Source organism: uncultured Streptococcus sp., assembly GCF_963456385.1.
GTDB lineage: Bacteria > Bacillota > Bacilli > Lactobacillales > Streptococcaceae > Streptococcus.
On the sequence record NZ_CAUOLF010000018.1, the window covers coordinates 1 to 57221 of the forward strand.

Annotated in this window: 55 protein-coding genes and 1 pseudogene; 27 read left to right on the forward strand and 29 right to left on the reverse strand. The window is 43.9% G+C overall.

Translation table 11 applies throughout. From position 1 onward, the window contains the following. The 3 genes from metE to RP262_RS08075 form a co-directional block, all read right to left on the reverse strand. A partial coding sequence (gene metE / locus RP262_RS08065; protein ID WP_311154807.1) for a 5-methyltetrahydropteroyltriglutamate--homocysteine S-methyltransferase occupies nucleotides 1-1903 on the reverse strand: 1903 nt, incomplete at its 3' end. A gap of 229 nt (nucleotides 1904-2132) precedes the next feature. Continuing rightward, nucleotides 2133-3227: an AI-2E family transporter gene (locus RP262_RS08070; protein ID WP_311154808.1), complete on the reverse strand. Its 1095-nt coding sequence runs from the start codon at nucleotides 3225-3227 to the stop codon at nucleotides 2133-2135. 78 nt (nucleotides 3228-3305) lie between these two features. Further along, the gene (locus RP262_RS08075) at nucleotides 3306-3677 is read right to left on the reverse strand and encodes an insulin activator factor (protein WP_311154809.1); all 372 of its coding nucleotides are present in this window, start codon (nucleotides 3675-3677) and stop codon (nucleotides 3306-3308) included. A 132-nt stretch (nucleotides 3678-3809) separates the two neighbouring features. Here RP262_RS08075 and pabB point away from each other — a divergent pair, with 132 nt between their 5' ends. From pabB to RP262_RS08120, 9 genes are all read left to right on the forward strand, one after another. Continuing rightward, complete coding sequence (pabB, locus tag RP262_RS08080) at nucleotides 3810-5540, forward strand: aminodeoxychorismate synthase component I (RefSeq protein ID WP_125336404.1); 1731 nt, start codon at nucleotides 3810-3812, stop codon at nucleotides 5538-5540. A gap of 1 nt (nucleotide 5541) precedes the next feature. Beyond that, nucleotides 5542-6156, forward strand: coding sequence for an alpha/beta fold hydrolase (locus RP262_RS08085; protein ID WP_002914373.1), 615 nt, complete (start codon nucleotides 5542-5544; stop codon nucleotides 6154-6156). 133 nt (nucleotides 6157-6289) lie between these two features. After that, on the forward strand, nucleotides 6290-7198 hold the full coding sequence (locus RP262_RS08090; protein ID WP_311154810.1) for an ATP-binding cassette domain-containing protein: 909 nt from the start codon (nucleotides 6290-6292) through the stop codon (nucleotides 7196-7198). A 16-nt stretch (nucleotides 7199-7214) separates the two neighbouring features. Continuing rightward, the gene (locus tag RP262_RS08095) at nucleotides 7215-7973 is read left to right on the forward strand and encodes an ABC transporter permease (protein WP_311154811.1); all 759 of its coding nucleotides are present in this window, start codon (nucleotides 7215-7217) and stop codon (nucleotides 7971-7973) included. A gap of 37 nt (nucleotides 7974-8010) precedes the next feature. Beyond that, the gene (locus tag RP262_RS08100) at nucleotides 8011-8703 is read left to right on the forward strand and encodes an ABC transporter permease (protein WP_311154812.1); all 693 of its coding nucleotides are present in this window, start codon (nucleotides 8011-8013) and stop codon (nucleotides 8701-8703) included. Between the two features lie 144 nt (nucleotides 8704-8847). Beyond that, nucleotides 8848-9756 carry an ABC transporter ATP-binding protein gene (locus RP262_RS08105; protein ID WP_048772341.1) on the forward strand — a complete coding sequence of 303 codons (909 nt, stop codon included), beginning with the start codon at nucleotides 8848-8850 and terminating at the stop codon, nucleotides 9754-9756. A gap of 11 nt (nucleotides 9757-9767) precedes the next feature. After that, nucleotides 9768-10463: an ABC transporter permease gene (locus RP262_RS08110; RefSeq protein WP_311154813.1), complete on the forward strand. Its 696-nt coding sequence runs from the start codon at nucleotides 9768-9770 to the stop codon at nucleotides 10461-10463. A gap of 145 nt (nucleotides 10464-10608) precedes the next feature. Continuing rightward, nucleotides 10609-11541: an ABC transporter ATP-binding protein gene (locus tag RP262_RS08115; RefSeq protein ID WP_311154814.1), complete on the forward strand. Its 933-nt coding sequence runs from the start codon at nucleotides 10609-10611 to the stop codon at nucleotides 11539-11541. Continuing rightward, nucleotides 11534-12256, forward strand: coding sequence for a lantibiotic ABC transporter permease (locus RP262_RS08120; RefSeq protein WP_311154815.1), 723 nt, complete (start codon nucleotides 11534-11536; stop codon nucleotides 12254-12256). Before RP262_RS08115 ends, RP262_RS08120 begins: the two co-directional genes overlap by 8 nt. Before the next feature lie 88 nt (nucleotides 12257-12344). Here the strand turns inward: RP262_RS08120 and RP262_RS08125 are convergent, their stop codons facing one another. The 4 genes from RP262_RS08125 to RP262_RS08140 all read right to left on the reverse strand — a co-directional run bounded on the left by RP262_RS08125 (nucleotide 12345) and on the right by RP262_RS08140 (nucleotide 15915). Beyond that, entirely contained in the window at nucleotides 12345-12962 is a 618-nt protein-coding gene (locus RP262_RS08125; protein ID WP_002910627.1) for a helix-turn-helix domain-containing protein, read from the reverse strand. Between the two features lie 109 nt (nucleotides 12963-13071). Continuing rightward, a complete protein-coding gene (locus tag RP262_RS08130; RefSeq protein ID WP_311154816.1) occupies nucleotides 13072-13902 on the reverse strand; it encodes a CPBP family intramembrane glutamic endopeptidase in 831 nt (276 codons plus the stop codon). A 455-nt stretch (nucleotides 13903-14357) separates the two neighbouring features. Next, nucleotides 14358-15233 (reverse strand): sensor histidine kinase KdpD, encoded by an 876-nt coding sequence (locus RP262_RS08135; RefSeq protein WP_268689285.1) that lies wholly within the window; start codon nucleotides 15231-15233, stop codon nucleotides 14358-14360. A 1-nt stretch (nucleotide 15234) separates the two neighbouring features. After that, a complete protein-coding gene (locus RP262_RS08140) occupies nucleotides 15235-15915 on the reverse strand; it encodes a response regulator transcription factor (protein ID WP_002907256.1) in 681 nt (226 codons plus the stop codon). Between the two features lie 427 nt (nucleotides 15916-16342). Between RP262_RS08140 and RP262_RS08145 the strand changes: the two genes are divergently transcribed. From RP262_RS08145 to RP262_RS08175, 7 genes are all read left to right on the forward strand, one after another. Continuing rightward, the gene (locus RP262_RS08145) at nucleotides 16343-17155 is read left to right on the forward strand and encodes a CPBP family intramembrane glutamic endopeptidase (protein WP_311154817.1); all 813 of its coding nucleotides are present in this window, start codon (nucleotides 16343-16345) and stop codon (nucleotides 17153-17155) included. A gap of 102 nt (nucleotides 17156-17257) precedes the next feature. After that, a complete protein-coding gene (locus RP262_RS08150; protein ID WP_311154818.1) occupies nucleotides 17258-19039 on the forward strand; it encodes a serine hydrolase in 1782 nt (593 codons plus the stop codon). 17 nt (nucleotides 19040-19056) lie between these two features. Continuing rightward, nucleotides 19057-20835, forward strand: coding sequence for a serine hydrolase domain-containing protein (locus RP262_RS08155; protein ID WP_311154819.1), 1779 nt, complete (start codon nucleotides 19057-19059; stop codon nucleotides 20833-20835). A 16-nt stretch (nucleotides 20836-20851) separates the two neighbouring features. Next, entirely contained in the window at nucleotides 20852-21517 is a 666-nt protein-coding gene (locus RP262_RS08160) for an HXXEE domain-containing protein (RefSeq protein WP_311154820.1), read from the forward strand. A 343-nt stretch (nucleotides 21518-21860) separates the two neighbouring features. Further along, nucleotides 21861-22460 (forward strand): TetR/AcrR family transcriptional regulator, encoded by a 600-nt coding sequence (locus RP262_RS08165; protein WP_175859727.1) that lies wholly within the window; start codon nucleotides 21861-21863, stop codon nucleotides 22458-22460. Then, on the forward strand, nucleotides 22457-23002 hold the full coding sequence (locus tag RP262_RS08170; RefSeq protein ID WP_311154821.1) for a hypothetical protein: 546 nt from the start codon (nucleotides 22457-22459) through the stop codon (nucleotides 23000-23002). The genes RP262_RS08165 and RP262_RS08170 overlap by 4 nt, the downstream gene beginning before the upstream one ends. 60 nt (nucleotides 23003-23062) lie before the next feature. After that, nucleotides 23063-24010 (forward strand): alpha/beta hydrolase, encoded by a 948-nt coding sequence (locus RP262_RS08175; RefSeq protein WP_311154822.1) that lies wholly within the window; start codon nucleotides 23063-23065, stop codon nucleotides 24008-24010. A 97-nt stretch (nucleotides 24011-24107) separates the two neighbouring features. Here RP262_RS08175 and RP262_RS08180 read toward each other — a convergent pair whose 3' ends face one another. Further along, entirely contained in the window at nucleotides 24108-25547 is a 1440-nt protein-coding gene (locus tag RP262_RS08180) for a 6-phospho-beta-glucosidase (RefSeq protein WP_311154823.1), read from the reverse strand. 263 nt (nucleotides 25548-25810) lie between these two features. On the opposite strand from RP262_RS08180, the gene RP262_RS08185 reads away from it, so the two are divergent. The 4 genes from RP262_RS08185 (at nucleotide 25811) to RP262_RS08200 (ending at nucleotide 28850) form a co-directional block, all read left to right on the forward strand. Next, nucleotides 25811-26491, forward strand: a complete 681-nt coding sequence (locus tag RP262_RS08185) for an amino acid ABC transporter permease (protein ID WP_002911196.1) — start codon at nucleotides 25811-25813, stop codon at nucleotides 26489-26491. Then, nucleotides 26451-27128, forward strand: coding sequence for an amino acid ABC transporter permease (locus tag RP262_RS08190; RefSeq protein ID WP_002911195.1), 678 nt, complete (start codon nucleotides 26451-26453; stop codon nucleotides 27126-27128). Before RP262_RS08185 ends, RP262_RS08190 begins: the two co-directional genes overlap by 41 nt. Nucleotides 27129-27136: 8 nt before the next feature. Next, nucleotides 27137-27886 (forward strand): amino acid ABC transporter ATP-binding protein, encoded by a 750-nt coding sequence (locus tag RP262_RS08195; protein WP_002907267.1) that lies wholly within the window; start codon nucleotides 27137-27139, stop codon nucleotides 27884-27886. Between the two features lie 88 nt (nucleotides 27887-27974). Further along, on the forward strand, nucleotides 27975-28850 hold the full coding sequence (locus RP262_RS08200) for a cysteine ABC transporter substrate-binding protein (RefSeq protein ID WP_311154824.1): 876 nt from the start codon (nucleotides 27975-27977) through the stop codon (nucleotides 28848-28850). A gap of 135 nt (nucleotides 28851-28985) precedes the next feature. Here the strand turns inward: RP262_RS08200 and RP262_RS08205 are convergent, their stop codons facing one another. The 5 genes from RP262_RS08205 to RP262_RS08225 form a co-directional block, all read right to left on the reverse strand. Further along, on the reverse strand, nucleotides 28986-29333 hold the full coding sequence (locus RP262_RS08205; protein WP_311154825.1) for a VOC family protein: 348 nt from the start codon (nucleotides 29331-29333) through the stop codon (nucleotides 28986-28988). Nucleotides 29334-29487: 154 nt separating this feature from the next. Next, a complete protein-coding gene (gene spxB / locus RP262_RS08210; protein WP_311154826.1) occupies nucleotides 29488-31263 on the reverse strand; it encodes a pyruvate oxidase in 1776 nt (591 codons plus the stop codon). Nucleotides 31264-31574: 311 nt separating this feature from the next. Further along, complete coding sequence (locus RP262_RS08215) at nucleotides 31575-32207, reverse strand: SGNH/GDSL hydrolase family protein (RefSeq protein ID WP_311154827.1); 633 nt, start codon at nucleotides 32205-32207, stop codon at nucleotides 31575-31577. Further along, complete coding sequence (locus RP262_RS08220; protein WP_311154828.1) at nucleotides 32207-33064, reverse strand: Cof-type HAD-IIB family hydrolase; 858 nt, start codon at nucleotides 33062-33064, stop codon at nucleotides 32207-32209. Before RP262_RS08220 ends, RP262_RS08215 begins: the two co-directional genes overlap by 1 nt. Next, nucleotides 33042-34736 carry a MutS-related protein gene (locus tag RP262_RS08225; RefSeq protein ID WP_311154829.1) on the reverse strand — a complete coding sequence of 565 codons (1695 nt, stop codon included), beginning with the start codon at nucleotides 34734-34736 and terminating at the stop codon, nucleotides 33042-33044. Before RP262_RS08225 ends, RP262_RS08220 begins: the two co-directional genes overlap by 23 nt. A 180-nt stretch (nucleotides 34737-34916) precedes the next feature. On the opposite strand from RP262_RS08225, the gene RP262_RS08230 reads away from it, so the two are divergent. From RP262_RS08230 to RP262_RS08240, 3 genes are all read left to right on the forward strand, one after another. Then, nucleotides 34917-35558, forward strand: a complete 642-nt coding sequence (locus RP262_RS08230; RefSeq protein ID WP_311154830.1) for a GntR family transcriptional regulator — start codon at nucleotides 34917-34919, stop codon at nucleotides 35556-35558. Nucleotides 35559-35805: 247 nt separating this feature from the next. Beyond that, nucleotides 35806-36996 (forward strand): glycine betaine/L-proline ABC transporter ATP-binding protein, encoded by a 1191-nt coding sequence (locus tag RP262_RS08235; protein WP_311154831.1) that lies wholly within the window; start codon nucleotides 35806-35808, stop codon nucleotides 36994-36996. A 14-nt stretch (nucleotides 36997-37010) separates the two neighbouring features. Continuing rightward, the gene (locus RP262_RS08240) at nucleotides 37011-38735 is read left to right on the forward strand and encodes an ABC transporter permease/substrate binding protein (RefSeq protein WP_311154832.1); all 1725 of its coding nucleotides are present in this window, start codon (nucleotides 37011-37013) and stop codon (nucleotides 38733-38735) included. 105 nt (nucleotides 38736-38840) lie between these two features. Here the strand turns inward: RP262_RS08240 and RP262_RS08245 are convergent, their stop codons facing one another. Both RP262_RS08245 and RP262_RS08250 read right to left on the reverse strand, forming a co-directional pair. Continuing rightward, nucleotides 38841-40970, reverse strand: a complete 2130-nt coding sequence (locus tag RP262_RS08245) for a transglutaminase-like domain-containing protein (RefSeq protein ID WP_311154833.1) — start codon at nucleotides 40968-40970, stop codon at nucleotides 38841-38843. A gap of 272 nt (nucleotides 40971-41242) precedes the next feature. Beyond that, nucleotides 41243-42457: a glycoside hydrolase family 1 protein gene (locus tag RP262_RS08250; protein ID WP_311154834.1), complete on the reverse strand. Its 1215-nt coding sequence runs from the start codon at nucleotides 42455-42457 to the stop codon at nucleotides 41243-41245. A 105-nt stretch (nucleotides 42458-42562) separates the two neighbouring features. On the opposite strand from RP262_RS08250, the gene RP262_RS08255 reads away from it, so the two are divergent. After that, the gene (locus RP262_RS08255; RefSeq protein WP_268682007.1) at nucleotides 42563-43435 is read left to right on the forward strand and encodes a helix-turn-helix domain-containing protein; all 873 of its coding nucleotides are present in this window, start codon (nucleotides 42563-42565) and stop codon (nucleotides 43433-43435) included. A 114-nt stretch (nucleotides 43436-43549) separates the two neighbouring features. On the opposite strand, the gene RP262_RS08260 is transcribed toward RP262_RS08255, so the two are convergent. The 12 genes from RP262_RS08260 to RP262_RS08315 form a co-directional block, all read right to left on the reverse strand. Further along, nucleotides 43550-44221, reverse strand: a complete 672-nt coding sequence (locus RP262_RS08260; protein ID WP_009659644.1) for a hypothetical protein — start codon at nucleotides 44219-44221, stop codon at nucleotides 43550-43552. A gap of 97 nt (nucleotides 44222-44318) precedes the next feature. Then, complete coding sequence (locus RP262_RS08265) at nucleotides 44319-44519, reverse strand: hypothetical protein (RefSeq protein ID WP_009659692.1); 201 nt, start codon at nucleotides 44517-44519, stop codon at nucleotides 44319-44321. A 184-nt stretch (nucleotides 44520-44703) separates the two neighbouring features. Next, entirely contained in the window at nucleotides 44704-46086 is a 1383-nt protein-coding gene (locus tag RP262_RS08270) for a CapA family protein (RefSeq protein ID WP_009659620.1), read from the reverse strand. A 216-nt stretch (nucleotides 46087-46302) separates the two neighbouring features. Then, nucleotides 46303-47574: a TRZ/ATZ family protein gene (locus RP262_RS08275; RefSeq protein WP_125330901.1), complete on the reverse strand. Its 1272-nt coding sequence runs from the start codon at nucleotides 47572-47574 to the stop codon at nucleotides 46303-46305. Between the two features lie 139 nt (nucleotides 47575-47713). Then, complete coding sequence (locus tag RP262_RS08280; protein ID WP_002898357.1) at nucleotides 47714-48406, reverse strand: methionine ABC transporter permease; 693 nt, start codon at nucleotides 48404-48406, stop codon at nucleotides 47714-47716. Continuing rightward, entirely contained in the window at nucleotides 48406-49473 is a 1068-nt protein-coding gene (locus RP262_RS08285; protein WP_009659759.1) for a methionine ABC transporter ATP-binding protein, read from the reverse strand. The genes RP262_RS08280 and RP262_RS08285 overlap by 1 nt, the downstream gene beginning before the upstream one ends. A gap of 248 nt (nucleotides 49474-49721) precedes the next feature. Beyond that, entirely contained in the window at nucleotides 49722-50594 is an 873-nt protein-coding gene (locus RP262_RS08290; RefSeq protein ID WP_268686956.1) for a MetQ/NlpA family ABC transporter substrate-binding protein, read from the reverse strand. A gap of 158 nt (nucleotides 50595-50752) precedes the next feature. Further along, on the reverse strand, nucleotides 50753-51688 hold the full coding sequence (gene msrB / locus RP262_RS08295; RefSeq protein ID WP_268682004.1) for a peptide-methionine (R)-S-oxide reductase MsrB: 936 nt from the start codon (nucleotides 51686-51688) through the stop codon (nucleotides 50753-50755). Between the two features lie 198 nt (nucleotides 51689-51886). Next, entirely contained in the window at nucleotides 51887-52135 is a 249-nt protein-coding gene (locus RP262_RS08300) for a DUF1310 family protein (RefSeq protein WP_311154837.1), read from the reverse strand. Then, the gene (locus RP262_RS08305) at nucleotides 52131-52268 is read right to left on the reverse strand and encodes a hypothetical protein (RefSeq protein WP_268682003.1); all 138 of its coding nucleotides are present in this window, start codon (nucleotides 52266-52268) and stop codon (nucleotides 52131-52133) included. Before RP262_RS08305 ends, RP262_RS08300 begins: the two co-directional genes overlap by 5 nt. Before the next feature lie 220 nt (nucleotides 52269-52488). Then, nucleotides 52489-52878 (reverse strand): DUF1310 family protein, encoded by a 390-nt coding sequence (locus RP262_RS08310; protein ID WP_032905431.1) that lies wholly within the window; start codon nucleotides 52876-52878, stop codon nucleotides 52489-52491. 169 nt (nucleotides 52879-53047) lie between these two features. Beyond that, a complete protein-coding gene (locus tag RP262_RS08315; protein WP_268682002.1) occupies nucleotides 53048-53986 on the reverse strand; it encodes a dihydroorotate oxidase in 939 nt (312 codons plus the stop codon). 352 nt (nucleotides 53987-54338) lie between these two features. On the opposite strand from RP262_RS08315, the gene gdhA reads away from it, so the two are divergent. The 3 genes and pseudogenes from gdhA to RP262_RS08330 form a co-directional block, all read left to right on the forward strand. Further along, on the forward strand, nucleotides 54339-55685 hold the full coding sequence (gdhA, locus tag RP262_RS08320) for an NADP-specific glutamate dehydrogenase (RefSeq protein WP_125352323.1): 1347 nt from the start codon (nucleotides 54339-54341) through the stop codon (nucleotides 55683-55685). A gap of 31 nt (nucleotides 55686-55716) precedes the next feature. Beyond that, the gene (locus RP262_RS08325; protein ID WP_311154838.1) at nucleotides 55717-56202 is read left to right on the forward strand and encodes a GNAT family N-acetyltransferase; all 486 of its coding nucleotides are present in this window, start codon (nucleotides 55717-55719) and stop codon (nucleotides 56200-56202) included. A gap of 18 nt (nucleotides 56203-56220) precedes the next feature. Beyond that, a pseudogene (locus RP262_RS08330) lies at nucleotides 56221-56367 on the forward strand (NADP-specific glutamate dehydrogenase); the annotation flags it as partial. A gap of 50 nt (nucleotides 56368-56417) precedes the next feature. Here the strand turns inward: RP262_RS08330 and RP262_RS08335 are convergent. Together RP262_RS08335 and RP262_RS08340 are read right to left on the reverse strand one after the other, a co-directional pair. Continuing rightward, nucleotides 56418-56786 (reverse strand): EXLDI protein, encoded by a 369-nt coding sequence (locus RP262_RS08335; protein WP_311154835.1) that lies wholly within the window; start codon nucleotides 56784-56786, stop codon nucleotides 56418-56420. 64 nt (nucleotides 56787-56850) lie between these two features. Beyond that, on the reverse strand, nucleotides 56851-57221 hold a 371-nt coding region (locus tag RP262_RS08340), incomplete at its 5' end, for a DUF2268 domain-containing putative Zn-dependent protease (RefSeq protein WP_311154836.1).

Below are 57221 nucleotides of genomic sequence, written 5' to 3' on the forward strand. Positions count from 1 at the left end.
TGTGGATTTGTGTGTCTGGCGCTACTGTAGAGTGTACCAAGCGGAAGGCTGGAATTGCCCAGTCAAGGTAATCTTCATACCAATCGCTGCGACGGAGTGGCAATTTCTCACGAAGAGCAGCCTCGTCGATCTGGATAATCTTCACGCCAGCAGCTTCAAGGTCAAGAACTTCATCCTTGATAGCAAGAGCGATTTGAAGGGTAGAATCCTTGATAGAGATGTCTTCACGCGGGAATGACCAGTTGAGGATGGTTACAGGTCCAGTCAGCATACCTTTGACAGGTTTGTCTGTACGGCTTTGTGCATAGCTAGACCATTTAACAGTGATTGGGTTGAGACGAGTAACATCACCCCAGATGATTGGTGGTTTGACTCCACGCATACCGTATGATTGTACCCAACCATTTTTAGAGAAGAGGTAGCCTGACAGGTTTTGACCGAAGTACTCAACCATGTCATTACGCTCGAACTCACCGTGCACCAGCACGTCAAAGCCGACTTCTTCTTGCCACTTGATCCATTCATCGATTTGCTCAGCCAAGAACTTGTCATAGTCTTCTGCCGACAGCTCACCCTTGCGGAAGGCCAAGCGCTTAGCACGGACTTCCTTGGTTTGAGGGAAGGATCCAATCGTGGTAGTTGGCAACGGTGGCAGATTGAGTGTCTTGTGCTGAATTTCCTCACGTTCTGCAAAGGCTGGCAAACGAGTGTAGTCAGCGTCAGTCAAACCAGCGATGCGCGCACGAAGTTCGGCATTTTCACCCACACGTTCAGTCGCAAAGAGTTCTTTGTTAGCAGCAAGTGCTTCTGCACCACCGCCATTGCGGATAGCATCCAAGTCACGGATTTCATCCAATTTTTCTACCGCAAAGGCAAAGTGGTTCAAGATTGCTGGTTCAAATTCTTCATTAGCCGTTGTAAATGGCACATGGAGAAGTGAACATGAGCTTGTCAAGACGATGTTTTCAGCTGGGATTTGCTCAAGCACTGCCAAGCTCTTTTCGTAGTTGTTGCGCCAGATGTTTTTTCCGTTGACAATCCCTGCATAAAGAGTCTTATCAGCTGGAAAGCCACCTTTTACAAGCTCAAGTGTTTTCTTGCCTTCGACAAAGTCCAAACCAATAGCATCTACTGGCAACTCTACAAGGTCTGTATAGATGTCACGAACATCACCAAAGTAGGTTTGAACCAAGACTTCCAAGCCTTTCTTGTCCGCCAAAAGCTTCTTATAAAGGTCCAAGAAGAGAGCTTTTTCTTCTGCTGACAGGTCTTTGACCAGACTTGGCTCATCCAGCTGGATACGCTCTGCGCCCAGCTCTGCTAATTTTGCAAAAACTTCTTGATAAGCTGCAGCTAGGGCATCTACAAAGTCAGCCGGAGCCACACCGTCTTCAAAGTCAGATACTTGCAGGAGAGTGAATGGACCGACCACAACAGGACGGGTTACCAAGCCCAACTCTTTAGCTTCTGCAAATTCATCAAAAATCTTATGTCCAGCCAGTTTGACTTGAGTTTCTTTTTCAAATTTAGGAACGATATAGTGGTAGTTAGTGTTAAACCATTTCTTCATCGGAAGGGCGCGGACATCCCCTTTTTCACCCTGATAACCACGAGCCAAGGCAAAATACCGCTCCAAGTCAGTCAACTCCAAGCCTTGCACAGATGACGGCACCACGTTAAAGAGAAAGGCCGCATCCAGCACATTGTCATAATGAGAAAAATCATTTGACGGAATCTCTGAAATTTCTTTTTCCTTAACAATATTCCAGTGCTTAGCGCGCAGCTCTTTGGCCGCAGCCAGAAGCTCTTCTGCTGAGATTTCATGTCTAAAGTATTTTTCAGTTGTAAATTTCAATTCGCGGAATTCGCCCAAACGTGGGAATCCAATAATAGTCGTTGACATAAACGTCCTCCAAAATTTTTCTTGATTTTATCTTATCAGAAAATCCCCCCTCTGTATAATTGGAATTTCCCAGAGTTTGATATAGTCTAAAACTATAACCCGGTTCTCTATACAACAATAAAAGCTTATTTTTCAACTTCCATTGACTAAAATTATTGTTTGCTATAGGTAGAAATTATGACCTTGGAAAAAGAAAAACCAGCGAGAATAAAATCTCGTTGGTTTCTTTTCATTCTTTTACTAACGTTTTTTTCTCCTCCTTCTCCACAACAAACTCTCTAACCAAGCGATAGATAACTGCAAAGATAGGCGTAAAGAAAATCATGCCGACCAAGCCAAAGAGGTTGCCCCCAATCAGGGCGGCGGCTAGGGTAAAGAGAGTTGGGAGACCGACGGACTGGCCGACCACGCGCGGATAGATGATGTTGCCCTCAATCAGCTGCACTCCCTGAAAGACTACGATTGAAAGAAGAGCTTTCCAAGGGCTGTCGGTGAAGATAAAGATAGCACCTAGAGCACAAGCTGAGAAGGGCCCGATGTAGGGAATGAAAGAGAGCACTCCGGCCAAAACTCCTGTCAAGGCAGCATAAGGCAGGCCTGTCAGAGAGTAGGCGATAAAGACTAAAACCCCAACAATGACGGCCTCTATCATCTGCCCCATCAGAAACTTATCATAGGTCTCAACAATGACAGAACCGACATAGGATAGGCGTTTCACAGCCTTCTCAGGAAGCAGGACCTGCAAGAGACGGCTAGTAATTGTCTGCAAATGCTCCTTGCTGCTCAAGAAAGCAAACATGAGAAATATAGACATGATGACAGAGAAAAAGTTGCCAAAAATAGCAGAGATATTGCCCGTCAGACTGCCCAGAAGAGAGATGGCTCGGTTGACAATGTCGCTGTTTTGCAGCTGCTTAGTCAGATCTTTCAGCTGGCTAGAGGAAAGCAAGCCAGACTGCTGCAGCCACTTGGCTACCTGAGGTGCTACCTTGCCGATTGTCGCGCTTAGCTGATTGACCGCTGTGGTCAGAGTCGGCACGACAATAGAAACAATCCCCGTCATAATGAGAACTAAAATCAGCACCTCTAAAATTAAGGCCAAACCGCGCTGCAACTTTTGTGGGACTCGGCATTTATCCAAGAGGTCTTCCAGCTTTTTCATCGGAACATTGAAGATAAAGGCTAGGACTCCACCCAGTATAATAGGCGAAAAAACCGAAGTCAAACTCTGCAAACCAGACCAGATATTCCCGATATAGAGAACCAGAGCCAGAGCGAGCGCCGCAAATACGATTAGTTTATAAGATTCATTTATTTTTTTCATAAGGCTTCCTTTTAAGGTTTTGTCATTTCCTTATTTTATCATAATTTTCAAGGCCTTTCGAGCAGGAGGAAGCATGGGTTAGTCAGCTTTGTCATTGCTCTTAAAATTTTGCAAATCTTGAAGATAGAGAAATCCAGCCCCTATGGACAGAAGACCTGCAAAGATAGCTAGAAAAGGAATAAATCCCATGATAGATGCAAAAAGCAGCATCTGATGATTCATCTTATTGACCCTTGAGTCCCCACTATAATGAGACATACCAGCTAAGGAAAGTATCAACAAGAAAACATTAATTAGCATAATCAGAAGTGCCCATATGTAATTTTCAATGAAGCTGACAATCAAATCAACAAACTCAAAACTCGAACTTTGTAAAGAAAAATACATGATAAGAATTCCCGCTATAATACTCACTATCCCATTTACCAATAACAATTTATTCGACTTCATAGAAATCTCATTCTTTCTTTTTTAAACATAGTATACCTAGCCACTTTCTAATCTGTCAACCTTTATAAAAGAATGACTGTCACATCCGATAAATCCGTTTTCATTCAAATTATCTTATGATAAAATAAGCTTATGCACAAGAAAACGATTATTGATTTTAAGCAGTTGGGCCAACGCCTGATTTTCACGAATCCCATCAAGGAGCTAAAGACTCGCCGCCTGGACCAAGTGGAGGAACTTTTAACAGAGATTGAGGGCTGGCAGGAGAAAGGATACTATGCTGTCGGCTATGTCAGCTATGAAGCAGCGCCAGCCTTCGAGGAAAAGTTCCAAGTTCATGCGGCCCCGCTCCAGAAGGAATACCTCCTCTACTTTACTATCCACGATAAGGTCGAGCTGGCTTCCATTCCCTTGACCTATGAGGAAGTGGAAATGCCAGCAGCTTGGAAAGGGCTGACTTCTGAGCAAGAATACCAGAAGGCTATCGAGACTATTCATCATCATATCCGCCAGGGCGATACCTATCAGGTCAACTACACGGTGCAGTTGTGCGCGGAGCTCAATCCTGAGGATAGCTTAGCTATTTACAACAGGCTAGTCGTTGAGCAAAACGCAGCCTATAATGCCTATGTAGAGCATGACGAGACTGCCATCTTGTCCATCAGCCCTGAGCTCTTTTTCGAGGAGCACCGAGGTCAACTGACCACTCGTCCGATGAAAGGAACTACCAATCGGGGACTGACTTTAGAGCAGGATAGAGAGCAGGCTGCATGGTTGGCCCAGGATGCCAAAAACCGAGCTGAAAATATGATGATTGTCGATCTGCTGCGCAATGATATGAACCGCATTTCTCAGACGGGCAGCGAGCGGGTTGAGCGTCTCTGCAGTGTCGAGCAATACTCTACGGTCTGGCAGATGACCTCTACTATCAAAAGCAATCTGCAGGAGGGAGTCGGGCTGACTGAACTTTTCAAGGCACTCTTTCCTTGCGGATCCATCACAGGCGCACCTAAGATTTCGACCATGGCAATCATCAAGGCGACAGAAAAAGCTGCCCGCGGGGTCTACTGCGGTACAGTCGGTATCTGTCTACCAGACCAGAGACGGATTTTTAACGTCGCCATCCGCACCATTCAGCTGGAGGGAAGAAAAGCTATCTACGGCGTTGGCGGCGGCATCACTTGGGACAGCACCTGGAAATCCGAATACATCGAAACCCAGCAAAAATCTGCCGTCCTCTATCGAAAGAATCCGCGATTCGACCTGATTTCTACTGGAAAAATAACGGATGGAAAACTGACTTTACAAGTCCAACACCTGCAAAGACTGACGGAAGCAGCTAGCTACTTCGCCTATCCTTTTGATCAAGACAAACTGAAGCAAGAGCTAGAAGAAACCTGCGCTCAGCTGGATAAAGGGCAGGATTACAGGCTGCGTATAGCTCTTAAAAAAGACGGCGGTATTGGGCTAGAAACGGCTCCTCTACTGCCATTAACAGAGACTTTCAGAAATGCAAAACTGGTCGAGCAGACAGCCAATCTAGCCCAGCCTTTTACCTATTTCAAAACCAGCCATCGGCCACATCTGACCTTGGAGCAGCAAGAACAGATTTACTACAATGCCCAAGGCCAGCTACTGGAAACTTCTATCGGCAATCTGCTACTGGAGCTAGACGGCAAGCTCTACACGCCTCCAGCTGAACTGGGCCTGCTCAAGGGCATCTACCGCCAGCAATTACTGGATAAGGGACAGGTTACTGAGAAGATTCTGACTCTGTCTGACCTGGCCCAAGCAGAGAAAATCTACGCCTGCAACGCAGTTAGAGGACTGTACGAGCTGGAAATTGATAAAGGAGAGCTCTGACATGAAAGTTATCTTTCTGCACGGACTAGGGCAAGATGCGCATTCTTGGAAGAAAGTTCAAGAAGCCCTAGCCAATGTCCCAACGGAGTCGCTGGCTCTTTTTCTGAAGGGCAATGAAAGTTACCAAGACATTCGACAAGCAACCCTCCAGCACCTTCAAGCTGAAGAACAGCCTTTTATCTTAGTCGGTTTGTCACTCGGTGGCCTGCTGGCACTGGACCTTTCTGACCAAACTCTTCCTCATCTAAAGGGCTTGATTTTATCCGGGACTCAATACAATTTAGCAGATAATTTTCTCTACAGACTGCAGATTCTCGTCTTTAAACTGATGCCCAAAAGTGTCTTCACCAAGCAAGGAGCCGATAAAAGCCAGATGATACGGATTTTGGCCGAGCTACGAAAGGTAAATCTCACTGATAAAATTAAGAAAATCAAGCTCCCGAGCCTGATTCTTTGCGGCAGCAAAGACAAACCCAATCTAAAGGCTGCCTATGAGCTTAACAAGCTGCTGAAAGGTTCTCAGCTTCGCATTATAGAAAAGGGCGGCCATACTCTGAATAGCCAAGCGCCAACAACATTTGCTCAAATAATAAAGAAATTCCTAAATAAGTTCTGACCCTTTTACAAGACAAACCAAAAACTTTAGAAATATTTGAGAAATTCTTTATAAATATTTGAAAGTTTGGTGCTATACTAATTAATAAGAAGAGGAGTTTTCTCTCCTAACATCATGAAAAGGAGACTTGATCATGGAAAATGTTTTGGTTTTACAGCAAGTCAGCAAGAAATTCGGCCGGCAGTACGCTCTGACCGATGTGAGTCTGACGATAAAAAAAGGAGATATTTACGGTTTAATTGGCAAGAACGGGGCCGGAAAGACCACTCTGATCAAGGTCATCACCCAGCTTTTGGAAGCAAGCAATGGTAATGTCTCCCTCTTTGGCTCTCAGAACTATCAAGAATGGACGCAGAGCCTCAAACGGGTCGGTTCGGTCATCGAAACACCGGTCGCTCACAACCACCTGACAGCCTATGAAAATCTCAGCTACTACTGCAAGCTCCGCCATATTCCCCATGCAGACAAAGTCATCCGTGAAACCTTGGAATACGTGGACTTGACAGATACCGGCAAGAAGAAATTTCGCGACTTCTCACTCGGGATGAAACAGCGGCTGGGTCTAGCTATCGCGCTTCTTACCAGACCCGACCTGATGATACTGGATGAGCCTATCAATGGCCTGGATCCAGTCGGCATCAAGGAATTCCGCCAGCTGGTGCAGCGGCTCAACGAGGAGTTGGGCATGACCTTTATCATCTCCAGCCATATCCTGTCTGAACTCTACTTGGTGGGGAACCGGTTCGGCATTATCGAGGAAGGACGGCTGATTCGCGAGATTTCCAAGGCGGAGTTTGAAGAACAGAGCGAAGACTATATCGTGCTTAAAACATCGCAGTTGGAAGAAGCCAGCCGGCTGATTCATGACCAGCTCATGCATCGTATCAAGGTGGTCAATGCTTCTGACGAGATTCATATCTTCACCCATTCGCATGAGATTAGCAAGATTGTCAAGGAACTTGCAGCCGCAGATATACCGGTGCAGGAGATTTACTATGCACGACAAAACCTAGAAAACTTCTTTACAGACTTGGTCGAATGAAAAAGGGAGGCTTATCATGATGGATTTCATTCGAGCCGATTTTTACCGGCTCATGCGCTCAAAAGGCTTTTGGATTACTGAGTTTTTATTATTCTGTGTGATTATCTCAACAACCTTCTTCCATGCAAATATTCATTTTGGAGCAAATATCTCCAGCAATGCGGCTGCTAGTCAATCTCTAGGAAAACTAACTGGCCTTCAAGCTCTGGGCTATTTTGCAGGCAATACAGACAGTCTGCTCTTTTTCACCATCATTGGTATTGGTATGGTCCTTGGAGTGGACCTGTCTCGGAAACTTTATAAAAACTGTCTGAGCTACGGCATCTCTAAGCTCAGCTATTATTTTTCTAAATTCTTTGTTTGCGTTAGCATCGCAGCCTTTCACTTCCTGATGATTTTATCTATCTCCTTTGTGACCGCTAGTCTGTCCAACGGAATTGGAAGTGCCCCCAGCTCTTTTTTGCCTCAGCTAGGAGCTGCTCTCTTCGTTCAATTTCTCAGCACGGTTTCATGGATTGCCATCATTTCTTTTGTACTCTATGCCAGCCACTCGATTGTATCTAGCTTTCTGACCTATTTCCTTGGCGGTACCTTACTGACTATTCCCCTCATCTTTTACCCTGACAATGAATGGCTGCTCTATCTGACCATGCGTTTTAACACAGATATGGCAGCAGATAGCGGAGCTGTTATCAAGGCTATCCTGACAGTGGTAACGGTCACCCTAGTCTTTCTGATTAGCGGACTGATGGTTTTCAAAAAGAAAAATTTATAAAAAGCAGGAACAATCTTAATCATTCAGAGGAGATTTCATGTTACATACTATTCAGGCGGAGCTCTACCAGCTTGTCCGCTCCAAACCTTTTTGGCTAATAGAAGGGCTGCTCTTTTTTCTCATTTTCATCAGCTCTCTTGGTGAAAGCAACTTTAATTTTTATATCTCTACGTCTTCTGATCCAGAAGAAATAGTCATCCAAGGTTGGACAGGATTTGAAGCTCTCGGGCAGCTTGCTAAAGATTTCCTGCCCTTTGTCATGATTACTGTCCTTGTGCTCATTATCTTTCTGTTAGGTCGTGACCTGACTAGAAAATTATACAATAATATATTAGCTAGCGGGGTCTCTCGGAAAGAATTTTACCTATCCAAAATAGCTGTTCTTGTCACAATTATCATCTTTCAACTAGTAACAGCCTTTGCTATAGCCTTTATCTTTGGGAGCCTCTTCCACGGACTTGGGACTATGCCAAAGAACTTTTTCTGGAGCTTTTCCTTATCTTTCTTTCGCTCCTTTCTCTTTATTATGACCTGCAGTTCCGTAGTTACCTGTCTTCTCTACCTGACCCGCTCTACCCTAGCCAGCTATCTCGTCTTTTTCGCCCTGATTATGCTTCAGTCTAGTCTCGTCATCGTTTTCCCTCAGATAAATTCTGAACTATTCTTATTCCTTATCCTAGCTGGTTCTCTCTTAGGTGGTTACCAAGCCTTTCAGCACAGGGACTTATAAATTTAAGCAGTCAGCCCTTTGGCTGCTTTTTTATTGCTTTTGGATTGATTCTGCATTTCTTTAGAAATATTTTAGAATTTCTTGAGAAATATTTGAAATCTAGCTTGTATACTAAAATCAAACCTAAGAAAGCGAGAATATACCATGCAAACTGTTTTAGAAGTAAAGCAAGTTACCAAACAATATGGCCAGCAATATGCCCTTGACCATGTGAGTCTTTCAATCCAGAAAGGTGATATTTATGGACTGATTGGCAAGAACGGAGCTGGCAAAACCACTCTTCTCAAGACCATTAGCCGGCTCATTCATGCCAACAGCGGAACCGTGTCTGTCTTTGGTTCGCAGAACTCTAAGGAATGGAACGAAGCCTTGCGCAAGATAGGAACTGTCATCGAAACACCAGTCGCTTACAATCAAATGACTGCTTATCAAAACCTCAACTACTACTGCAAGGTCCACCAGATTGCCCAGCCCGACCAGCTCATCAAGGAAACCCTGGCCTATGTCGGATTGAGCAATACTGGTAAAAAGAAATTCCGCAACTTTTCGCTAGGAATGAAGCAGCGCTTGGGGATCGCTATTGCACTTATCAGCAAGCCTGAACTCATGATTTTAGACGAGCCCATCAACGGCCTCGATCCTCTTGGCATCAAGGAATTCCGACTGATGATTCAGCGGCTCAATCAAGAACTGGGGATCACTTTTATCATTTCCAGCCATATCTTGTCTGAGCTTTATCTGGTAGCCACCAAGTTTGGGGTGATTGACCAAGGACGACTTGTCGCAGAATTCACCAAGGATGACTTTGACCGAGCCAGCGAAGATTATATCGTCCTCAAGACTAGCGATAAAGAACAGGCTGCCAACCTCATCCAAGGTAAGCTCCACTATCAGCTCAAGGATGCTGATAAATCTGACGAACTGCACATTGTCGCCCAAGAACAGGAACTAAATGACATCAACAGGGAGTTGGTTCTATCCAACATTCATGTCAATGGTATCTATGCAGCTCACAAAGATTTAGAAAAATACTTTACAGATTTAGTCCAGTAAGGAGAAAAAACATGTTACATACTTTTCAAGCAGATTTTTACCGTTTCTTTCGTTCCAAGGCGGTTTGGATTACCGAATTCATCTTTCTACTGACGACCTTGAGCGCAGTCTTTGGCAAATTAAATGCCGTCCAGCTTATACAAGCGGTGTCCAACGCTATCGGTAATAATACTTTTATCATCATTATCCTCTCTATGGTCGTCATCGGGACAGATCTGAACAAGCAGCTTTACAAGAATACATTAACCAGCGGCGTTTCCCGTACCAGTTTCTTCGTCTCTAAAGCCCTAGTCATGGTCTGCGTAACGTTCCTGCAGCTAGCTCTCTTTTATAGCATCAACTTTATCCTAGCGGCCATCCTAAACGGTATTGGTGATTTATCCGCTACCTTCCTGCTTCAGTTTATTCTTCTATTCTTTGTGCAGTGCCTGACTGTCATTGCTTGGACAGCCATTATTTCCTTTATTCTTTATCTGAGCAAATCTATGATTGCTGCCCTGGGAGGTTACCTTTTCTGCGCATCCTTAACCGGCGCTCTTGCGCAACTTTATCCCAAGTCTCTGTGGCTGCAGCATTTCACCATGAGCTTTGATTTTGAGACGCTTCAAAGCAACGGTGTAACCTTAAGAATTGTTCTAATCGCCTTGTTTTTAGGAACAGTCTTCACCGCAGCAAGTCTCTATACTTTCCACAAAAAGGATTTATAGTAAACAATGAGCTGGCTCTCAACTGGCTCATTTTAATCTTTCCAATTTTAAATTTCTTTAGAAATATTTTAGAATTTCTTGAGAAATATTTGAAATTTAGTTTGTATACTAAAAGTATAAACAAAGTAACTAAAGGAGAAACATCATGCAAAATGTTTTAGAAGTGAAAGGACTCACTAAAAAATACGGTGATCAATATGCTCTGAAAGATGTCAGTCTTTCCATCAAGAAAGGAGAGATCTACGGTCTCATCGGAAAAAACGGTGCTGGTAAGACCACGCTGATCAAAATCATCACGCAAGTCATCTATCCTAGCGGAGGGACCGTATCTGTCCTGGGCTCTCAGAACCAACAAGAATGGACCAAGGCCCTCAGCCATACTGGATCTGTCATCGAATCCCCTGTAGCTCATGCCCACATGTCGGCCTATGAAAATCTGCGCTACTACTGTACCGACCGGGGCATTCCAAATGCTGACAAAGTCATCAAAGAAACCCTTCAATATGTCGGCCTGACCGATACTGGAAAGAAGAAATTCCGTAATTTCTCTCTGGGGATGAAACAGCGGTTGGGCATTGCCATTGCCATTTTGGGGCGTCCCGACTTGCTCATCTTGGACGAGCCCATCAATGGTTTAGACCCAGTTGGGATTCAGGAATTTAGAGAAATGGTCAAGCGCCTCAATCAAGAATTAGGCATCACCATCATCATTTCCAGCCATATCCTGTCCGAGCTTTATCTAGTCGCAACTCGCTTTGGTTTTATCAATCAAGGGCATTTCATCAAGGAGCTGTCTAAGGAAGAATTTGACCGAGAAAGCGGCGACTATATCATCCTCAAAACGGATAATATCAAGCAAGCTGCTCATTTAGTGCAAGACAAGCTAGGCTACCAGCTCAGACCGACCAACAAGGAAGATGAGCTGCATATTTCCGGTAAGGTACAAGAAATTCGCAAGATTGCCAAGGAACTAGTCCTAGCCGACATCCCAATCGGGGAAATCTACTACGCCCACAAAGACTTAGAAAAATACTTTACAGACTTAATCAACCAACAAGGAGGAAACACTCATGTTTAATAGTATCAAGGCGGATTACTACCGTCTCTTCCGCTCCGTAGGATTCTGGGGAGTGCAGGCTTTCTGCATCTTTGGAATTCTCCTCGGCATTTTCACTTCCAAAGTTGTCAGTTCCGACAACGGTATCTTTTTTGCCATAGATGTCGTCTCCTACAACAGCGGCATGCTCTTTATTGCCTGCAATGTCATGACTAGCTTGCTTCTCGGTGTTGATCTCAATGACAAACTTTATCACAATAACCTGACTACAGGCAAGACTCGGACCCAGTATTACTTCTCTAAATCACTGACTATCGGTAGCTTACTTCCTATGCAGTTCATACTGCTCTACATTTTTGGTATTGTCATCGAATTTGTCCGAACCGGTGGTAATATGGGAACCCTGCCAGCTAATTTTTGGGGACAATTCGCAATACTCTTTGCCATGCAGGTCATCTGTACCTATGCTTGGTACTGCATTACCAGCTTTGTCCTCTACTTGACTCGAAACTATAGTGTCGTCTTTATCACCTATATCATGACCTACATCTTACTCGGCCTCCCTAGTCAAATGGTTGATGCCAATAATGAATGGTTCAAGGCTATCAAGATGGAGTTCGTCTACGGAGACGCTTCAATACCAAGTGTCATCATCAAAACAGCTATCTTTGCTCTCAGTCTGATCACGGTCTTTAGCTTAGCAGGACTGGCTACACTGAAAAAGAGAGATTTGTAAAATAAAAACTCAGCTAATCACTAAATTAGCTGAGTTTTTTTGAGCAGATTTCACCCTTTCTGGTCTAGCCCTCTTTATCGGCTTTCTTTCACTGCTTCCAATCTTGCTTTTTCAAGAACAGACTGATGCAGACTCCTAGGATAAGGTAGAAAGTGACAAAGGTAAGACTAGCTGCCAAACTGGTCGGATATGGAAAGATCTTGCCCAGAGGAAAAAGAACATTAGATAGAAATCCGAGGGGAACAAAGAGCAAGAATAAAATCAAGGCTAGCTTAACCTGAAAAGAAGGTCTTACCTCGGATAGATTGCGGCCCGTTCCCCACACCAGCAGCCCTACTCCCTGAACGATCAGCACCGGCGTTAGCAAGATACTGATCTTGAGAAAATCAGCTAGGATAATGGAGAGGATGATGCCCAGACCGACAAAGCCAAGAGAGAGCTGATAGCAAATATTGCTGGCTATTCTCCTGTGCTTGATTGACTGCTCTTCCTCTTTCTGGACTACAGGCTCAATTCCCTTGAGCAGATAGTCTGTGGTCACCTCAAAATAGTCACTCATGGAAATGATCTTATCCAAATCAGGCATACTCTGCTCGCTCTCCCACTTGGAAACGGCCTGTCTAGACACACCGAGTTTTTCGGCTAGCCCCTCCTGAGAAATGCCCCGCACTTTTCGCAGGTACTGGATTCTGTCTGATAGATTCATGGATTGTTTTACCTACTCTTTCTTATTTTTTATACTTTCTTTCATTGAAACTTATTATAGCACAAGGCGGAGAGACTGCAAAGTCTGATTGTCATCTCTTCATAAAATGCTAGACTTCTTCTTTAGATGGAAGAGCTTTTTCCTCCCTATCCGTCCGATACCAGAGATAGATACTATAAAGTGTCAGGAGAATCACACCTCCAAAGTAAAAGAAGGGATTAACTTGAGAAAAATCCAAATTGTTAGCTTGAGCTATTCCAACAAAAGTCGAGATGAGAGTGTTGGAGAGTGCATGAAAGATGTTACAAGCAAGGACAGACTGGGTCTTCTTATACAGAGCTGCAAGCCAAAAAGATAGAAGGATACTGAAAATGATAAAAACTGAGAAAAGGTCCTGGCTTCGATCATAAAAGCGATCGTAAAACCAGAGAGGAATATGCCAGATGGCCCAAATAATACCGGTCATCAAGGTAGAGACAAAGAAAGAAAACTTTTTCTCCAAGGCCGGCTGTAGGAAGCCGCGCCAGCCGAATTCTTCAATCCCGCCCGATAGGACAATACAATATATAAAAAACCAAGGAAATCTTACTAAAGCGCCGTCTACCAGCTTGCCGCCAGAAGCTAGAGCATAGAAGGCAGTCAGACCGCCACCATAGATTAGCAAATAAAGCCAGGTCTCTTTCTTGCCTGAAAAGAGATAGGAGCAAATGGCCTTGAAGCCTTTCTTTTTCAGTACGATCAGGCTAGCCAGCATAGGCCCAAACATAGCAATACCATTTAGAATAGCTTCAAGAGCAAGATAGGCTGTAGGTGGGCTGTCTGGCCAAAGGTTTTTGAGGATGATATCCAGCAGCCAGAATCCCCATGTCCAGCTGAAGTTCCAAGCTAGGAACGGCAAAATTAGTTTTGGTTGTGGTTTGATAGTTGTTTCTGTATTCATGAGAATACCTCCTTATAATATAATTAAACTCAAGTTTTTGATCCAAATCTTCAAAGACAGCGACTCGTTCATTCCGAAATCAAAAACTTGGCTTCTGCTTTCAGATTAACAAAAAAGCCAGTTGCCTTTCTAGCGACTGGACTTGGAATAAAGAAAAAACCTAGTTGCTTTTTGAGTGATTGCACTTGGAATCATTGTCAACTGTCAGTTGCAAGTCAGTTATATCAAGGGTTTAGAGCAGTTGGCTGATTTTTCACTTTGACCGGTAAAATGGCCTCTCTAAACTAACTAGCTTTTCAGATCACAAAACAAAAAGACATTTTTATCATGCCTTTCTTCGACTTAATCTAAAAACAAACCTCCGCCAATTCGAAAATTAACTGAGGTTTTTTGAGCGGATTTTGAGACTAGCTGATAGAGCTGAGCCTTCCTTGTTTTGATTTTTTAAGTCTTTTTTACAAAGTCACAACCAGTTCAAACCAGTCGTCCTCTGCTTTCATTGTCAAGTCCCCGCCTAGGATTTCGACTAACTGCTGGGTGATGTAGAGCCCCAACCCTGAAGACTCCTCGCTGCTGGATAGGTTTTCTGAGTAAAAGCGATTAGTCAGCTTATCCAGATATTGGATAGGCTGCTGGACGATATTTTTGACGGTAAAGATACAATGCTCGCCCTCTTTTTTCAGAGAAATGCTGGCGGCCTTACGGCCGTGCTTGAGGACATTGCTTATCATATTTTGGACAATGCGCTCTAAAATTTCTGGGTCTGTCTCTAACTCTAGACCTTCAGCCAGCTCTACCTGCAAGTCAATCTGGGCTTTCTGAAAGGCGTCATAATAAGTAAAAAGCTGCTGGGTTACTAGCTGGGATATATCTGTCGGCTGGACATTGGCCCGTATAGCTCCCTCCATCAGCCGGCGATACTCCATCAAGGCTTCCAGCCGTTTGGATACCATTCCCAGACTATCTGCAATTTTGATTAGCTGCTGACTTTCCTGACTCTCATCCTTCAAGAGCTGCTGGGTATAGCCGCTGGCAATGGTCAGAGGGGTGCGGATATCATGGGCAATATTACTGATAGCCATATCCAGCGTCTTCTTTTCCTGCTGAACAACAAAGGTCGTCTTATCTAGCTCCCGAAAGAGCAGCTCAGCTTCCTCTGTCAGCTCTAAAATACTGGGTGCATGAGCAGCAGGAGCCAGACGATTCTGGCTCCCTGTCTGCCGCTTCCGACGAATCTGCTGTGCCACATCCTTGACCGCCAGATGATAGCGTATGAAACCAATGGCCAGAAACAGACTGATAAGGGCAAATAAAATGACTAACACCAACATATCAGTCCTCCTTAAGCCGGACACCCAGTCCCCAAACAGTCTCTATGTATTCTTCCGTTGGGTCCAACTGAGCCAGTTTCTTACGTAGATTGCTGAGGTGGGTATTCAGGGTATTATCCCCAGGCAGATAGCTCTCTTCCCAGACCTGCTCAAAGAGCTCTTCCTTGGTGTAGATCTTCTTGGGATGACGGAGCAAGAGCTGGAGGATATGATATTCTTTCTTGCTCAGACGGACGCTTTTCTCACCGCAGACCGCCTCAAAGGTAGCCTTGAGCAGACGGATATTTTTAAAGGACTGGCCTTCTTCCTCGCCAGTCAAAGCCTGCTGGCTGCGCAGCTGCACGGTAATACGGGCAAAAACCTCATCCAGATTGAAAGGTTTGACGATATAATCATTAGCACCATTCAGCAGGTACTGACTAACCAGCGCTTTCTCCCCAAGGGCTGTCAGCATAACCACTGGCACCGTAGCATTGCTGCTGCGAATTTCCCTCAACACTTCATCGCCATTCTTCCCCGGCAGCATGATGTCCAGAAGGACCAAATCAATCTCCTCCCGCTCAAACAGCGAAATGCCCTCTGTCCCCGAATAGGCGGAATAAACCGTGTGTTCCTTCTGAAAAAGATCTTTTAGAATTTCATGAATATCACTGTTGTCTTCGATGAGTAAAATATGAGCCATAAACACTCGCCTCCAGAAATTTCCTATCACTAGTGTAGCAAGGATAAGAGGCTAAGTCAATAAAAGATGGACTATTCGAAAAACTTTAGAAATATTTTAGAATTACTTGAAGGATATTTGAGAATCGGACTTTAAAATAGAAAGAAATAAGAAATGTATGTGCTATAAAAAGGAGGCTCAGAATGTTTAAAATTTTTTGCAAAATCGTTTTTAAAAGTATTGCTTTCGCCCTTGAGGGCTAAGGAAAAAGGAGAACCGCATGAAGAAATTGATTTGACTGATTCTTTTATCAATCTTAAGGTCAAGGATTTTTCAACAAGAGCTGAAGTGCAAATGCCGTCTTTTGTACAGAGTACAGCTAAATGAAGCAAAAAATCAATGACCTTATCAGAGTACAAAAATCAAACCATTTAAAGGAGAAAATCCTATGACCAATGAAACAAGAATAGAACCACAACCAAAACTAGTCTGGCCGTTCCTGGCCTGGAACTTCGGCTGGACTTGGGGATTTATGTTGCTAGCTATCATTCTCAAAAATCTCTGGCCGGAAAATCCACCTATACTCTATCTGACTCTGGAAGGCCTCCTAACGAGTCTCAGTATGTTCGGACCGGTGATAGCAAGCCTAATAGTGCTGAAAATAAAAGGCTTCAAAGCCATTTGTTCCTTTATCTTCTCAAGCAAGAAAGGGACTTGGCTCTATCTCCTACTCTTCAGTGGAAGTCTGGCAGTGACTTTTGCATTAGCTTCCGGAGGCAAGCTAGTAGACGGAGCTCTGCTTTCATTTATTGGATCCTTTATCTACCTTATGACCTTGGCTGGTGGCATGGAAGAGCCTGGCTGGCGAGGCTTTCTGCAGCCGGCTTTGGAAAAGAAGTTCTCTATGTTTATCGCCTCCTCGATAACCGGACTAGCTTGGGCTTGCTGGCATATTCCTCTCTGGTTTTATGACCGCTTTTATGATCGAAGTCAGGATCCCTTTCTAGTCTTTATCATTGTAAGTATAGTCCAGTCCATCTGGTTTGCTGCACTGCATAATAAGACGAAATCTGTCCTTGCCTGTATGATTTTCCATGCCCTACTAGATATTCTAATAGCAACGTTTGTCGGCATCAACCTAGCTGATAAGTTTGATTTCTCTCAGGTTAACTCCCTCATTTACCTTGGCGGCTTGGGCATTCTGACCCTTTACAGTATTTATCTCTGGTATCGGGCGGATAAGGAGGCGAAAAATTCATGATAAAAAAATAAGAATAGCCTGATTCTAAAATTAAAAGGAGACTGCGCCGACTATCTGAACTCAGCTTATGTGAATACTAAAGTTGAACAGAAAGGAAATGCTATGAAAAAATCATTTATTCTAACGCTTTTAACGATTATAACTCTAGGACTCTTCTGGCCAATTACTGCATCGGCTGAGGAGCTTCAAAAGCTACCATCTGGTATCGAACGTGACCAGATTAGCCAGATAATCCAAGACTATGTCAAGGAACATGAAAAGACAACAGCCGGCATAGCGACGGCAGTCTTTGACAAGAATGGTACCATTTATCAAGGCAACTTTGGATACATGGATAAGGAAAAAGGCATCAAGGCTGATGATGATAGCGTTTTTGAATGGGGCTCCGTAACCAAATTAACCATCTGGGTCTCTGTCATGCAGCTCTGGGAGCAAGGTAAGATTAACCTAGAAGAAGACATCCGCACCTATCTGCCAGAGGGCTTCCTCAAAAATCTCCGCTATGACAAACCTATCACCATGTTGGATCTGATGAGTCATCAGGCAGGATTTGATGAGGTAACCATGTACCTACAAGAAGATAAAAGTATCGAAGAAATCCTTAAAGAACAACAACCTATTCAGTCTTTTGAACCCGGTACAGTCACAGCTTATTCAAATTACGGTGCTGGCTTGGCTGCTCTGATTGTCGAGCGGATCTCTGGTCAGACTTTTGCCGACTATGCCCATGAGCATATTTTCCAACCACTGGGCATGAATAAAACGGCTATTTTGCCGGATCTATCAGACAATTCCTACGTTCAGAAAAAGCGTCAAGAAACCAAAGGATACGACACTAAAGGAAACTTACTGAGCAAGGACCATTTCATCACTAGCATCTATCCTATCGGAGCTGCTACTGGCACCTTGAAAGACTTGGAGAAGTTCGCCCAAGCCCTGCTGGCTCGCAAGACGCTCTTTGAGCGCCCAGAGACCTGGAACACCCTCTATACTGCCAGTTCCACCTACCCTGACACGGATATCATCCGCAATGCTCATGGCTTTTGGGCCAACGAATACGGTACTACTGTGTTGGGCCACGGCGGAAATACACCTGGCGCTACTTCACGGATAATGCTGGACTTGGAGCACGGTATCGGCTATGTCGTCATGACCAATCAAGGTACAGAGCAAAATTATAATTTCCAAATGCCAGAGCTCGTCTTTGGACCGCGCAAAACAGCCAGTAAGGAAACCAAAGAGCAGTTCAGTCCAGGATATTATCGCACTCTGCGTAACTTTAATCAAGGGCCTCTGGCTATCTTTAAAATGATTCCAGCCTCCGCAGACTACTTGCAGGAACCATCTGACGATCAGCGATTGCCAAACAACTTCTGGACCATTTATCAGAGCCAAGGCAAGACCCGTATCGCAGTGGCTGTCGCAGACTATGAGAAAGTCTCTGACTTTGATTTCTTTAAAGACTATGTTGTTCTAGGCTTTGCCGGACTTGGTATCATCTACGCCCTCGGCCTGCTCATCATCAGCCCGCTTCTAGGAGTCTATCGGCTTATCTTTCGCAAGAAACAATACCAGCCAGACCGCACTTGGAAGGTCTGGAACCTCCTAACAGCTGTTGGTATTTTGGCTATTCCAATCAATCTCTTTCTGCTATTCATGTCAGCAACTTCAGGAGATTTCAGCGAAATCGCTCAGTGGCGCTACATGCTCTTTGCTGCTTTGGGACTCCTGCTAACCGCAGCCGCTCTGTTACCTCTCTTCAGAAAGTTCAGAGAAAAGCTCAGCAAAGGCCGCCTCTTCCTAACATCCGTGACCAGCCTATCTGCCTTAGCAGTGGCCGCTAATATCCTCTATTGGTCTCTATATCAGTGGTGGGTATTCTAATATGAAAGGAGCCAGCTATGAAAAAAACATTTTCCCTAATCCTTTTAACTTTTCTGACTATAGGACTCTTTCGGCCAATTACCGCACTGGCTGAAGAACAGAAACTCCCATCTGGTATCGAACGTGACCAGATTGGCCAGAAAATCCAAGACTATGTCAAGGAGCATGAAAAGACGACTGCTGCTATGGAAACGGCAGTATTTGACAAGGATAGCACCATTTACCAAGGCAACTTCGGTTATATGGATAAAGAAAAAGGCATCAAAGCTGACAACAGTAGCGTCTTTGAATGGGGCTCCGTGACCAAACTGACCGTCTGGATAGCTGTCATGCAACTCTGGGAACAAGGAAAGATTGACCTAGAGGAAGATATCAAGACCTATCTGCCAGAGAATTTTCTTAAAAATCTGCACTTCGATAAAGCTATCACGATGCTGGATCTCATGAATCATCAGACGGGATTTGATGAATCTCTGTCTTACACAAAAGGTGATAAAAATATAGAGGAAAATCTACGCATGCTCCAGCCTGTCCAGTCCTTTGAACCTGGAACAGTAACCTCTTATTCCAACTATGGTGCTGGGCTCGCTTCTCTGATTGTCGAGCGGATTTCCGGCCAGACCTTTGCTGACTATACCCACGAGCATATCTTCCAGCCGCTTGGCATGGACAAGACTGCTCTCCTACCGGACTTATCTGATAATCCCTATGTTCAGAAAAAACGTCAAGAATCTAAGGCCTATGATACAAAGGGAAATTCACTAGGGACAGCTTTTTATGAGTATGGTCTCTACTCAATTGGCCAAGCAGCCGGTACCTTGGAGGATTTACAGAAATTTGCTCAGGCTCTGCTGGGGCGCAAGGTTCTCTTTGAACGTCCAGAAACTTGGAATACTCTCTACACTCCCACTTCGACCTATCTAGGTACAGACATAGCCCGTAATGCCCACGGTTTTTGGATCAATGAATACGGAGTCAGCATCATTGGTCACGGCGGCAATACTGATGGTTTCAGCTCTCGTCTCATGCTAGACTTGGAAAGTGGCATCGGCTACATAGTCATGACCAATCAAAGCATGGAAGAGAATTACAACTACCAAATGCCTGAACTGGTTTTCGGAAGACGCAAAACAGCTGACGAAGAGACTCAAAAGCAGTTTACACCAGGCTACTACCGTTCTCCGCGCACCTATCTCCATGGTCCCTTGTCCTTTCTAAGACTCATGATGCCCTCAATAGAGAAGATTGACAATCCTGCTCAGAACCGAATCTTAAGTACCAATTTTTGGACTATCTATAAGAGCAAGGGAAGGATTACAATTCCCGTCGCTGTGGTGGACTATGAGAAAATCTCTGCTTTCGACTTCTATAAGGACTATATCATCTTAGGATTAGGCATCCTTGGAATTGTCTATAGTTTTGGAACGCTCATCATCAGCCTTTTATTAGGAGCTTATCGCTTGATTTCCCGAAAAACTGTTGAGCGCACAGACCGCACTTGGAAGGTCTGGAATCTACTGACTTCTCTTGGTATTCTGGCTGTTCCCCTAAACCTACTAATGATTATGATACCTTTGATGGCTGATGACCTTGATTCTCTAGCTCCTTGGCGCTACATGCTCTTTGCTGCCTTGGGACTCCTGCTAACCGCTGCTGCTCTGCTGCCGCTTTTCAGAAAATCCAGAGAAAAGCTCAGCAAGGGCCGCCTCTTCCTGACGGCCATGACCAGTCTATCTGCTTTGGCAGTGGTCGCTAATATCCTTTACTGGTCCCTCTACCAGTGGTGGGTACTTTGATAAATGAGGTGTTATTATGTTCAAACTGATTTCTGTTTGGTTAAAAATCTGGATTCCCATTCTTTTTGTTATGGGAATCGGTATTCTCTTATATCTTATCACACATTGGACCACACTAGATGCTGGAAGCAGATTTGTAGCTATAATCTATGTCATGCTCCCTTTGCACTGTCTAGAGGAATGGAGATTTCCTGGCGGTTTTCATTATAACTACAACATGCTTCGGCGCTCTCGAAAGCCCGATCGCTATCCTATGAATCAATTTTCTGATATGCTGACTATTATGTTAGCTGAATTAATTGGTATTGTCTGTCTTTTCTACGGTGTCAATCAGATCATTGTCATCTGGAATCTTATCTTTTGCTTTTTTGAAATGATTGGCCACCTGATTTTTGGGCTCAGTGTGTATCGACGTTTTCGTACAGTAGGAAAAAGAACCATTTATAACCCAGGTTTTGCGACAGCGGTTGTCTTTACGCTTCATGCTCTCTACTATGTTCTGAGCCAGTATCCTACAAATCTCCCCAGTTTGCCAATAATCATTTTAGCCATTATCAGTGGAATAGTTCTTGTAAGTAGTGTCGTTCTTATCCCTGAGCAACTGTTCAAATCAAAAGAGACCCCTTATCCTTTTGATAGCAATCGTTATTATGAAAAATATATCGCAAGAGAAAAAAACTGAATTCCCTTTCCCATTTCATAATCTTCTTTAAAAATTCTATGAGAAGTTGAAGGCATAGCTGAGTGACTAATACTCACCGAAAACCAAAAAGTTGCCTAGTTCTATTCTACTATTTTAAGTTTGGCCTTGCGGCCAACCAGACATATCTAATGTTTGTTAGCTGTTATTTCCAACTCTATCGCGACAGAAACAATAATATAGACACACCTGACCAGTCTCTCTGGCTTTCTATTTTTTGACCACTAAATTGTATTTAGTTTTTTCTTGATTTTTTATATTTTATTTATTACAATATGAACAAGTTCATAAAATGGACACATTCATATTAAAAAGGGATTTAAAAATGAAAGTAAGTAAAAAAGAGAAGAATCGTCAAGCTATTTTAGAAGTGGCAGGGGAGTTGTTTCGCTCTAAGGGCTTTGGAGCAGTTTCTATGCGAGAGATTGCAGAAGTCTGTGATATAGCTACTGGAACTCTATATAATTATTTTAAAAGCAAGGGGCAAATTTTTATTGAAATAGTTATCCAGAAGCAGTTTAAGTTGACTACAAAATTTGATGAAAATGCTGAGACTTATACAGAGCTTGTGGCAAGTATTAAAAAGCAGATTATATCTGATGTTGGCACTATAACTGAAGTTGAGAAGTCCGACTGGCAGAGCATTTTTCAAATCCTCACCTCTGATACTGATTCCAGTCAATATTTGAGCAACTTGCTGTATCTTGATAGTCAATATCTTCAATCAATTAAGACTTACTTGGAAAGCAAGGCTCATCTACTGCCAGAAAACTACCCAATCGACCTCCTGCTGGAAATACTTTATAACAATTTAGGGCTTTTGGTAATCCGATATCTTTATACGGATATGCCACCATCACTTTTAATGGAAAAAGGATTGGAACAGATAGAATTTATCATGGGGCAGGGAGGAATAAAATATTGAGAGATATTTGCACACCTAAGTTTTTACAGGAACTATTTGGACGGAAAACAAGCCTGATGACCATAGTTATAACGATGACCTTCTCTTTTCTGGTAACTGGATTACTCTGGCGTCTTTCCTTGCCAGATCAGAATTGGCCATTATGGCAAATCATCACTTTTTGCCTCTTATCTGTAGATATCAGCGGAGGAGTGATCGCTAATTTAACTCAAGGGACTAATCATTATTATCAGGAGTCTGTAAAACGACGATGTATTTTCCTCCTGATTCATATTCAGCCCTTACTTCTAGCTCTACTTTTTAATCAATCTTTACTAATCTGTACTATGGTCTGGCTTGGTGCGATGATAGGCGCTCTGTTTGTTAGCGAACTACTGAAAGATTGCAGGGAGCAAGCATTAACTGGTGCTTCTATGGCGGGGTTGGGTTGCATTCTTCTTATTAGTTACAGTAAATTGCCAATCAGTATGACAGCTCTTTTATCACTTTACCTGATTAAACTTCTATTCGCTTTTAGTGTAAATCACGATATGACCGCTTGAAGTAAAGATTATAAATAAAAGTATGCGAGTCTAAAATATGATGAACAGAAAGGAATCCCTATGTTGAAAAGAATCTTTATATTTATCCTTAAAACAATCACTTGGCTGGTAGGACTCTTAGCTCTGGCCTTATTGGCTATCTTTCTCTATCACCGCTTTCAAATAGCTCAGGAAAGCAAACTCATTGAGAAGCCGATTGGTCAGCTAGTCGAGGTAGAGGGTAAGAAGCTTAATGTCTACACTGCCGGCAAGGGCAAGAAGACTTTGGTTTTCCTAGCGGGACTGGGCACCAATGCTCCGGTGCTGGATTTCAAGGCTCTTTATTCCAAGCTAGAGGAGGATTATCGCATCGTCGTGGTAGAACGTCTAGGCTATGGTTACAGCGATGATGGGAACGATAATCGCTCATTGGATAGACAGGTAGAGCAGACACGTAAGGCCCTCAAAGCTGCTAAGATATCCGGGCCTTATGTTTTGGTTCCGCATTCGATTGCCGGTTTAGAAACGATTCACTGGGCCAATCATTACCCAGAAGAAGTAGAAGCTATTATCGGGCTGGATATGACCATGCCCCATACAGAGGTGGCTGACCAGCAGAAATTTTATGGTTCTTATCAGACTATCCAGCTGGGGAGAATGTTAGGCTTGGCTCGCCTACCGATTTTCTTTGATGAAAATAGCAGCCCAGCCATAAAGTCTGGAGCCCTCAATAATCAGGAAAAAGCTGTCTTTAAAGCCTTGTTCCACCAGCGGTCAATCACCCAGGCGGTCATGAACGAAGTCAAGGATCGGAAGAAAAATGTTGAAACGATTAACAAAGAACCCGTGCCGCAGATTCCGACTCTTATCTTTGCGGCTGTCCAGAAAGGCGGAGAAGCTCCCAAGCTAGAGGAAGAGTTTGTGGCGCAGAATGCCCAAGCCAAACTTGTGACATTAGAAGGCTCCCATTATATCCATGATGAAAAGCCAGAGGAAATCGCCCAGCAAATAAAGGAATTCTTGAAATAATGAATCTTGAAAAGTATTTAAATTTCAGTTAGACTAAAGTTCCTATTAAAAATACATCCTTAAAAAAGGCTGAGACATTCATATCTCAGCCTTTTTCCTATTTCACAGATGATCCGTTAGTCGCGATGACTTCCTTGTACCAGCCAAAGGATTTCTTCTTGGAACGTTTGAGCGTTCCCTTTCCTTCATTGTCCCGGTCCACATAGATAAAGCCGTAGCGCTTCTTCATCTCGCCAGTGCCGGCTGATACTAAATCAATACAGCCCCAGGTCGTGTAGCCCCAAAGCACCACACCGTCTTCATTGATGGCTTCCCGCATAGCCTTGACATGGGCCGCCAGATAGTCAATCCGGTAATCATCAGCCACATAGCCATTTTCATCTGGAGTATCCACTGCGCCCAGACCATTTTCCACGATAAACATGGGCTTTTGATAGCGATCCCAGATGGTATTTAACGTAATGCGCAAGCCCAGAGGATCAATCTGCCAGCCCCACTCAGAAGCTTCCAAATAAGGGTTCTTGAGAGAAGCAAAGATATTGCCCTCGGTCAGTTCATTGACCTTAGGGTCGCCCGAAGCCACCCGGCTAGAGTAGTAAGAGAAGGAAATGAAGTCCACCGTATGTTCCTTAAGCAGCTGCAAGTCTTCTTCTGTCATTTCGACAGTGATGCCCTCGCGCTCCCAAGCTTTCTTGGCGTAATGAGGATATTCGCCACGCGCCTGCACATCAATGAAGAAATAGTTTTCTCTATCTTCCTGCATGGCCGCCCAATAGTCAGCTGGATGAGCTGTATTGGGATAGTATGGACCCGCCGCTAGCATACAGCCGACCTTGTTTTCCGGGTCAATCTCATGAGCCAGCTTGGTAGCAATGGCTGACGCGACCAGCTCATGATGGGCTGCTTGATATTTGACCTGCTCCTCATTTTCGCCTTCTTCAAAGCAGAGCCCCGCCCCCATAAATGGTGCATGCAGAATCATATTAATTTCATTGAAGGTCAGCCAGTACTTGACCAAGCCCTTGTAGCGAGTGAAGAGAGTGCGGCAGAGACGCTCGTAAAATTCCAGCATCTTACGACTCCGCCAACCACCATATTGCTCAATCAAGTGCATGGGACAGTCAAAGTGAGTAATGGTCACCAAGGGCTCAATGCCATACTTGTGGCATTCCTTAAAGAGGTCTTCGTAAAATTTCAAGCCAGCTTCATTGGGCTCCAGCTCATCCCCCTTAGGAAAAATCCTGCTCCAAGCAATGGACAGACGATAGGTCTTAAAGCCCATCTCACCAAAGAGAGCAATGTCCTCCTTGAAGCGATGGTACATGTCAATAGCTTCCTTGGCTGGGTAGAAATAGCCTTCCTCAAAGTCAAACATCTTTTTCTTACCCGTGATGATGGCCAGACGGTCCTCACCAATCGGCACCACATCTACATTAGCCAGCCCGCGACCATCCGCATCATAAGCGCCTTCGCACTGGTTGGCAGCTGTCGCTCCGCCCCACAAGAAACCATCAGGAAAAGTCAATTTTTCAGTCATATCTTCCTCCTTAGTAAGATAAAAGATTTTCTATACTTTATAGTATAACAAAGTAAAATCTAAAAAACTTATAACATAATGTCGAATAATAATATTATTCTATGACCGATTGATTTCACAGCTGAAATAACAAATTCCCAATCTGGCATTTCTCGTCAGACCAGTGATAGATTTTCCTTATCAGTGCGATAAAAAATACATATTACTAAAGGTCTGTTATCTATGCTACACTAGGAACATCAAGTGTTTAAGGAGTGAGAGCCGTGAACTGGGACGTCGTCAGTGATTACTATCCCCTCTATCAAGAGGCCTTTCTTTTAACCATGTTCATCGCCTTTTGGGGGATTTTGGGATCAATTGCCGTCGGATTCTTAGTCAGTCTGATTCGCTTTTACAAGGTTCCAATTTTGAAGCCGCTAGCAACTGCCTATATCGAGTTTTCCCGCAATACCCCGCTGTTGCTGCAGCTTTTCTTTCTCTACTTTGGCTTGCCTCGTGTTGGACTCGTTCTATCCTCTGAGGCTTGTGCGACGATTGGGCTAATCTTTCTGGGCGGTTCCTACATGGCTGAGTCTTTCCGAAGCGGCCTAGAAGCAGTCAGCCAAACGCAGAGGGAAGTCGGACTCTCTATCGGCCTACGACCAGTACAAGTCTTCTACTATGTCATCCTGCCTCAGGCTGCAGCTATTGCCCTGCCTTCCTTTAGTGCCAATGTCATCTTTTTAATCAAGGAAACCTCAGTATTTTCAGCTGTTGCCTTAGCAGACCTAATGTTTGTAGCTAAGGACTTGATTGGCCTTTACTACGAGACAGATACAGCTCTGCTCATGTTGGTCATTGCTTATCTGATTATTTTGCTGCCAATTTCACTTGGCTTTAGTTGGATAGAAAGGAGGCTGCGGCGTGCAGGATTCGGGCATTCAAGTTCTCTTTCAGGGGAATAATTTCTTACGTATCTTACAGGGGCTGGGCGTTACCATTGGTATTTCCATTCTCTCGGTCATCATCTCCCTTATCTTGGGGACTATTTTTGGCATCATCATGACCTCGCAGTCAAAAGTCGTGCGCTTTCTGTCCAGAGCCTATCTAGAGTTTATCCGCGTCATGCCCCAGCTGGTTCTGCTCTTTCTGGTTTACTTTGGCCTAGCCAGAAACTTCGACATCAATATCTCTGGTGAGCTTTCAGCCATCATCGTCTTCTCTCTTTGGGGAACGGCGGAGATGGGTGACTTGGTACGGGGTGCCATTACTTCCCTGCCCAAGCATCAGTTTGAGAGCGGTCAGGCATTGGGACTGTCGCAGCGCCAGCTCTATGTTTACATTATCATCCCGCAGGTACTGCGACGGCTTTTGCCACAAGCGATTAATCTAATCACGCGGATGATTAAGACAACCTCACTCATCGTCCTTATCGGAGTCATCGAGGTCGTCAAGGTCGGCCAGCAGATCATTGACAGCAATCGTCTGTCTATCCCTTCTGCTGCTTTTTGGATTTATGGCTGCATTCTGCTGCTTTACTTCGCAGTCTGCTTTCCTATTTCTAAGCTGTCCTCTTATTTGGAAACCATCTGGAAGGAGTAACGGACACCATGTCGGAAATCATTTTAGAATTACGGGACATTCGCAAGTCTTTCGGCAGCAATGCCATCCTTAAAGGCCTGTCCCTCTCTGTCCAAAAAGGAGAGGTCGTGGTCATCCTAGGATCATCTGGCTGCGGCAAGTCGACCCTGCTTCGCTGTATCAACGGTCTTGAAAGCATCCAATCTGGTGATATTTTACTAGACGGCCAGTCCATCCTCAGCCAGAAAAAGGACTTCCATCTCGTTCGTCAGAAGATTGGCATGGTCTTTCAAAGCTATGAGCTCTTCCCCCATCTGGATGTCCTGCAAAATCTAATTCTTGGTCCCATAAAGGCTCAGGGGCGCAAGAAGGACGAGGTCATCAAGGAAGCTGAAAGTCTGCTAGAGCGGGTCGGCCTGGCGGATAAAAAGCACAGTTTTGCTCGCCAACTGTCTGGCGGCCAAAAGCAGCGGGTGGCAATCGTCCGTTCGCTCCTCATGCACCCGGAAATCATCCTTTTTGATGAGGTGACTGCTTCGCTGGATCCCGAGATGGTCCGTGAAGTGCTAGAGCTTATTAATGACCTAGCCGAGGAAGGCCGGACCATGCTGATTGTGACCCACGAAATGCAGTTCGCCCGCGCCATTGCCGATCGGATCATCTTCATGGACCAAGGTGGTATCCTCGAGGAAAATACCGCCCAGCAGTTCTTCAGCCAACCCAAAACCCAGCGAGCCCAGGAATTTCTCAATGTCTTTGACTTCAGCCATCTAGGCTGACGGCTATGCCTACCCCACCACTGATGTGGCTGCTCTTTGGTAGCTCTGTGTTTTCTTCACATTCCCATATCTTATAAAGGAGTCTCCTATGAAATTATCTAAAACAATCTTTGCTTTAACAACCCTTACTCTGGCTTTCTTCCTTGTCGCTTGCGGAACTTCCAGCAAGAAAGATGCTGGTAACAAAGACGCAGCTTCCAGCAAAACAGTCAAGGCCCGCAGTCTTGAGGAAATTAAAAAGAGCGGTAAGCTTCGTATCGCGGTTTTCAGTGACAAGAAACCGTTCGGTTATGTAGATAACAACGGAAAATATCAAGGATATGACATTTATCTGGGCGACCAACTAGCCAAAGATTTGGGTGTTAAGCCAGAGTACGTGCCTGTAGATGCTGCTAACCGAGCGGAATACTTAATCTCCAACAAGGTCGATATTACCCTAGCCAACTTCACTGTCACAGACGAGCGGAAAAAACAAGTTGACTTCGCCCTGCCCTACATGAAAGTATCTCTCGGAGTTGTATCACCAAAAGGCTCAGTTATCACCAAGCCTGAGCAGTTGGAAGGTAAGACCCTGATCATCACCAAAGGAACCACAGCTGAAACCTACTTTGAAAAGAACTATCCGAATATCAAGCTGCAAAAGTATGATCAGTACAGCGATGCTTACCAAGCCCTGCTGGACGGCCGTGGCGATGCCTTTTCTACGGACAATACTGAAGTCCTAGCCTGGGCGCTGGAAAACAAAGGCTTTGAAGTTGGCATCACTTCGCTAGGTGATCCAGACACCATTGCCCCAGCTGTGCAGAAAGGCAATACCGAGCTGCTCAACTACATTAACGAAGAAATCAAGAAACTTGGCAAAGAAAACTTCTTCCACAAGGCCTATGAAGAAACTCTCCACCCAACATACGGCGAAGCTGCTAAGGCTGATGACCTAGTTGTTGAAGGCGGAGAAGTTAAATAACCCTGCTGATATAGAGCAAGAAGTTGGACAAAACTTAATTTCTAGCCGAAATATAATAATAGTTCACATAAAAACGCATAAAATCAACACTTTTGTAATCAGTTGATTTTATGCGTTTTTTCTATTTAAACTGGCCTATTTCATTCGATAAAAATCAATCACTAGACCAGCAGGTCCTTTAACTAGCAGGGATTCTGTTCCCCAATCAGTTACAGCTGGATCGTGTAAAATCTCGGCACCAAGCTCTTTCAATCGTTGGTAATTCTGGTCTACATCTTCTACCTCGATGTGAAGAATAATTCCTGACTGAAAATTTTCTAAAGGAATCAAATGATTTTGGGACAACATGAGACAGTGACTGCCAATAGTGAACTGTGCAAAACTGTCGTCAACATAGTCTGACTTTTTATCCAAAATACGCTCCAATTCAGCACAGACTTGTGGAACATTTGAAACGATAATATCTAATTGATTTAAATTCATTTGTTATCCTCCATAAAAAGACCGGATTGCTCCGATCTTTTTAAGTTCCACTCTAAGAAAATCAAGTTATAAACAAGACATCGAACCGCAGGCAGTACCAGGGTACGGCAAGGTGAAGATGACACAGTTTACATTTGATTTTCGACGAGAGGAATTATTTAATTGCGCGTGATTGCAATCCTTCTTCTTCCAAGAAGAGGCGGAATGGTACGAGTTCTTCTGCTTCGTATTTTTCCTTGAAAGCTTTGATTGCTTCTTCTGAGTGAAGTTTTGGATCGAGTTCAAGTACTTCTACTGGAAGTGGACGATGTTGCGTGATGCGGGCATCAATAACAACAGTTTTACCTTCTTTGTTGAGCTTCACAGCTTCAGCAACAACTGCGTCGATGTCTTCGATACGGTCTACTGTAAATCCAACGGCACCTTGTGCTTCTGCGATTTTCGCGTAGTCAGCGTTAGGGAAGTCAACACCAAACAAGTGTTTGTTTGTGTCTTCGTATTTGTTCTTGATGAAGGCATACTCAGCGTTTGAGAAGACAAGGTTGATAACTGGAAGGTTGTATTGAACGTTCGTGATCACGTCTGGGTAGCACATGTTGAATGCACCGTCACCCATGATGTTCCATACTTGGCGGTCTGGGTTGTCTTTCTTAGCAGCAATACCACCAGGAAGGGCAATCCCCATTGTCGCAAAGAGTGGAGATGTACGCCACATGTTCTTAGGAGTCATGTGAAGGTGACGAGTAGATGTTTGAGTTGTGTTACCTACGTCGATTGAGTAGATAGCGTCTTGATCTGCGTATTTGTTAACTGCATTGTAAACTTGGTACAATTGCAACTCACCCTCAGTTTTACCTTCGAGTTTGTTCATGTAATCACGCCAGTTTTGGTTGTTCTTCACGTTTGCACGCCACCATGGAGTAGATTCTACTGGGTTTACTTTGTCAAGGATTGCTTTAGCTGCTTGACCTGCATCACCAAGGATAGAAGCATCAAGGGCATGACGTTTACCAAGTTTGTATGGGTCGATATCGACTTGGATGAATTTTTCAGTGTTCTTGAAGGCTTCGTAAACTTCAGCAAATGGGAAGTTTGAACCAAGGAAAAGAACTGTGTCTGCTTCAAAGACCACTTCGTTGGCTGGTTTCCAACCAACACGGTAAGCAGAACCTGTCAAACCTTCATAGTTCCATTCAAAAGCTTCAAAGTTTTTACCAGTTGTGATGATTGGTGCTTTGATTTTACGTGACAATTCAGTAATCACTTCACCAGCTTTGACACCACCGTAACCAGCGTAGATAACTGGACGCTCAGCATTGTTCAAGATTTCAACAGCTTTGTCGATTTCAACTTCGTTCAAAGCAGGAGCAATGAATGAACGTTCGTATGAACCTGAACCGTAGTATGAGTTTTCGTCGATTTCTTGGAAACCGAAGTTTACTGGAATTTCAACAACAGCTGGACCTTTTTTAGAAACTGCAGCACGGCAAGCTTCGTCGATCACTTTTGGCAATTGCTCAGCGTAAGCTACACGTTTGTTGTAGACAGCGATACCGTTGTACATTGGGTTTTGGTTAAATTCTTGGAAGGCATCCATGTTGAGTTCGTTAACTGGACGTGATCCAAGGATAGCAAGGAATGGAGTGTTGTCCATAGCTGCATCGTAAACACCGTTAATCAAGTGAGTCGCACCTGGACCACCTGAACCAACTGCAACCCCGATTGAGCCGCCAAATTTAGCTTGCATGACCGCTGCAAGAGCACCAGTTTCTTCGTGGCGAACTTGCAAGAAACGGATGTCTTTGTCTTCAGCTAAAGCATCCATGAGCGAGCTGAGTGTTCCTGATGGGATACCGTAGATGGTATCTACGCCCCATGTTTTCAATACGTTGAGCATTGCTGCAGATGCAGTAATTTTTCCTTGAGTCATAATAACTCCCCTTCAATAAAATAAATTTTCAGTTGTTGAAAACATTTCCATTTGTGAATGAAAACGCTTCAAGAAACTTTACTCTATCAATTTATCATGTTTTTCCGCTCTTGTATAAGAATATGCTCAAAGATGATATAGAACTATTACATAACACAAAGCCCTAATTTTTTTCACAAAGTCCAATGTGTTTTATAATAATTTTCATAATCCCTTTGAAATCATGCATCATTCACAGAAAACTTTTGTAAGTTTAGGAAAATAAAAAAGGCTCTGTTCTCGAAAAACAGAGCTGTATTTTTTCGAAGAAACTACAAATATTTCTGCAAAACCTTGGACAAGGCTACATAGCCAGCAATGGTCAGATGGAGGCCGTCAGTTGTATAATCTGGGCGCAGCTGACCTTCCTCATCTAGAAAAGCATCGTAGAGATCGATAAACTGGACATTCATGTAGGCGTTAGCCAGCTGGCAATAGGCTTGATTGAGAGCCTGAATCTTTTCGTTGCTGCGAACGAAGACGGTGCCTTTATAGACTGGCGCTTCATTGACGGGAAGGACCGACAGCAACTGGATCTGAGCCAGGGGATAGTCACGAGAAATCTCCTGAATAACGGCTTCTAAATTGGCCAGCGTTTCTGTCTGAGGCATCTCCTTGCCAATGTCATTGGTACCTATCAGGATAAAAACCTTATCCAGCGCCTGCCCAAAGAGATGGGCATCTAGGCTTTCTAAAAGCAAATCAGTCTTATAGCCCCGAATGCCACGGTTGATCAGTCTTTTATCCGTCTGCAAGAGCTCCTGGAGCGGATAGTATTCCACGATGGAGTCTCCGATAAAGATGATGTCTGGCTCCTTGACAGAGAGTTGATTGAGTTCTCTGTAGTTTTGCTGCAATTTTTCCTGCTCCTTGAGAAGCCATTCTTCTAGTAATTGTACTGCCATTATTCCCTTTCCTCTTCTAAGTATTTCTCAAGCACCTGTAAAACACCGGCTTCTGTATTGGCTGGCGCCAGGTAATCTACTACCTTTTTGACCCGCTCGTCGCCATTCTCCATAGCGTAAGACATACCAGCTAATTCCAGCATTTCTATGTCATTTTCGCTATCGCCAAAGGCCATGATTTCTGAGCTTTGAATCTGCCACTTATCCATCAGCTGCTGCAAACCCCAAGCCTTGTGCATCCCATCTTGGAGGATGTCAATCGCACCGTAACCACTGGCAACTGCACTGAGGCGACCCTCAAAGCGATGATTGATCTGACGAGCATGCTCTGCTGCTGCAGCCTCTTCTACCATCATACTCATTTTCAAGACCTTGTCAAAGGGATAATCCTGAAGGCTAGGTAAAAAGTTCATCCGCTTGTAGAAGAGCTCAGCCATTTCCTTGGTCATGACTTTTTCAATCAAGGGAAACTCTGTTCCTTCCAGTACAAAGCCACCTTTTTCGGAGGTCACAACCAGCTGAAGCTCTCTTTCACGACCCGCAAAGTAATCCAGCGCATCCCTAATCAATCCGTCTTCCCAGAAACTGCTCATGCTTAGCTGATTCTTTTCAAAAATCCGAGCTCCATTAGCGACTACTAAGGTCATGCGTTCTACCAAATCTCCCAATAGCAGGCGCATTCGTGGAATTTCATTGCCAGTAGCCACTACAAAGCGAATGTTTCTCTTCTCCAGCTCATCTAAAATAGTAGCCAGACGCGGCAAATCTAGCTGTCCCTGTCCGTCCAGCAAGGTTCCATCCATGTCTGTCGCTATCATCTTTATACTCATTCTTTTATCCATTTCTATCTTTAGCATCCAATTTAGATTGCCCCTTTTCCAGCAAGCTCCAATCACCGCTGGATTCATAGGCTGTGATTATCTCCCTAGCTGTATCCGTAATCTCTTCTGGATAGTTCAGGCTCTCTAGAGTGTTAACCGCATTCTTGGTCAAAGCGCTGCCTTGCTTAATCTTATAATCAAAGACAATCTCTCCTGCTATATATTGACTGTCAAAGTGATATTGAGCATTGAGCTGACCAGAGGCTGCTACCAATTCCACATCATGGCTCGAAATCATGTAAAGACAGGGTTTCTGAGCAAGCCAATCAATGATTGCCAGACCTGCACCTATCCGCTCAACAGTATTGGTTCCCTTAAAAAGCTCATCGATGAAAAAGTAGTGCAAGCCCTCTTCTTCCAAGGAATCTATTATGCGCTCAATAGCCCTACTCTCGGCGATAAAGTAACTATCCCCTGAGCCGATGTCATCGGTCACATCCATTGAGCTCAAGACATGACCATGCTGCAAGGTCAAGCTCTCGGCACAAGCAAAGCCTAGCCCCTGAGCCAAGATAGCATTGATAGCTGCTATTCTCAGGTAAGTCGATTTCCCAGAAGCATTATCGCCACTAATCATCATATTCTTAGAAAAGTCCAAATCATTGCTGACAGGTCGCTCTAAGAGTGGGTGATAGAGACCCTTACCCTTCATCCCAGCTGAGCTTTTAAAGCTAGGTTTCGCATAAATTGGCAGGCTTTCCTTGTAGTTAAGTACAGCAATCGCTGCCTCTAAGCGACCTAGAATCTCCAGCACTTGCCTAGCCTGTTGATTGGCCTTGACCAGACGATTTGAGATATAGGCCTGAGCCAACTGAGGTATCAGCAAGACGGAGTTGATATAGAGATAGAAAATCTCCAGCTCAGAGGCACCCGACTGGGGCCGAAAGACTTCTCCAAAAAGCTTTATTCGGCTGAAAGAAGCCAACGCTTCTTTCAGGGCAGCTTGCTGGGGCAAGGGCAGGCGGGCGATTTTTTTACCAATATAGAAGATCCGTACCAGATAGCTCATGCTGTCCAACTTCATCTCGAGAGACCAGCGCGTGGCCATGGAGTAAACAATATTAAAGGCCATGCTGGTGATGGGAACTATGTATCCCAGACTAGGATTTATAAAATAGAGGAAAGGAGAGAGTAGCGGAATCAGAGCCAAAAACAGGTAAAAACTTCCCCTGTAATTAGCTTGAGCTGGTTTATAGATCAGTTTCTTGGCTTGATTGTGATTTTTCTTGCCAATCTCAGAAAAAAGCAGCTGCAGCTGAATGCGCACCTCTGGATGCTGGGCTAAATAGGACTGCAAATCATCAAATTCTTGATCTGCCTCGAAATGAAGCAGGCGGAGTTTGCTGTAAAGGTACTCTGAACCTAGACTGGATTGAGCTGCTGTATCAATATCCTGAAAAGTATCAAAAAAGTCCAAATCTCCCCAAGTCTGGTCGTCCACCAGACTATCATAGGTTCCAGCTTCTTCGTCTAGCAAAAAAGACTCATATAGACTGGACTCACTGTCTGGCCGGCAATCCACCCGCTCACGACTTCCCCAAGCAGCAGCTAAACGCTTCTTAAAGCGAAGCTTTCTCCGAATAGCAGAGACTATGACAAGCACTAGTACCGCCAAAAAAACCAGTAATACCAAGATAAATTGTGACATAAATGTCCTCACCCCTTCCAGAAAACCTCTGACTTTTAGACATATTATACTACTTAAAAAAGTAAAAAGAAAGGCAAGAAGAGATGATTAAGACGGTCGATTTTACAAAGGCCACTTTTCAATCTTCCAGTTTTATATTATAATCATAGCTATATTCCTGTCGTAAAATTGGAGGTCCTCATGAGCAAAAAAGAAGTCGCATTCCCACGCTACCAGCAGATTGCCGTCGCTATTGCCGAGCGAATTGTTGACGGCAAATATCCCATCGGCAGCAAGATCTATGCCCGCTCTACCCTAGCCAGCAACTTCAATGTCTCCCCTGAGACAGCCCGCAAGGCTATCAATGTGCTGGTAGATCTAGAAATCATGGAAGTCCGCCACGGCAGCGGGGCCTTCATTTCCTCCAAGGAAAAAGCCCAGCAGTTTCTTGAGACCTATAAAGATGTCAACTCTCTGCAGGATCTCAAAAGCAAGCTCCACCAGAGCATCCAGCGCCAAGAGGAAGAATTTGCCAACTTTTCCCAGTTGCTTAATCAGCTTCTCAGCCGAACTAAAGATGTCCAGCAGCGTTTCCCTTTCAATCCCTACGAGTTCCAGCTCTCAGCAGACGCCATTAACCTAGGAAAATCTATCAATGAGCTCAATATCTGGCACTCGACTGGCGCTACCATTGTCGCAGTCCAGCAGGGAGACCAACTCCTAATCTCGCCTGGTCCTTATACCAAGCTGGAAGCCGACAATACCATCTATTTTGTTGGCAACGAATTATCAGTCGGTTTGATGCATAATTTATTTTTTAATGAAATTGAAACAAACAAGTGAAACAGTACTTGTTTTTTCTTTGTCAAAAAACAGAATAGACAGGCGAATCCGCTGTCTGACAAGCTTTTTGCTACTTTCAGAAATATTCTAGAAAATCACCCTCCCTTTTTTATAATAGTCGAAAAAGGCCGGTCTGACAGTCTTTTGGGTTTGACAAAGTGACCACACGATGTTATACTGTGATGGTCTTTTGAGTGACAACTCTATAAAATAAACATGTAGTCACTTGTGCAAAAGGAGAAATACGTTGAATAAACTAGAAGTAAAACATTTGACTAAAATTTTCGGGAAAAGGCAAAAGCAGGCACTGGAAATGGTGCAGCAAGCCAAAAGCAAAACGGAAATTTTAGAAAAAACCGGTGCTACTGTCGGAGTTTACGATGTGAACTTTGAGGTTCAGACCGGAGAAATTTTTGTCATCATGGGACTGTCCGGTAGTGGGAAGTCTACCCTTATCCGCCTGCTCAACCGATTGATTGACCCGACATCAGGCGACATTTACATCGACGGCCAGGATGTGGCTAAGATGAACGAAGAAGAGCTGCGTGACGTTCGCCGCCACAAGCTCAATATGGTCTTTCAGAACTTCGGCCTCTTTCCACATCGGACCATTCTGGAAAATACTGAGTTCGGTCTGGAAGTTCGAGGTGTTGATAAGGAAGAGCGCACGCGCCTAGCTGAACAAGCTCTAGACAATGCCGGTCTCCTGTCCTTCAAGGACCAATACCCCGATCAGCTCTCGGGTGGGATGCAGCAGCGGGTTGGCTTAGCTCGAGCTTTGGCCAACAATCCTGATATTCTGCTCATGGACGAGGCCTTCTCAGCTCTAGACCCCCTCATCCGCCGAGAAATGCAGGATGAGTTACTGGATCTGCAGGCAGAGCATGAACGTACCATTATCTTTATCACCCACGATCTCAATGAGGCCCTGCGTATCGGTGACCGTATTGCCATTATGGCTGACGGTCAGATTATGCAGATTGGTACCGGCGAGGAAATCTTGACCAATCCAGCCAATGACTTCGTTCGAGAGTTCGTTGAGGATGTGGACCGCTCCAAGGTCTTGACTGCACAGAATATCATGACAACGCCACTGACCACCAACATTGACATCGACGGACCAACAGTGGCTCTTAATCGGATGAAAAAAGAAGATGTCAGTATGCTACTGGCTGTGGATAGGAAGCGCCGCCTCAAGGGCAGTCTGACTGCCGAAGCCGCCCGCGATGCCCGTAAGGAGCATCAAGCACTGGCGGAAGTGATTGATAAGAACGTCCGCAAGGTCACTCAGGAAACCCTGATTACTGATATTTTCCCGCTAATTTACGATTCATCAGCGCCTCTGGCCGTTGTAGATGATAAGGACAAACTAGTCGGCGTTATTATCAAAGGTCGGGTCATCGAAGCCTTGGCCAATACTACTGAATCTGAAGAATAAGGGAGGTTCGCATTTTGAATATTTTACAACAGCCAATCCCCGTTTCTCAATGGGTTGAGGCCTTTACTAACTGGGTAACCGATACTTTCTCCGGACTTTTCTCGGTCCTTCAGGCTATCGGAAATGCCATCATGAATGGAATGACAGATACCCTGCTCTTCATTCCGCCCCTGCTCTTTATCGCAGTCATCACTATTTTTACCTATTTGATTTCCAAGCGTAAGTTGGGGCTGCCCCTGCTCACCTTCCTAGGCCTGCTCTTTGTTTACAACCAAGGCCTCTGGGAAAATCTTATGAACACTGTGACCTTGGTCATCGTCTCCAGTGTCATTTCCATTATCATCGGGATTCCACTGGGGATTTGGATGGCTAAGAGCAACCGCGTCGAAGCAGTTATCAAGCCCTTGCTGGACTTTATGCAGACCATGCCGGCCTTTGTCTACCTGATACCGGCCGTGGCCTTCTTCGGTATCGGTATGGTGCCTGGGGTCTTTGCCTCTGTCATCTTTGCCCTGCCACCGACTGTCCGCTTTACCAATCTAGCCATTCGTCAGATTCCGACCGAGCTGATTGAAGCGTCAGACTCCTTCGGGGGCACTGGCAAGCAGAAGCTCTTCAAAGTCGAGCTGCCTCTGGCTAAAAATACCATCCTAGCTGGGGTCAATCAGACCATCATGCTGGCTCTTTCAATGGTCGTTACCGCCTCTATGATTGGGGCGCCAGGACTGGGCCGCGGCGTTCTCTCTGCCCTGCAGCATGCCGACATCGGTTCCGGCTTTGTCAATGGGGTATCTCTGGTTATCCTGGCCATTATCATTGACCGCCTGACCCAGAAGCTCAACCAGCCTCTGGCTAAAAAATCACCGGTCACTGCCAAGGAAAAACGCAAGAAGATTATGCTCTGGTCAGCTCTGGCCGCTGTCATCCTGACAGCCTTTGTCGGAAATCAAGCGACCAAGCTTCAGCAAAACAAAAAAGAAAAGGTCAATCTTGCCTATGTTGAATGGGACTCCGAAGTTGCCTCAACCAATGTCGTAGCAGAAGCTCTCAAGGAAATGGGCTACGATGTCACCATCACACCGCTGGACAATGCCGTTATGTGGAAGTCCGTTGCTAATGGCGAAGCTGATGCTATGGTTTCTGCCTGGTTGCCGACTACCCATGCTGCTCTCTATGAGGAGTACAAGGACAAGCTAGTGGACTTGGGGCCAAACCTTGAGGGCGTTAAGACAGGGCTAGTCGTACCAAGTTATATGGATGCTGACTCCATCGAAGACCTGTCAGACCAAGCCAAGAAAACCATCACAGGTATTGAGCCCGGCGCTGGTATCATGACCGCGACTGAGAAGACTATGCAAGAATACAGCAATCTCAGTGGCTGGAATCTTTCTTCTTCCTCAACAGGAGCCATGACCACTGCTCTGGATCAGGCTATTAAGAATAAAGAAGATATCATCGTAACTGGCTGGTCACCTCACTGGATGTTCTCCAAATACGACCTCAAATACCTCAAGGATCCTAAGGGAACCATGGGCGGCAAGGAAGCTATCCACACTATTACCCGAAAAAATCTAGACAAGGACTTACCAGAAGTCAATAAGGTCCTGAATAACTTCAACTGGACCCAAAAGGACATGGAAGAAGTCATGCTTAAGATTAACGAAGGTAGCTCACCAGAAGCTGCAGCCAAGGAGTGGATCAAAAACCACCAAAAAGAAGTCGAAAGCTGGAAGAAATAAAAGTATAGAAAACCCTGAGATACTGTTATCTCAGGGTTTTTGATTGGCTTCTTCCTTGTCTTACAAGACTTAGGCATCTTTTAAAGATTGCTTCTATTTGGATCATCATTCTTTAATAGCATCTTCGTATCTGTCAAAGGCATAGTGGCTCTGTGCGTAGAGTGGATTATCCATGGCCAATAGCAAGTATTCATTTTCTGTTTTATTGCTGTCTCCATCAGAGTCATTCCAGGTAACATCTAAAGCCAGCCACTGACCATCTACTTTTGCGAAGTTCCAAGCATGCGGGTCAAAATCATCTGTATTTCCACTCACATACATGGTTTCGAGACCAGCTTCCTGAGCAAGAGCCTGGAAGGTTACAGCATAAGCTTGACAGACTCCCTTACCCTCAAATAGCGGACCAGTAATATCAAAACTAGATTCATACTTGCGAATACCGTCCTGCATATCCTTAAACGCTTTTGAAATAGCCTCTTCTGATTCTTTATTCTCAATAGATGTTTTGTAATTCAAAAAGCCTTGGTAAGCAGCCTTATCATAGCTAATATGCTCAATTAAATACTGATTAATTGCCTCAATCTTTTCTCGGTCGCTCATCTGGTCTTTGATGATGTCTTTAACAATCTCTTTGACTTTTTTGCGGGCCTTCTTATATTTGGCTGTTTCATCAGCATCATATTTAAAACTTACCACATGTTGCTTAGCATCAATGGCAGGAACTACTCCCTGCTGAATGACTGGATTTTGCTCTAAAACATCGTGAAGCAATTCACTGATATCTCCTTCGCTCAGCTCTGGAAACTCACTGTAATCAACATATTCTGCATCGGACAGAAGGGCCTTGGCAAAATATTCCTGCGCTGCACTTCTGGCTGCCACTCTTTCCTCAATATCACTAACATCATGAACGACTGTTTTACCCTTGAGATCCAAGTCAGCCTGCTCTACGCTGATATATTTCTCTGAAACACCAGACTTGCTTTCCTCTTTATTGACCTTTTCATTATGCTTATCTACAACAGGCTGGACTTCTTCTACACTGGCCTGTTCAATGAAAAAGTCCGTTTTGACAGTAGGCATGCCCTTGATAGAGACCAGACATCTGACATCCCGGCCTTCTTTTTCAATTTTTTCATAGACGATTGGAAAGTTCTGAATCTGACCATCCATCATCTGCAGTGGTGCTTCTTCAGGAATGTTTCCCTTCTGCCGTAGGGCGGAAACCTGGTCAGAAAAAGTCCGAAAATCGATTTGATTCGGCATCAATTTCGCAAAGCTATCAGATGAGATAGGATTACTGATAGTGCCTAAAGCTTCTTTGTCTTTGAGGGGAACAACAAGGAGTTCATAAGGCTTTTTCTCAACCGTTTTCTTACTGTAATCCTGGTCGTAAGCCTGCAGCAACCGTTGTCTGGCAAGTATCGGATCATCACCAGAACGGCCGCCGTTGCGGCTATCATAGTGGGTAGGCAAATCTGTCCGATACACTGTCGAAGTGACCCGATCGACCTCTTTATAGTTATAAAGACCTGTCTTGGTATCACTGCCAGGCATGGTCACATACTCTCTTTTTATAATGGAATAAGAGTCTGCTCCCGGTACTTCCGTCCATTCCAGCTGCAAGCGACCATCCCCGAGAAGACTGCTCTTGGTCTTCAGAGCTAGCTTGTCGCGCCCTTTCTTATCTATCTTAACGATCCAAAGTTTTGGCTTTTTAAGCTTTTTACCTGTGCGCTCATCATCCCGTTGCAGCAAATAGAGCGTATCAAAAACACCCCAGCTCTCACCTTGCTTGGCTAGACCATATTCCGTATGCTCTCCATCTGCCTCCACTCTAGTCGCAGAGAAATGATAAGCTGGCTCAATCACTATCTGCCGCTTATCATTCATCTTAAAGTCACCCCCTAAAATAGCTCGTAAGTTGCTGTCCCCATAAATTTCAAAAGAAGAAATCAACTCAGTCTGTCCTTCATGTGGCATTGTCTCAAAATCGTTAGGCTTTTGTACCTCTGTCGGAAAGGTAATAGGCTCATTCTCCTTGATCTGAATGACCTTTTCTTGTACATCATAAGGAGTATTTTTGCTGTATTTTTCTCTCAGCTTACGAACACTTTCCGAAAATTGGCCGCCTTGCTCTCCCGGACCTCCACCTTTCTTTTGAAAAAGACTGCAGCCCATCAGAAAACAAATCAACAGAGTAAGCAGAGAAATGAAACGGATTTTCCTACTCATGATTTTCCCTCCTGAAATAGATATTCTTAACATATTATACCATATTTTATTTGAGGCGTCTTTGTTTTTTGTAAACGGATTCATATGTCTGCAATTTTGAGAATAAATTCTTACTTTTTTATAGAGACAGCTTTCCTCAAAACACTGCTTTTCCTCTAGTTGCTTTTAAATTCAAGAGGCTTTAAGCAATTCTCAGCTTAAAATATAGAAAAACCAAGCCAGATAGGACTTGGTTTATTTTATAAGGAGCCATTCTATTTTGTTTAAGTCATTCAATCCTGATAAAGACTTTCACCATTCGTCGCAATGACTTCTTTGTACCAATCAAAAGATTTTTTCTTGTAGCGGGCTAGAGTTCCGCTGCCGTCATCGTTGCGGTCAACGTAGATAAAGCCATAGCGCTTGCTGAGTTCTGCAGTGCTGGCTGAGACTAGGTCAATCTGCCAGCCCCATTCTGAGCTAGCCAGATGAGGATTTAGGAGGCCACCTAAAAGATTGCCTCGGCCGGAAGAATAATTCTCTGGATTATGAGCCGCAACCACACTCATATAGTAAGAGAAGGAAATAAAGTCTACAGTATTTTCAGCTAAAAGCTCTTTGTCACCCGGCGCAAACTGAATCTCAATCCCATTCTCCTTGAAGAAACGATTGATATAGGCAGGGTATTTTCCACGCGCATGAATATCAGAGAAGAGGTAGTTTTGATTTTCAAATTCCCGAGCTGCCAGCACATCTTCAGGCTTAGGCGTCATGGGATAAGCCGGCATGGCGAGAACCATACAGCCAATCTTAAAATCAGGATTAATCTCATGACCGATCTTCGTTGCTAAGGCAGAAGCCACCAGCTCATGATGAACTGCTTGATAGAGGTCCTGCTTGGATAGTTCTTCAGCTGGCGTGGCAATGCCTCCGCTCATAAAGGGCGCATGGAGAACAGAGTTGATTTCATTAAAGGTCAGCCAATACTTGACCTTATCCTTGTAGCGTGTAAAAACCGTGCGAACATAGCGCTCGTAGAAGCCAATTAAATCGCGGTTGGCCCAGCCATTGTATTGACGCGCCAAGTACAGGGGCGTTTCATAGTGAGACAAGGTAATCAGCGGCTCAATGCCATATTTGGCCAGTTCATCAAAAAGATTGTCATAGAATTGCAGACCAGCTTCATTGGGCTCTTGCTCGTCTCCATTTGGGAAAATCCGAGACCAGGCAATGGAAGTCCGGTAGACCTTGAATCCCATCTCCGCAAAGAGGGCAATGTCCTCCTTATAGCGATGATAGAAATCAATCCCTTGCAGCTTGAGATTATCTGGTGTCGGCCCCTCGGTAATCAAAGGATTGCGGTCATCTGGCTTGGCTGGCACTCCGCCTTTTGGAGTCACATCCTGAACAGACAGGCCTTTTCCATCCAGATTATAGGCACCTTCATACTGGTTGGCTGCAGTTGCACCGCCCCAGAGGAAATTCTGCGGAAATTTACCCATTTGCATTTTCTCGCTTTCGTTTTTTTTATATTTATATTATAATAGTTGTCAAACATATTTTCTAACACAATTATCTTAATAAATTGTACTATTCTATGAAAGAGTGTCCCCATGATTGATTTAGGCCAACTACATAAAAATACCGTTTTTAAAAACCAAGGAACCCCTTATTCTCTGACCCGCACCATCACTGAGAATGGTCATCCAGATATTCTTTTCCACTGGCATACCGATGTTGAAATGATTTATGTCCACGAAGGAAAAGCACAATTTCATATTGACTACGACTACTTTAACAGCGAAAAAGGTGATATTATCCTGATTCGCCCCAATGCCCTGCACTCCATTCACCCCATCAACGACGAGCGCCATTATATGGACGCCATTAATTTCCATCTGGATCTGATGGGCTACTCTGCCATGGACCAAGCCAGCATCAACTATCTGCAGCCCCTCTACAATGGTCAGCTGGACTTGACTCATGTGATCAAGCCCAATGATACAGCCTATGCGGAGATTCGCCAGTGCCTCTTAGCAGCTATGGAAACAGGCTATTTCCGCAAATCTCACTACGAGTTTCAGCTCAAAGCCCAGCTCAACCAGCTCTTCTACCTACTCTTTGAGAACGGCTATGTCATTTCCAAAGACCTATCACCAGAAGGCTACCGCAAGGAAGAAAAAATCCGCTCCATCATTGACTACATCAATGCCCACTACCAAGAAGACCTGAATATTGACCAACTGGCTGGCATCTGTGGCTACAGCTCCACCCATTTCATGAACTTCTTCAAGAAGCATCTAGGCGTTTCCTGCATTGAGTACCTAATCCAATTCCGCCTGCGCAAGGCAGCCGAACTCCTGCAGCACTCTAACCTCTCTGTACTGGAAATCTCCAGCCAAGCAGGCTTTAATAACCTGTCCAACTTCAACCGCCAGTTTAAAAAATACTACCAAATGACACCAAGCCAGTATCGGAAGAAATGAAGCTCTAAATAGAAAATAAAAAACGAATACCTGCTAATCAAAATAAGTTGAGGGTATTCGTTTTTTATGCTGATTTCAAAGAAAGACAGAAATAGCAACGTGTTTTGTAAGATATTATTCTATATCTCGGTCCCTACCTTCTGAGCCATAGACTCTGTGATAGGCTTTGACATAAAAAGATATGGGTTTATCTGATTCGTTTTGGACAGTGATATCTTGATCACTGTCGCTTACACTAAAAACAAACGCTCTATTTTGGGTAAAGTTGACATCAATGCTATAGCTTTCGTTAAACTCAACACCTAAATCGGATAAAGCCTGTTCGTTTGGGATTGTTATCCCCCCATCCTTTTCATTATAGTAGTGAACAGACTTTTTTTCTGCATCATAGATATACTCATTTTCATCTATCTGCTCTCTCAAATAAGAATCATAAATTCTAATTTTCCCATCTGTTTTATCTTTAAATTTTAAAACACTGACTCCTGAACCCTTTATTAGGTCAAGATAAGGCTTTTTAATCTTTACATAAACAGCTTCGCCTGGTTTTAATTTTACTAATTGGTAAGAGCCGCCATGATCTTCTTCGCCAAAATAAACCAGATTCCAAATCAAGGTTCCCAAAAAGAGTAGACTAATCACTTTCCCATAAATGCTTTTGTAGAAAGGTTTCTTTATACAGATATAAACTATCCATGAAACTATAAAAACAACAAAGATAAACAAGAGCGGTAAAAAGTGAATTAAAAAGTCTATTAAAAGAAAAAGTTGTTCAAAAAAGTTCATATTTCGCCTTTCTTTAATTTTCAATCAATATTTAACTTCAACAAACAAGGATAAAGTTAGTTCCCATCATCCAATCATTTCATTTGGATTGTTCTCCTTACGACCTCATCGTTTCTATACTAGCAAGTTCACCAGAAGAATAAAAAGCCCCAGCAAAAAGATAGCTAGCAGCAAATAGCGCCCCTGCTTTTCCTTGAAGAAATTTCTCCGCAAAAACAGGCAGAAAACCAGCAAGACCAGGGAGCACACTAGCAACAAAAACAAGATAAACATGGGTATAACATACAAAAGCAGCCACAAACCAAGATGCATTTCATTTTCTTTCTAATAAAATAAATCAAAATGATAGATGAGCTCGAAAGCTGTCAGTTTCATTCATTAACAGTTCTATAATCCTTTTTAATTATAACAAAGTCCTCAATTTTAAAACAGCAAAAACCAGATTGGAAAATCCAATCTGGCTAAACTCATATTCAAACAGTTTATTGCCCCGGCCAATTCAGTCCAACATGAGAATTCATTTCCTGATAGGCGGTATCAATCCTCGCTCTGGTTTCTTGATCCAATTTGTCTCGATACTTGCCACCTTCGACAAAGTCATCCAAAATCCAGGTCTGATAAGTGTATAAAGGAAGACCGTCTGCTGAAGTAGCGCCCTTTTCAACTCGGCTGACCCAGCTCGGATGAGCCTGAGCACTTTTTATCTGCGTGCCTGATGCTGTCTTCTCAATGGTAACATCCATCAGCACTCCCCGCTCAGTCCAATGAGCATTTTCAACCTCTTCCATGGTTTCGATGCGCTGATTGGAAATAAAATTCCCCATAGAATAGATGATTAGCTTTTTCTGGCCATCTTTCTCTAAAATCTCTGCCGGCTGAACCACATGCGGATGGCCTCCAAAGACGATATCTGCTCCCCAGTCAACCATTTTATGGTAGAGGGTCATCTGCTCCTCTGTCGGCTCTAGCTGGTACTCTATCCCCATCTGAGGCATGACGACTGTGATGTCAGCTTCCTTTTCTGCCCGCTCAATCTCCGCCCGCATCTTTTCTTCATCCAGATCGGACAGGCGATCATCATAGTCTTCCTGACTGAGAAGCCCCTCCATTCCATTGTAGCCATAGGAGTAAGCTAGCAGTGCAATCTTAATGCCTTTAACTTCCTTTATCAAGAGCGGTGCCTGACTGCGGCTTTCATGCGGATAAACACCGATAGGAGTGATTCCCACTTTTTCAAAAGCCTGAGCTGTAGTAAAAACTCCCTCCAGACCAGAGTCTAAAATATGGTTATGAGCCAGGTCCATCACCTGATAGCCGGCATCCTTGATTGCTGGAACTACGGCTTCTGGAGCATTAAAAAGCGGATAGCCATTTAGGGGATAGTCCGGCCGAATCGTGCCTTCAAAGTCCCCTAAGACCAAGTCACCCTGCCGAAGCCATTCCTTAGCATAGTGGAAATTCTCAGAAAAATCGTAAGAGCTATCTTCTTTCTGAGCACTCAGATAAAGACCGTCGTGATAAAGCAAATCCCCAGTCGCCATGATACGAACCGTTTGATTCCGAGAAGGATCCGACTGTTGCTCTTTCTTTGCAGAGAAGGAAAAGCTGAAGTCAGGTAAATGCTCTGACAGCAGAATTAAGCCAGCCGACAGCCCAACAACTGTCAAAAGCACTCCGACAAACTGCCCATTGCTAAGCTGTTTTTGAAAGATTTTGGGACGAGGAAACGGCAACTTCTTAATCCAATCCCGCCAAGCTTGGTAGGCATCTGTCAAGAGAGTATGCTCCGCAGCAAAACCCGATATCTTCTTCCAAAGTTCCTGAAAAAAAGTCTTAATCTTCTCCCAAAGAAATTTTTTATCCATCGCATTTCTCCGCTTTTTCTTGCTTAATAATAGTGCATCAATCTTTACTATATTGTACTATTTTTATCGCCAAAAGAAAAGAAAAGCAAAAAACAGGAGCGGGGAGAAGCATGCTACATTCTCCAAATTGCGGCATGCTTCCACCATTCTCCTGCTTCATTTTCTATTTTTTCAATTCTAATAGCTGATCGCCGAGCTGAAACTCAACTTTCATTCTTACACAAAACTCCCTACATCAACGGTCAGAACTTGGCCGTCTCGGACAACCTGCTGCCCAGCAATGTAGACATCCTGAACATCGCTGCCTTTGACTGCGTACACTAGGTGCGACAGCATATTTTCCAAAGGATAGAGATGAAGTTGTCCCTTAGGCTGAATGACAATGAAATCGGCTTGCTTGCCAGTTTCCAGACTACCGATTTTGTCCTCCAAGCCCAGCGCTTTGGCTCCCTCAATAGTCAAAGCTTTCAAAGCCTGCTCGATCGTAAACTGGGTCGCATCGCCTGCTCGCATTTTCTGGAGGAGGGCAGCTGTCCGACCTTCTTCAAACATATCCAGATTATTATTGGAAGCGACAGAGTCCGTCGCTAAGCCAACGGTCACCCCAGCGGCTAGTAAGTCTGTCACTGGAGCTACACCAGAAGCCAGCTTGAGGTTGCTGATAGGATTGTGGGCGATGCTGACTGGAGAAGCCGCCAAATCCGCAATCTCTGACGGATTCAGCTCAACCCCGTGAGCAAAAATTGCTGGCTGCTCCAAGTAGCCCAAGTCTTTTAAGAAAGCCAGAGGCCGTTTACCATAGCGCTCCAGAATGATTTTATTTTCTTCCTGGGTTTCAGCCACATGGATATGAAGCTTCAAGTCTAGCTCACGCGCTAGCTCAAGACTGCCCTTAAGCAGATCTTCGTCACAGGCATAAGGCGAATGAGGCGCCACCATAACCTGAAAATCTTCATCATTATAGGAGCGGATTTTCTCAATAATCCCCCGAGTACGAGCCAGAGCCTCTTCTGCCGTTTCCGCTGCTGAGCTAAAGAGTGTTGGTGAGAAATAGCAGCGCATACCAGACTGCCGCACAGTCTGATAAATCCGGTCAATATCCACTCCCTGAGGATTATACATGTCGTTAAAAGTCGTTGTTCCTGACAGCATCATTTCAGCCAGAGCCAGCTGGACAGCCTCGGTCGTTAAATCCGCTGTGAACTGGCTTTCTGCTGGCCAGATATAGTCCTCCAGCCATTCATGCAGATTGCTGTCATCACTAATCCCGCGCAGCAAAGTCATGGCAGAGTGAGTATGACAGTTAACCAGCCCTGGCATGATCCAAGCACCTTCATAATCCACTGTTTCACTGCACTTCCCTAGCCAGGCTTGATCATAGGGACCGCAGTAGGCAATGCGGTCGTCCTCAACCACTAGCAGCCCGTCCCGGTAAACATGAAATGCGCTGTCACAGGTCACCAGATTGACATTTGTATAAGCTTTCATACGCCCTATCCTCACTTTCCCAACACTTGCTTTCAAGAGATTTTAGCTATTATAACAAGCCTAATCTAATTGCGCAAGTCTTTTTTGAAAATTGTACTAGTAAAAAAAGAGCCCCAGCTGAGGCCCTAGGTGTCAATCATTATCTATGACTAATCTTCCGCGTCAGGAAATCACCAACAAACTGAATAAAGAAGATGAGCAGCAAAATAAGAATGGTCGCAAGAATAGTCACATCATGGTTGAAACGCTGATAACCATAAGTCAGGGCAACATTTCCCAGTCCACCAGCTCCAATCGCTCCGGCCATAGCGGTCTCACCAACCAGAGAGATCAGCGTAACAGTCGTCACCCGAATCAAGTCCGGCAGACCTTCCCGCAGGTAAACACCGACAATGTCCCAGAAAGTTGCTCCACTAGCCTGCGCCGCCTCAATGACTCCTCGGTCTAATTCGGATAAGACCACCTGAACCTGACGGGCAAAGAAAGGAAAAACAGCCAGTGAAAGAGGCACCAAGGCCGCAGTCGGTCCAATCCCAGTTCCCACTATAATCCGAGTAAAAGGATTGATAAGGGCTAGGAGAATAATGAAAGGAATCGCCCGGAAGATAGAGGTAACCTTGTCCAAGACGAAAAATACAAGTCTATTTTCCAAAATACCTCTCGGCCCTGTCAAAACGAGCAAGAGACCAGCGATAAAGCCTAGAATCCCTCCGATAAAGAAAGGAATGATAGTCATATACAAAGTCAGGTAAATAGCTGTTCCCCAGCCAGCCTGCCCAGACCAGCCCATTCTATAAACATTGGGCATAAATTGTTGAATCAGCTGTAGCATTAGTTACTCCCTTCTTTCAGAACATGCAGCTCTACTCCTGCTTCGCGCAGACTTTCCTGCACCGCCGCCAGTTGCTTGGTCTCTCCAGATAAGATAACGACCATTTCTCCGACCGGTACATGATCTAAAATCTCAATATTGGCGTGAAGAATATTGGCGGATATTTGATACTGCTTGTAAATGTCGTTTATAATGGCTGTGTCCGTTACCACACCTGAGTATTTCAAATGTGCCAGAATGGAATTTTCCGGCAGGTTTTGCACAATCTTTTGCTGGTTGATTTTGATCATGGCCTCATTGATACCGGTTGCGGTCGTAATGAAGTCTTGGGTCAGCTCATTCTTGGGATTAGAGAAAATATCCAGAACTGAGCCTTCTTCAATCAGTCGGCCATTCTGCATGACTGCTACCCGGTTAGCAATGTCCTTGACAATCTGCATTTCGTGGGTAATGAGGACAATAGTCAGACCCAATTTTTGATTCAAATCCTGCAATAGAGCCAAAATTTGCTTGGTGGTCTTAGGATCCAGAGCGGATGTGGACTCGTCCGAGATTAGGATTTTGGGATCATTGGCCAAGGCCCGCGCAATAGCCACCCGCTGCTTCTGACCGCCAGACAGCTGAGCAGGATAATTGTCCGCCCGATCCGCTAAGCCTACCAAGTCTAAAAGCGTATGAACTTTTTTCTCTTTTTCAGCAGCTGATAAAGGAGAGTGCTTGAGCGCAAAGGCAACATTTTCCTTGGCCGTCATCTGTGCCATGAGGTTAAAATGCTGGAAAATCATCCCGATATCCTTACGCTTTTGGCGCAACTGAGCTGCAGTAAGCTGAACCTGCTGATGATCATAGAAAACCGTATCATCCACCGTAATCTTACCAGCAGACGGCACCTGCAGCAAGTTAATGACACGGACCAGGGTAGACTTGCCGGCACCAGAATAGCCTACAATTCCATAAATATCTCCCTGATTAATATGAATGGTCACATCTTCTACGGCCTTAATGTCTTGCTTTTTTTGATTAAAAACGACATCAATGTGATCCAATTTGATAATTTCTTTGCCCATAATTTCCGATTCACTCCTTGATTTGTCCAATATGAGATTTAGCCACTATAGCCTCTTAGTTTGCTTTCCGCCTGTCGCTTGACTAGGGAAATGTGATGCCACAAGCCGCAATCTTTACCGACCTAACCCAAAGCCAGATACTGTTCAAACTAAATGACCATAATAGCAGATAAAGGGCTGGAGAAGCTAATCTCCGCCCTTCTTAATCATTTCATTTATTCAATACAATGACTTTCTGCTGGTAAAAATTACCACACTGGCTGATCCATACCATCTGATGATTCTTCGATAACTTTTTTCACTTCATCAGTGTGGTAAGCCTTGATAATTTTTTCAATTGCGTCAGCCTTGTCTGATTTCTTCCAATCTGCTTTCGCTGCAATCAGGTTATACCATTGTTTTGAGTTTTCATTGGCTTCTTCTTTGAAGAGGGCCTTCTTGTAGTCAATGCCTGCTTCGCGGACGAAAGTATTATTGACAACTGCAGCATCTGCTGAAGTCAGAGAAGCTGGTGTTTGAGAAGCATCCAACTCAGAAATTGTCAAATTCTTCTTGTTTTCTTTGATGTTGGCAACAGTCGCAAGTTCCTTACCTTTAACATCAAGCTTGATCAAGCCAGCTGATTCAAGAAGATAAAGAGCACGGCTCTCATTTGTCGCATCATTTGGAACGGCAATCGTACCATTTTCTGGGATGTCTTTCACATCTGTATATTTATTTTTGCCGTCCTTTGTACCAGAGTAGAGGCGAATAGGAGCGATATAGGTATCCGCAACAGACACAAGGTCTGCTCCCTTCTCTTTGTTCCAGTTTTCAAGGAAGTTGTAATGTTGGAAAGCGTTGATATCCACATCACCGTCAAGCAGAGCTTGGTTAGGCTGAGAGTAGTCAGTAAACTGCGTATACTCTAATTTAATGCCTGCATTTTCTTTGTCAAGAATCTCTTGAACCTTGTTCCAGCGCGCTTCTTCTGTATCACTCAGGCTCATTACCCCAACCTTGACGGTTACAGGTCCGTCTGCTGATTTGCTTTCCTTACTAGAAGAGCCTCCGCAAGCTGCCAAACCCAAGGCCGCAAGGCCGACTAAGCCTACTGAAAAGATTTTTTTCAAATTCATCATTTATTCTCCTTTGATGGATAAAATTCTAAATCTTCTATTTTATAAGATTACTTCTCATTTTACCATGTTAAAGAAGACTTGGCTTATATAAATAATTTATCGCCGTGATAAAAAAATTATATGACTGTTTGAAGCATTTGAGTTGATTTTATGCCCTTTTACTGCATGAAGGTCAGCAGATAGCCGTATCCTTCTGCTTCCATTTTTTCTTTTGGGATAAATCGCAGAGCTGCTGAGTTGATACAGTAGCGCAAGCCGCCTGCAGCTTCTGGACCGTCTGTGAAGACATGCCCCAGATGGGCATTACCAGAACGGCTGCGCACTTCAATCCGCTCCATGCCATGGCTCTTGTCTTCATAGTATTTTAGAACATCTTTGGCAATCGGCCGGCTAAAGCTAGGCCAGCCGCAGCCAGACTCAAACTTGTCTCCAGCAAAAAAGAGGGGCTCACCAGTCGTCACATCAACATAAATTCCTTCTTCAAAAGTGGCATTGTATACATTATGGAAAGGACGCTCTGTCGCACTGTTCTGGGTCACCTGGTACTGCTCTTCCGTCAGCTGCTCCTTTAGCTCTACATCCGTAGGCTTCTCGTACTGTCCTGGATCGACCAAGGGCTGATAGGCATCATTGACATTGATATGACAGTAGCCACCAGGATTTTTCTTGAGATAATCCTGATGATAGTCCTCAGCTAGGACATAGTGGCGCAAAGGCTCTAGCTCAACAGCAATCTTTTGCCCCAGCTGCTTTTCCTGCTCAGCAAAGACCTGCTCAATGACTGTTTTATCGGCTTGATTGGTATAGTAAACGCCTGTCCGATACTGACGCCCTACATCATTTCCCTGCTTATTGACCGACAGAGGATCAATGACTCGGAAATAATAGAGCAGGATTTCCCGCAGGCTGACCCGCTCTTCATCATAGATTAGATGAACCGTCTCTGCATGGTCCGTCTGGTGAATCAGCTGGTAGTTAGTTGATTCCACCTGTCCATTGGCGTATCCCACTGTCGTTTCCTCTACACCCTCAATGCGGGAGAAGTACTCTTCCAAGCCCCAGAAGCACCCACCTGCTAGATAAATTTCTGCCATGAAAACACCTCATTTCTTTGTGTCTATTTTCTCATAAAAGGAGTCGAAATTATAGCAATTTGATTAGAACTTTCTTCAGAATGATATGAAAAACTGGGTTGCAATCAACATCAACCCAGACATGTCCATCAATTTCAGTGTCAACATATTGTTGTTTAGCAATATTTAGTCTTTGTTTATCAGTAAAATACACCATAATCATTCACCCTTTAGTAAATCACTTAGTTTTTTTGATACAACACTACCACCAATTTCTAATTTTTTTGATACATAATCTTCATTGATAGTATCTTTAATATATAAATCTTTGTCATTGTTAATATATGTAGTAATCACAATACCACCCATTGGATGAAGTTCTGCGGAATTATAATCAATTTTATATGACTTTATAATACCCGTTTCAGTTAAATACTGACTATCTAAATTCTTTATCCCTTCTTCAATTAATTGTTTTACTTCTTACAGCTTTAAGCATCTCTTCCCTTTGCTTATCTTCTTGCGTTTGCTTATTCATAATACAGCCTCCCATAAAAATAATAATTCCAAAAACTCCCAAAATAGATAGTAATTTCTTCATTTCTACATATCCTTCTTTACCTCATTTATACTACAAAATGATTTAATAGGATACCATCCTACATTGAAACAAAATTCTAGCATAATATCATGTGTGTTTGCTCGCCGACAACTGGCCTCACTTTTTTAGCTATATCGATCTTTTACTTCACTATTAAGAGAATTATCGTTATCCTCAGTCATAGCCGTCTGAAGATTTTATTCATTCACATATTTTTTGCTCATTTAACGTTTTCCTTTAACAAAGCTGATAATTTAGGTGATACGGTATAGCCATATGTTTCATAGTCCCCATTGTCATTTTTTATCAATCCAAAATGAAAGTCCAGCTCTTTATTGTTATTAAAATACAATCGAACCATCAGTCCTCCCATCGGATTATATTCTAATGTCTCAGTATCAATTTCATAAGATTGAATAACTCCTTCTCTTGTTAAGGCATTAGAATCATTCGCTCTCATATGTTCTTCATAAACCTTTCTTGCTTCTTTACTGGTCGCAATACATATCATCTTTTGCTTCTTCTGGTTTTGATACATACTAAATCCTATGATAATCAGTCCCGTAACTACTAGAATACTGAGCCCACTCCATAAGAATGTTTTATTCATCGTAATTTCCCCTTCAAATATCTTATCAATTTATTTTATTTGTAGTATAACACAATTTTAGGATATCCTTTAAATGGTGGAGGTCAGTAGTTCTCAGATATTATCATCGCTTTCAAAAAAAATTGAAGAAAGATGCATCTTTCTTCAATCTTAAACAGTCGTATTTTAATTACTCCTCAATATACTTCAATTTTCCTCGAAAATCTTCTAAGCTCTCATAGCCTTTTTCTTCCATAATATCCTTGAGTTCTGAGGTGATGCGTTCGAAGGCTGCCACTCCTTCTTTATGAAGGGTTGTTCCTACCTGCACCATACTGGCACCACAGAGGACATGCTCAAAGGCGTCGCGCCCCGTCAGGACACCTCCAGTTCCGATGATTTGGATTCCCGGTTTAAGGCGTTGGTAAAAAGCATGGACATTGGCTAGGGCGGTCGGCTTGATGTATTGACCTCCGATACCTCCAAAACCATTTTTCGGACGAATAACCACTGACTCATCTTCTATATAAAGACCGTTTCCGATAGAGTTTACACAATTGACAAACTTGAGCGGATATTTGTTGAAAATTGCAGCGGCTTGGTCAAAATGAACGATGTCAAAATAAGGAGGCAGCTTGATACCCAACGGCTTGGTGAAATAAGCAAAAACCTCTGACAAGATCTTTTCCGTCGTTTCAAAGTCATAGGCAATCTGCGGCTTGCCAGGGACATTGGGACAGGAAAGATTGAGCTCAGTAATGCCTTTAAAGTCACTTGCCTGCACTTTCTGAAGAATGGTGTGGGTTTCTTCTGGCGACATACCAACCAAAGAGAGGAAGAAAGTGCGATTTGGTTCGCTTTTCTGGAGTTCCAGCAGGTAGTCAAGATAGTAGTCCAAACCATTGTTGGGCAGACCCATGGAGTTGATAGACCCCAGCGGAACATCCTGATAGCGCGGTTCTGGGTTTCCCTGACGAAATTCCAGCGTCGCTGTCTTGGTCACAAATGTTCCCGCAGCAGAATCTTTGACTTCTGCCAGTTCCTCTTTTGTCATGCAGGCAACCCCAGCTGCATTCATTAGGCAGTTGTCAAATGCAAAACCAGCAATCTGTGTAGATGTCGAAACCATAGTAAAACGCTCCTTTTTCTTCTGAAGGCGAGTGCCTTTAGCTCATTTCCTCTATTATATCACCAACCTCCGCTTTTTCGTTTTTTAAACCAGCAATTCCTGACTAACGTTCGGAAAACATCCAGTTCGCTCAGCTATTTTCTGGAATATTTCAGAAAACAAATTGTGGAAATTTTTAGAAAATTCAACTTTTTTCTTTACAAGAGAAAAAAAGTCTGCTATAATGTTCCATGTAACAAAATATGACATCTAAAAGATGCCTGTTTTAAAAATTTAAACACATCCTCGTCACACAAGCTGCAAGCAGCTTCCGACAGGATGGTTTACTATTTTATTTAAAGGAGAATGACAGATGACAACTGCTAAAGAATATATCCAAAGCACTTTCGAGACCGTAAAAGCCCGCAACGGACACGAGGCAGAATTCCTCCAAGCTGTTGAAGAGTTTCTCAATACTCTGGAGCCCGTTTTTGAAAAACACCCAGAATACATCGAAGAAAACATCCTAGCGCGTATTACTGAGCCTGAACGTGTAATCAGCTTCCGTGTTCCTTGGGTAGACCGCGAAGGTAACGTACAAGTCAACCGCGGTTACCGCGTACAATTTAACTCAGCAGTTGGCCCTTATAAAGGCGGACTTCGTTTCCACCCAACTGTAAACCAAGGTATCTTGAAATTCCTCGGATTTGAGCAAATCTTTAAAAATGTTTTGACTGGCCTGCCAATCGGTGGTGGTAAAGGTGGATCTGACTTTGATCCTAAAGGTAAAACTGATGCTGAAGTGATGCGCTTCTGCCAAAGCTTTATGACAGAATTGCAAAAACACATCGGCCCATCTCTTGACGTTCCAGCTGGTGATATCGGTGTCGGCGGACGTGAAATCGGCTACCTCTATGGCCAATACAAACGCCTTAACCAATTCGATGCTGGTGTCTTGACTGGTAAACCTCTTGGCTTTGGTGGCAGCTTGATCCGTCCAGAAGCAACAGGCTACGGCTTGGTTTACTACACCGAAGAAATGCTCAAAGCTAATGGTCAAAGCTTTGCTGGCAAGAAGGTGGTTATTTCTGGTTCTGGTAACGTAGCCCAATACGCTCTTCAAAAAGCAACTGAGCTTGGTGCAACTGTTATCTCTGTATCTGACTCAAACGGTTATGTTATCGATGAAAACGGTATTGACTTTGATCTTTTGGTTGATGTTAAAGAAAAACGCCGCGCTCGCTTGACAGAATATGCTGCTGAAAAAGCAACTGCTACTTACCATGAAGGTTCTGTCTGGACTTACGCTGAGAAATATGACATCGCTCTGCCATGTGCGACACAAAATGAAATCAATGGTGACGCAGCTAAACGTTTGGTTGCTCAGGGCGTTATCTGTGTATCTGAAGGTGCCAACATGCCGAGCGACCTGGATGCTATCGCAGTTTACAAAGAGAATGGTATCTTCTACGGACCTGCTAAAGCTGCCAATGCTGGTGGTGTAGCTGTATCTGCTCTGGAAATGAGCCAAAACAGCCTTCGTCTGTCATGGACTCGCGAAGAAGTTGACGGCCGCCTCAAAGACATTATGACAAATATCTTCAACACAGCTAAGACTACCGCTGAAACTTACGGACTTGGCAAAGACTACCTGGCTGGTGCTAACATCGCTGCCTTCGAAAACGTAGCAAACGCTATGATTGCACAAGGTATTGTTTAATTAGTCGATACATCCTATCGGAGGACAAATGATGAACTTACGGCCTATGGAAGTGAGAGACAATCTGGCTGTAGCGCAGCTCATTCGAGCTAGCTTAGAAGAATTCGGGCTTGACAAACCAGGGACTGTCTACTTTGATTCTCATCTAGATCATTTGGCCGACTATTATCAACATCAAGAGAGGGCAGCTTACTTTGTTCTGGAAGATGAAGGACAGCTCGTTGGCTGTGGCGGCTTTGCACCTGTGTCTGATAAGATTGCTGAATTACAAAAACTGTATGTCACTAAACACAGTCGTGGCAAAGGTTATTCCAGTCGGCTGATAAAGCAGATATTCCAAGAAGCCCGCCTAGCAGGTTATGAACAGCTTTATCTAGAAACCACTACTGAACTGTCTACGGCCGTGGCCATCTATCAGCACTATGGTTTTACATCACTGAAACAACCACTTTCTAACGCTGCCGGCCACCCAGCTATGAATATCTGGATGATAAAATCCCTCTTATCAGATGAATAGATGCCAGTATACTCTGCCCGTCTCAAGGACATCATGACCAACATCCTCAACACAGCTAAAACTACCGCTGAAACTTACGGACTTAGCAAAGACTATCTGGCTGGTGCTAATATCGCTGCCTTCGAAAACGTAGCTAATGCTATGATTGCACAAGGTGTAGTTTAAGAACTATCAAATTAGAATAAATCCGACTGCTTATAAAAGCAGCCGGATTTTTATATATCTAATTTTTCAAAAAATTTGCCTGCTACCTGCTTTTCTTTTAGCTTCTCAAGCAGCTCATTCTCCAGGAAAGGACTTAGTTCGTCAAAATCTTGGCAAACCTTAAAGACAGTTTCTCTGTCCAACTGGCCATAAGCTAGTTCGTAATAATCCTTCTTATGATGCCAGTTCTGGTCATAGTTGACATCTGTCCGTTGATAATAAACAACATTTTGCTTCGGTGTCAGGTAAATCTTCTGTGTCAAAATGCTTTTCTGATCTTTGGACAGCTTGCTGCGGCTGAAAATTTTAACACCTTGAAAAATCTTGCGCTCATGGATACCTTGATTTGTGACTTTCAATTCAACTCTTTTATAATGCATACTGATACCTCCAGAAATCACCTACATTATATCAGGTTCTGGTAGATTTTCAAGCAAAAATGTGTCATTTCCAAAAGTCTTTTGTCGCCTCTAAAATCTCTGCCGTCGGTGTTACTGTGGCCTCAATAATGCTCTTGCCAGTCTTTTTCAGATAAGCTTGTATCAGATGATAGCCATAAGCATAGCCTGCAGCATAAGGCATACCGACTGCTATTTGACCCTGTATCTCAGCTATTTCATCACCGTATAGATAAGGAGCCATTTCCGCCATCCCCGTTAGCTGAAGCTGACTTGAGATGATGGGTTTAATCTCTTCTAATTGTTCTGGACTGGTTGAAGTGACCCAAGGTCCGATGAGCTCCTTGCCATAGAGTTCAGCTGCAAAAGACTCTGCCAATCCTTCACTAACTACCCAGTCTGCTAGTGTCGTCTGCT

What these genes read in the sequence shown, in the direction of transcription:
- RP262_RS08230 (WP_311154830.1), top strand. Translation starts at nt 34,917, where the DNA reads ATGAGCAAAAAAGAAGTCGCATTCCCACGCTACCAGCAGATTGCCGTC.
- RP262_RS08220 (WP_311154828.1), bottom strand. Translation starts at nt 33,064, where the DNA reads ATGCTAAAGATAGAAATGGATAAAAGAATGAGTATAAAGATGATAGCG.
- RP262_RS08325 (WP_311154838.1), top strand. Translation starts at nt 55,717, where the DNA reads ATGAACTTACGGCCTATGGAAGTGAGAGACAATCTGGCTGTAGCGCAG.
- spxB (WP_311154826.1), bottom strand. Translation starts at nt 31,263, where the DNA reads ATGACTCAAGGAAAAATTACTGCATCTGCAGCAATGCTCAACGTATTG.
- RP262_RS08115 (WP_311154814.1), top strand. Translation starts at nt 10,609, where the DNA reads ATGCAAAATGTTTTAGAAGTGAAAGGACTCACTAAAAAATACGGTGAT.
- RP262_RS08165 (WP_175859727.1), top strand. Translation starts at nt 21,861, where the DNA reads ATGAAAGTAAGTAAAAAAGAGAAGAATCGTCAAGCTATTTTAGAAGTG.
- RP262_RS08200 (WP_311154824.1), top strand. Translation starts at nt 27,975, where the DNA reads ATGAAATTATCTAAAACAATCTTTGCTTTAACAACCCTTACTCTGGCT.
- RP262_RS08195 (WP_002907267.1), top strand. Translation starts at nt 27,137, where the DNA reads ATGTCGGAAATCATTTTAGAATTACGGGACATTCGCAAGTCTTTCGGC.
- RP262_RS08140 (WP_002907256.1), bottom strand. Translation starts at nt 15,915, where the DNA reads ATGGCTCATATTTTACTCATCGAAGACAACAGTGATATTCATGAAATT.
- RP262_RS08095 (WP_311154811.1), top strand. Translation starts at nt 7,215, where the DNA reads ATGATGGATTTCATTCGAGCCGATTTTTACCGGCTCATGCGCTCAAAA.
- RP262_RS08315 (WP_268682002.1), bottom strand. Translation starts at nt 53,986, where the DNA reads ATGGTTTCGACATCTACACAGATTGCTGGTTTTGCATTTGACAACTGC.
- RP262_RS08110 (WP_311154813.1), top strand. Translation starts at nt 9,768, where the DNA reads ATGTTACATACTTTTCAAGCAGATTTTTACCGTTTCTTTCGTTCCAAG.
- RP262_RS08155 (WP_311154819.1), top strand. Translation starts at nt 19,057, where the DNA reads ATGAAAAAAACATTTTCCCTAATCCTTTTAACTTTTCTGACTATAGGA.
- RP262_RS08250 (WP_311154834.1), bottom strand. Translation starts at nt 42,457, where the DNA reads ATGCAAATGGGTAAATTTCCGCAGAATTTCCTCTGGGGCGGTGCAACT.
- RP262_RS08160 (WP_311154820.1), top strand. Translation starts at nt 20,852, where the DNA reads ATGTTCAAACTGATTTCTGTTTGGTTAAAAATCTGGATTCCCATTCTT.
- RP262_RS08225 (WP_311154829.1), bottom strand. Translation starts at nt 34,736, where the DNA reads ATGTCACAATTTATCTTGGTATTACTGGTTTTTTTGGCGGTACTAGTG.
- RP262_RS08085 (WP_002914373.1), top strand. Translation starts at nt 5,542, where the DNA reads ATGAAAGTTATCTTTCTGCACGGACTAGGGCAAGATGCGCATTCTTGG.
- RP262_RS08260 (WP_009659644.1), bottom strand. Translation starts at nt 44,221, where the DNA reads ATGAACTTTTTTGAACAACTTTTTCTTTTAATAGACTTTTTAATTCAC.
- gdhA (WP_125352323.1), top strand. Translation starts at nt 54,339, where the DNA reads ATGACAACTGCTAAAGAATATATCCAAAGCACTTTCGAGACCGTAAAA.
- RP262_RS08215 (WP_311154827.1), bottom strand. Translation starts at nt 32,207, where the DNA reads ATGGCAGTACAATTACTAGAAGAATGGCTTCTCAAGGAGCAGGAAAAA.
- RP262_RS08090 (WP_311154810.1), top strand. Translation starts at nt 6,290, where the DNA reads ATGGAAAATGTTTTGGTTTTACAGCAAGTCAGCAAGAAATTCGGCCGG.
- RP262_RS08280 (WP_002898357.1), bottom strand. Translation starts at nt 48,406, where the DNA reads ATGCTACAGCTGATTCAACAATTTATGCCCAATGTTTATAGAATGGGC.
- RP262_RS08125 (WP_002910627.1), bottom strand. Translation starts at nt 12,962, where the DNA reads ATGAATCTATCAGACAGAATCCAGTACCTGCGAAAAGTGCGGGGCATT.
- RP262_RS08150 (WP_311154818.1), top strand. Translation starts at nt 17,258, where the DNA reads ATGAAAAAATCATTTATTCTAACGCTTTTAACGATTATAACTCTAGGA.
- RP262_RS08120 (WP_311154815.1), top strand. Translation starts at nt 11,534, where the DNA reads ATGTTTAATAGTATCAAGGCGGATTACTACCGTCTCTTCCGCTCCGTA.
- RP262_RS08305 (WP_268682003.1), bottom strand. Translation starts at nt 52,268, where the DNA reads ATGAAGAAATTACTATCTATTTTGGGAGTTTTTGGAATTATTATTTTT.
- RP262_RS08255 (WP_268682007.1), top strand. Translation starts at nt 42,563, where the DNA reads ATGATTGATTTAGGCCAACTACATAAAAATACCGTTTTTAAAAACCAA.
- RP262_RS08275 (WP_125330901.1), bottom strand. Translation starts at nt 47,574, where the DNA reads ATGAAAGCTTATACAAATGTCAATCTGGTGACCTGTGACAGCGCATTT.
- RP262_RS08180 (WP_311154823.1), bottom strand. Translation starts at nt 25,547, where the DNA reads ATGACTGAAAAATTGACTTTTCCTGATGGTTTCTTGTGGGGCGGAGCG.
- RP262_RS08075 (WP_311154809.1), bottom strand. Translation starts at nt 3,677, where the DNA reads ATGAAGTCGAATAAATTGTTATTGGTAAATGGGATAGTGAGTATTATA.
- RP262_RS08130 (WP_311154816.1), bottom strand. Translation starts at nt 13,902, where the DNA reads ATGAATACAGAAACAACTATCAAACCACAACCAAAACTAATTTTGCCG.
- pabB (WP_125336404.1), top strand. Translation starts at nt 3,810, where the DNA reads ATGCACAAGAAAACGATTATTGATTTTAAGCAGTTGGGCCAACGCCTG.
- RP262_RS08175 (WP_311154822.1), top strand. Translation starts at nt 23,063, where the DNA reads ATGTTGAAAAGAATCTTTATATTTATCCTTAAAACAATCACTTGGCTG.
- RP262_RS08245 (WP_311154833.1), bottom strand. Translation starts at nt 40,970, where the DNA reads ATGAGTAGGAAAATCCGTTTCATTTCTCTGCTTACTCTGTTGATTTGT.
- RP262_RS08135 (WP_268689285.1), bottom strand. Translation starts at nt 15,233, where the DNA reads ATGTTGGTGTTAGTCATTTTATTTGCCCTTATCAGTCTGTTTCTGGCC.
- RP262_RS08335 (WP_311154835.1), bottom strand. Translation starts at nt 56,786, where the DNA reads ATGCATTATAAAAGAGTTGAATTGAAAGTCACAAATCAAGGTATCCAT.
- RP262_RS08310 (WP_032905431.1), bottom strand. Translation starts at nt 52,878, where the DNA reads ATGAATAAAACATTCTTATGGAGTGGGCTCAGTATTCTAGTAGTTACG.
- RP262_RS08100 (WP_311154812.1), top strand. Translation starts at nt 8,011, where the DNA reads ATGTTACATACTATTCAGGCGGAGCTCTACCAGCTTGTCCGCTCCAAA.
- RP262_RS08290 (WP_268686956.1), bottom strand. Translation starts at nt 50,594, where the DNA reads ATGATGAATTTGAAAAAAATCTTTTCAGTAGGCTTAGTCGGCCTTGCG.
- RP262_RS08205 (WP_311154825.1), bottom strand. Translation starts at nt 29,333, where the DNA reads ATGAATTTAAATCAATTAGATATTATCGTTTCAAATGTTCCACAAGTC.
- RP262_RS08105 (WP_048772341.1), top strand. Translation starts at nt 8,848, where the DNA reads ATGCAAACTGTTTTAGAAGTAAAGCAAGTTACCAAACAATATGGCCAG.
- RP262_RS08145 (WP_311154817.1), top strand. Translation starts at nt 16,343, where the DNA reads ATGACCAATGAAACAAGAATAGAACCACAACCAAAACTAGTCTGGCCG.
- msrB (WP_268682004.1), bottom strand. Translation starts at nt 51,688, where the DNA reads ATGGCAGAAATTTATCTAGCAGGTGGGTGCTTCTGGGGCTTGGAAGAG.
- RP262_RS08285 (WP_009659759.1), bottom strand. Translation starts at nt 49,473, where the DNA reads ATGGGCAAAGAAATTATCAAATTGGATCACATTGATGTCGTTTTTAAT.
- RP262_RS08070 (WP_311154808.1), bottom strand. Translation starts at nt 3,227, where the DNA reads ATGAAAAAAATAAATGAATCTTATAAACTAATCGTATTTGCGGCGCTC.
- RP262_RS08270 (WP_009659620.1), bottom strand. Translation starts at nt 46,086, where the DNA reads ATGGATAAAAAATTTCTTTGGGAGAAGATTAAGACTTTTTTTCAGGAA.